Source organism: Stenotrophomonas sp. PS02300 (assembly GCF_029959395.1).
In the GTDB taxonomy this organism is placed as follows: domain Bacteria; phylum Pseudomonadota; class Gammaproteobacteria; order Xanthomonadales; family Xanthomonadaceae; genus Stenotrophomonas; species Stenotrophomonas maltophilia_AD.
The window spans coordinates 53716-100096 of record NZ_JASCOP010000003.1 but is presented as its reverse complement, the minus strand read 5'-3'; the positions used below and the strand labels follow the sequence as shown (position 1 = coordinate 100096).

At 61.2% G+C, this 46381-nt stretch carries 47 protein-coding genes, 1 tRNA gene and 1 pseudogene (1 of these 49 cut by a window edge); 28 read left to right on the top strand and 21 right to left on the bottom strand.

Annotation, left to right across the window (positions count from 1 at the left end; genetic code table 11):
- Positions 1-69: 69 nt before the first annotated feature.
- Entirely contained in the window at positions 70-2622 is a 2553-nt protein-coding gene (locus tag QMX79_RS01830) for a Cache 3/Cache 2 fusion domain-containing protein (protein ID WP_282243759.1), read from the bottom strand.
- Between the two features lie 334 nt (positions 2623-2956).
- Here QMX79_RS01830 and QMX79_RS01825 point away from each other — a divergent pair.
- From QMX79_RS01825 to QMX79_RS01805, 5 genes are all read left to right on the top strand, one after another.
- Positions 2957-3032: transfer RNA gene (locus QMX79_RS01825), tRNA-Ala, on the top strand.
- A 130-nt stretch (positions 3033-3162) separates the two neighbouring features.
- Positions 3163-3624 (top strand): hypothetical protein, encoded by a 462-nt coding sequence (locus QMX79_RS01820; RefSeq protein WP_282243757.1) that lies wholly within the window; start codon positions 3163-3165, stop codon positions 3622-3624.
- 232 nt (positions 3625-3856) lie between these two features.
- Positions 3857-4621, top strand: coding sequence for a M15 family metallopeptidase (locus QMX79_RS01815; RefSeq protein WP_282243755.1), 765 nt, complete (start codon positions 3857-3859; stop codon positions 4619-4621).
- 66 nt (positions 4622-4687) lie between these two features.
- Positions 4688-6379: a YadA-like family protein gene (locus QMX79_RS01810; RefSeq protein ID WP_282243753.1), complete on the top strand. Its 1692-nt coding sequence runs from the start codon at positions 4688-4690 to the stop codon at positions 6377-6379.
- Between the two features lie 136 nt (positions 6380-6515).
- Positions 6516-7001 (top strand): GIY-YIG nuclease family protein, encoded by a 486-nt coding sequence (locus QMX79_RS01805; RefSeq protein ID WP_282243751.1) that lies wholly within the window; start codon positions 6516-6518, stop codon positions 6999-7001.
- Positions 7002-7186: 185 nt separating this feature from the next.
- On the opposite strand, the gene QMX79_RS01800 is transcribed toward QMX79_RS01805, so the two are convergent.
- Positions 7187-7897 (bottom strand): hypothetical protein, encoded by a 711-nt coding sequence (locus tag QMX79_RS01800; RefSeq protein ID WP_282243750.1) that lies wholly within the window; start codon positions 7895-7897, stop codon positions 7187-7189.
- On the opposite strand from QMX79_RS01800, the gene QMX79_RS01795 reads away from it, so the two are divergent.
- From QMX79_RS01795 to QMX79_RS01780, 4 genes are all read left to right on the top strand, one after another.
- The gene (locus QMX79_RS01795; protein ID WP_336618843.1) at positions 7823-8194 is read left to right on the top strand and encodes an EAL domain-containing protein; all 372 of its coding nucleotides are present in this window, start codon (positions 7823-7825) and stop codon (positions 8192-8194) included. The genes QMX79_RS01800 and QMX79_RS01795 overlap by 75 nt on opposite strands.
- A gap of 1704 nt (positions 8195-9898) precedes the next feature.
- Entirely contained in the window at positions 9899-10192 is a 294-nt protein-coding gene (locus QMX79_RS01790) for a hypothetical protein (protein ID WP_282243749.1), read from the top strand.
- Positions 10193-10959: 767 nt separating this feature from the next.
- A complete protein-coding gene (locus QMX79_RS01785; protein WP_282243747.1) occupies positions 10960-11955 on the top strand; it encodes a CorA family divalent cation transporter in 996 nt (331 codons plus the stop codon).
- Positions 11956-12439: 484 nt separating this feature from the next.
- On the top strand, positions 12440-12811 hold the full coding sequence (locus QMX79_RS01780; protein ID WP_282243769.1) for a response regulator: 372 nt from the start codon (positions 12440-12442) through the stop codon (positions 12809-12811).
- Positions 12812-12867: 56 nt separating this feature from the next.
- On the opposite strand, the gene QMX79_RS01775 is transcribed toward QMX79_RS01780, so the two are convergent.
- Both QMX79_RS01775 and QMX79_RS01770 read right to left on the bottom strand, forming a co-directional pair.
- Complete coding sequence (locus QMX79_RS01775) at positions 12868-13770, bottom strand: cyclase family protein (RefSeq protein ID WP_282243745.1); 903 nt, start codon at positions 13768-13770, stop codon at positions 12868-12870.
- Positions 13771-13785: 15 nt separating this feature from the next.
- Entirely contained in the window at positions 13786-14343 is a 558-nt protein-coding gene (locus QMX79_RS01770; protein ID WP_282243743.1) for an ABATE domain-containing protein, read from the bottom strand.
- Between the two features lie 810 nt (positions 14344-15153).
- Between QMX79_RS01770 and QMX79_RS01765 the strand changes: the two are divergent.
- The 3 genes and pseudogenes from QMX79_RS01765 to QMX79_RS01755 all read left to right on the top strand — a co-directional run.
- Positions 15154-16230, top strand: a pseudogene (locus QMX79_RS01765) (EAL domain-containing protein); the annotation flags it as partial.
- Between the two features lie 104 nt (positions 16231-16334).
- Positions 16335-16700 carry an EAL domain-containing protein gene (locus QMX79_RS01760; RefSeq protein ID WP_282243741.1) on the top strand — a complete coding sequence of 122 codons (366 nt, stop codon included), beginning with the start codon at positions 16335-16337 and terminating at the stop codon, positions 16698-16700.
- 771 nt (positions 16701-17471) lie between these two features.
- A complete protein-coding gene (locus tag QMX79_RS01755) occupies positions 17472-17648 on the top strand; it encodes a hypothetical protein (RefSeq protein WP_282243739.1) in 177 nt (58 codons plus the stop codon).
- A 1304-nt stretch (positions 17649-18952) separates the two neighbouring features.
- On the opposite strand, the gene QMX79_RS01750 is transcribed toward QMX79_RS01755, so the two are convergent.
- Both QMX79_RS01750 and QMX79_RS01745 read right to left on the bottom strand, forming a co-directional pair.
- Positions 18953-19507 carry an isochorismatase family cysteine hydrolase gene (locus QMX79_RS01750; protein WP_282243737.1) on the bottom strand — a complete coding sequence of 185 codons (555 nt, stop codon included), beginning with the start codon at positions 19505-19507 and terminating at the stop codon, positions 18953-18955.
- Positions 19508-19524: 17 nt separating this feature from the next.
- Entirely contained in the window at positions 19525-20163 is a 639-nt protein-coding gene (locus tag QMX79_RS01745; protein ID WP_282243735.1) for a DUF6766 family protein, read from the bottom strand.
- 544 nt (positions 20164-20707) lie between these two features.
- On the opposite strand from QMX79_RS01745, the gene QMX79_RS01740 reads away from it, so the two are divergent.
- The 6 genes from QMX79_RS01740 to QMX79_RS01715 all read left to right on the top strand — a co-directional run bounded on the left by QMX79_RS01740 (position 20708) and on the right by QMX79_RS01715 (position 24271).
- A complete protein-coding gene (locus tag QMX79_RS01740; RefSeq protein ID WP_282243733.1) occupies positions 20708-21208 on the top strand; it encodes a ferritin-like domain-containing protein in 501 nt (166 codons plus the stop codon).
- A gap of 46 nt (positions 21209-21254) precedes the next feature.
- A complete protein-coding gene (locus tag QMX79_RS01735) occupies positions 21255-21893 on the top strand; it encodes a DUF6766 family protein (protein ID WP_282243767.1) in 639 nt (212 codons plus the stop codon).
- 1 nt (position 21894) lies between these two features.
- Positions 21895-22458: an isochorismatase family cysteine hydrolase gene (locus QMX79_RS01730; RefSeq protein WP_282243731.1), complete on the top strand. Its 564-nt coding sequence runs from the start codon at positions 21895-21897 to the stop codon at positions 22456-22458.
- A gap of 126 nt (positions 22459-22584) precedes the next feature.
- On the top strand, positions 22585-23541 hold the full coding sequence (locus tag QMX79_RS01725) for a GAF domain-containing protein (protein WP_282243729.1): 957 nt from the start codon (positions 22585-22587) through the stop codon (positions 23539-23541).
- The gene (locus tag QMX79_RS01720; protein ID WP_282243728.1) at positions 23513-23803 is read left to right on the top strand and encodes a PAS domain-containing protein; all 291 of its coding nucleotides are present in this window, start codon (positions 23513-23515) and stop codon (positions 23801-23803) included. The genes QMX79_RS01725 and QMX79_RS01720 overlap by 29 nt, the downstream gene beginning before the upstream one ends.
- A 60-nt stretch (positions 23804-23863) precedes the next feature.
- Positions 23864-24271 carry a GGDEF domain-containing protein gene (locus tag QMX79_RS01715; RefSeq protein WP_282243726.1) on the top strand — a complete coding sequence of 136 codons (408 nt, stop codon included), beginning with the start codon at positions 23864-23866 and terminating at the stop codon, positions 24269-24271.
- Between the two features lie 15 nt (positions 24272-24286).
- Here QMX79_RS01715 and QMX79_RS01710 read toward each other — a convergent pair whose 3' ends face one another.
- From QMX79_RS01710 to QMX79_RS01685, 6 genes are all read right to left on the bottom strand, one after another.
- Positions 24287-25216 carry an NAD(P)/FAD-dependent oxidoreductase gene (locus QMX79_RS01710; protein ID WP_282243724.1) on the bottom strand — a complete coding sequence of 310 codons (930 nt, stop codon included), beginning with the start codon at positions 25214-25216 and terminating at the stop codon, positions 24287-24289.
- A gap of 87 nt (positions 25217-25303) precedes the next feature.
- Complete coding sequence (locus QMX79_RS01705) at positions 25304-25864, bottom strand: DUF488 domain-containing protein (RefSeq protein WP_282243722.1); 561 nt, start codon at positions 25862-25864, stop codon at positions 25304-25306.
- Positions 25865-26184: 320 nt separating this feature from the next.
- The gene (locus QMX79_RS01700; protein ID WP_282243720.1) at positions 26185-27087 is read right to left on the bottom strand and encodes a manganese catalase family protein; all 903 of its coding nucleotides are present in this window, start codon (positions 27085-27087) and stop codon (positions 26185-26187) included.
- A gap of 295 nt (positions 27088-27382) precedes the next feature.
- Positions 27383-29158: a YbhB/YbcL family Raf kinase inhibitor-like protein gene (locus QMX79_RS01695; RefSeq protein WP_282243717.1), complete on the bottom strand. Its 1776-nt coding sequence runs from the start codon at positions 29156-29158 to the stop codon at positions 27383-27385.
- A gap of 244 nt (positions 29159-29402) precedes the next feature.
- Positions 29403-31976, bottom strand: a complete 2574-nt coding sequence (gene ligD, locus QMX79_RS01690; RefSeq protein WP_282243714.1) for a DNA ligase D — start codon at positions 31974-31976, stop codon at positions 29403-29405.
- A gap of 12 nt (positions 31977-31988) precedes the next feature.
- Positions 31989-32165, bottom strand: coding sequence for a DUF3606 domain-containing protein (locus tag QMX79_RS01685; protein WP_282243712.1), 177 nt, complete (start codon positions 32163-32165; stop codon positions 31989-31991).
- A gap of 655 nt (positions 32166-32820) precedes the next feature.
- Here QMX79_RS01685 and QMX79_RS01680 point away from each other — a divergent pair.
- Positions 32821-33333: a hypothetical protein gene (locus tag QMX79_RS01680; protein ID WP_282243710.1), complete on the top strand. Its 513-nt coding sequence runs from the start codon at positions 32821-32823 to the stop codon at positions 33331-33333.
- Between the two features lie 72 nt (positions 33334-33405).
- Here QMX79_RS01680 and QMX79_RS01675 read toward each other — a convergent pair whose 3' ends face one another.
- Both QMX79_RS01675 and QMX79_RS01670 read right to left on the bottom strand, forming a co-directional pair.
- The gene (locus tag QMX79_RS01675) at positions 33406-33915 is read right to left on the bottom strand and encodes a ferritin-like domain-containing protein (RefSeq protein ID WP_210131544.1); all 510 of its coding nucleotides are present in this window, start codon (positions 33913-33915) and stop codon (positions 33406-33408) included.
- Positions 33916-34022: 107 nt separating this feature from the next.
- Positions 34023-34376: a response regulator gene (locus QMX79_RS01670; RefSeq protein ID WP_210131546.1), complete on the bottom strand. Its 354-nt coding sequence runs from the start codon at positions 34374-34376 to the stop codon at positions 34023-34025.
- 182 nt (positions 34377-34558) lie between these two features.
- Between QMX79_RS01670 and QMX79_RS01665 the strand changes: the two genes are divergently transcribed.
- On the top strand, positions 34559-35701 hold the full coding sequence (locus QMX79_RS01665) for a PAS domain-containing sensor histidine kinase (RefSeq protein WP_282243704.1): 1143 nt from the start codon (positions 34559-34561) through the stop codon (positions 35699-35701).
- Positions 35691-36059: a response regulator gene (locus tag QMX79_RS01660; protein ID WP_282243701.1), complete on the top strand. Its 369-nt coding sequence runs from the start codon at positions 35691-35693 to the stop codon at positions 36057-36059. The genes QMX79_RS01665 and QMX79_RS01660 overlap by 11 nt, the downstream gene beginning before the upstream one ends.
- A 32-nt stretch (positions 36060-36091) precedes the next feature.
- Here the strand turns inward: QMX79_RS01660 and QMX79_RS01655 are convergent, their stop codons facing one another.
- From QMX79_RS01655 to QMX79_RS01645, 3 genes are all read right to left on the bottom strand, one after another.
- Positions 36092-36352, bottom strand: coding sequence for a PQ-loop repeat-containing protein (locus QMX79_RS01655; protein ID WP_282243765.1), 261 nt, complete (start codon positions 36350-36352; stop codon positions 36092-36094).
- Between the two features lie 5 nt (positions 36353-36357).
- The gene (locus QMX79_RS01650; protein WP_282243700.1) at positions 36358-37059 is read right to left on the bottom strand and encodes a glycosyltransferase; all 702 of its coding nucleotides are present in this window, start codon (positions 37057-37059) and stop codon (positions 36358-36360) included.
- A 119-nt stretch (positions 37060-37178) separates the two neighbouring features.
- Positions 37179-38342, bottom strand: coding sequence for a zinc-dependent alcohol dehydrogenase (locus QMX79_RS01645; protein ID WP_282243699.1), 1164 nt, complete (start codon positions 38340-38342; stop codon positions 37179-37181).
- A 158-nt stretch (positions 38343-38500) separates the two neighbouring features.
- Between QMX79_RS01645 and QMX79_RS01640 the strand changes: the two genes are divergently transcribed.
- The 7 genes from QMX79_RS01640 to QMX79_RS01610 all read left to right on the top strand — a co-directional run bounded on the left by QMX79_RS01640 (position 38501) and on the right by QMX79_RS01610 (position 44022).
- Complete coding sequence (locus QMX79_RS01640) at positions 38501-38665, top strand: hypothetical protein (RefSeq protein ID WP_282243698.1); 165 nt, start codon at positions 38501-38503, stop codon at positions 38663-38665.
- A 41-nt stretch (positions 38666-38706) separates the two neighbouring features.
- Positions 38707-39186 carry a DUF4126 family protein gene (locus QMX79_RS01635; protein WP_282243697.1) on the top strand — a complete coding sequence of 160 codons (480 nt, stop codon included), beginning with the start codon at positions 38707-38709 and terminating at the stop codon, positions 39184-39186.
- Positions 39186-39572 (top strand): sensory rhodopsin transducer, encoded by a 387-nt coding sequence (locus QMX79_RS01630; RefSeq protein ID WP_282243696.1) that lies wholly within the window; start codon positions 39186-39188, stop codon positions 39570-39572. Before QMX79_RS01635 ends, QMX79_RS01630 begins: the two co-directional genes overlap by 1 nt.
- A gap of 109 nt (positions 39573-39681) precedes the next feature.
- On the top strand, positions 39682-40548 hold the full coding sequence (locus tag QMX79_RS01625; RefSeq protein WP_282243695.1) for an SDR family oxidoreductase: 867 nt from the start codon (positions 39682-39684) through the stop codon (positions 40546-40548).
- A 33-nt stretch (positions 40549-40581) separates the two neighbouring features.
- Positions 40582-41481, top strand: coding sequence for an SDR family oxidoreductase (locus QMX79_RS01620; protein ID WP_282243694.1), 900 nt, complete (start codon positions 40582-40584; stop codon positions 41479-41481).
- A 17-nt stretch (positions 41482-41498) separates the two neighbouring features.
- Entirely contained in the window at positions 41499-43301 is a 1803-nt protein-coding gene (locus QMX79_RS01615; protein WP_282243763.1) for a glycoside hydrolase family 15 protein, read from the top strand.
- A 364-nt stretch (positions 43302-43665) separates the two neighbouring features.
- Complete coding sequence (locus QMX79_RS01610; RefSeq protein WP_282243692.1) at positions 43666-44022, top strand: HNH endonuclease; 357 nt, start codon at positions 43666-43668, stop codon at positions 44020-44022.
- 93 nt (positions 44023-44115) lie between these two features.
- Here QMX79_RS01610 and QMX79_RS01605 read toward each other — a convergent pair whose 3' ends face one another.
- The 4 genes from QMX79_RS01605 to QMX79_RS01590 form a co-directional block, all read right to left on the bottom strand.
- Positions 44116-44421 carry a hypothetical protein gene (locus tag QMX79_RS01605; RefSeq protein WP_282243689.1) on the bottom strand — a complete coding sequence of 102 codons (306 nt, stop codon included), beginning with the start codon at positions 44419-44421 and terminating at the stop codon, positions 44116-44118.
- Entirely contained in the window at positions 44418-44786 is a 369-nt protein-coding gene (locus QMX79_RS01600) for a hypothetical protein (RefSeq protein WP_282243687.1), read from the bottom strand. The genes QMX79_RS01605 and QMX79_RS01600 overlap by 4 nt, the downstream gene beginning before the upstream one ends.
- 3 nt (positions 44787-44789) lie before the next feature.
- Entirely contained in the window at positions 44790-45302 is a 513-nt protein-coding gene (locus QMX79_RS01595; protein ID WP_282243685.1) for an H-NS family nucleoid-associated regulatory protein, read from the bottom strand.
- Positions 45303-45955: 653 nt separating this feature from the next.
- Positions 45956-46381: the final stretch of a PDZ domain-containing protein gene (locus QMX79_RS01590; protein ID WP_282243683.1), read on the bottom strand. Its footprint extends 486 nt past the window's final position; 426 of the gene's 912 nt are visible here — the last part of the coding sequence; the start codon falls outside the window, past its right edge — the gene reads right to left on this strand; the stop codon is at positions 45956-45958.

The following is a 46381-nucleotide window of genomic DNA, read 5'->3' as shown; positions in this document are numbered from 1 at the left end:
AAAATCTTTTTTATTTGGGCGGGGGGGGGGGGGGCCCCCCCCCCCCCCCCCCCCCCCCACCGCACCCGATCAGGCCGCAACGCGCTCCCTGCGCGCGGGCTGCGCGTCGGCCAGGCGGAACTGCCCGACCGATTGCTGCAGCTCGGACGACTGCGCGTTCAATGCACGCGCAGCGGCCGAAGCCTCCTCGACGAGGGCAGCGTTCTGCTGGGTCACACCATCCATCTGCACGATGCTCTGGTTGACCTGCTCGATCCCTGCCGCCTGTTCCTGGCTGGCGTTGGCGATCTCTTCGATCAGCCCACCCAGCTCCCCTACCGATGCCACCACCCGCTGCAGGGTCTGCCCCGCCTGGCTGGCCAGTGCGCTGCCATCGGCCACCTGGGCCACCGATGCCTCGATCAGCGTCTTGATTTCCTTGGCCGCGCTGGCCGAGCGCTGCGCCAGCGCGCGCACCTCGGAGGCCACCACCGCGAAGCCACGGCCCTCTTCACCGGCACGCGCGGCTTCCACCGCCGCGTTGAGCGCCAGGATGTTGGTCTGGAACGCGATGCCGTCGATGACCGTGGTGATGTCGGCGATGCGGCGCGAGGACGCTTCAATCCCGGTCATGGTGTCCACCACCTGCGCCACCGCGGTGCCGCCCTGCACGGCCACGTCGGCCGCTTCGGCGGCCAGGCGGTCGGCGCGGCGGGCGTGGTCGGCGTTCTGCTTCACCGCCGAAGTCAGTTCTTCCAGCGACGCGGCCGATTCTTCCAGGCTGGCCGCCTGCTGTTCGGTGCGGCGCGACAGATCATCGTTACCGGCGGCAATCTCCGCCGAGGCGGTGGCTACCGATACCGCCGCCTGCTGGATGCCGCCCACGATGGCGGTCAGCTGGGCCACGGTGGCATTGGCGTCATCGCGCATGGTGGCGAACACGCCCTGGAACTGGCCTTCGATGCGGCCGCGCAGGTCGCCGTCGGCCAGCGCGCGCAGCAGGCCGGACAGCGCGCTGAGGTTGCGGTCGGCGGTGACCATCAAGGTGTTGAGGCCTTCGACCATCACCCGGAAGTCGTGCTGGTAGGCATCGGCGTTGCCGCGCACGCTGAAGTCGCCCGCAGCGGCGGCCGCGACCAGGTGCTTGATCTCGCCGTTGATCGCCTGCAGGCGATCGCGCACGCCATTGACCGATTCGGTGATGCGCGCCTTTTCGCCCGGCAGCTGCTCCATGGACTGCGACAGGTCGCCGTCGGCATAGCGACGAACGAGGTCGACCATGCGCATCTTGACCCCGATGTGCGCGGCGACCAGTTCGTTGGTACCGGTCACCATGGTGCCGAACTCGCCTTCGAAGCGGCTGGCGTCGATACGGTGGCTGATCGCGCCTTCGGCGTGGCGCTGGCTCATTTCGTTCTGCGCGTGGATGATCTCGCGGAGCTTGTCCTGCATCTGCTGCAGCGCGCCCATCAGGCGGCCCACTTCGTCCTGGCTGCGCACCACGATGCGCTGGTCCAGGCGGCCGGCGGCCACGTCACGCGCAACCTGCCCGGCCTGTGCCAGCGGCACCGTGAGCAGGCGCCGCACCACCACGATCAGCGCCACGATCACCGCCAGCAGGCCCAGCCCGGAAACCACGCCGATCTGCAGCATCAGCTTGTGCAGCACGGTCTGCAGCACCGACGTGGGCTCCAGGCCGAGCACCGTCCACTGCCACGGCCCGTAGGTCTGGGCGGTGACGAAGTAGGTCTGCGGGGTGGCGTCCTTCGCGATGCGCAGGTGCAGGGTGGCCTCGGTGGCCTTGCCGGCCAGCAGGGCATCCAGTTCGGCGCGGTCGCTTGCGTCGATCAGCTCGAGCAGCTTTTCACCTTCACCGGCGGAGCCGGCCACCACGGTGCCGAACTGCTCGCCTGCGCGGGTGTTGACCGCCAGGAAGTGGCCTTCCTTGCCGAGCTTGGAGTCGCGCAGGCGAGTCTTCAGCGCCGCCAGGCCCTCGGTGTAGTTCTGGCCGACGAAGGCGATGCCGGCAACCTCGCCTGCGGCATCCTTGATCGGCATGTAATGGGTCATGTAATCCACCCCGAACAGCCGTACCGGTCCGGTGAAGCCTTCGCCGGCCAGCATCTTCGCGTAGGCGGGGCTGGCGTGGTCGAGCACGGTGCCCATGGCGCGCGCGCCTTCGGCATTGCGCACCGAGGTGGAGACACGCACGAAGTCATCGCCGTCGCGCACGAACACGGTGGCCACGCCACCACCGGTTGCCTCGGCGAAGCGGTCCACCGCGCCTTCCTGCAGGTTGAGCACGTCGGTGCCCAGGCGCAGGGTTGGGGTCTGGCGCTCGCCCACGGTCACGGTGTTGGCCGCATCCACGCTGACCTCGCCGGCCGGCAGCATGGCGCGGAAGATTCCGGCCATGCGTTCGGTGCTGTCGCTCAGGCTGCGGTCGTACAGTTCCACCGAGTCACGCATCAGGTCGGTGGACGACTGCAGGCCGGCTTCAACGCGCTGCTGGTAGCTGGTGGCGGCCTGGCGGTAGATCAGCACCGCCAGCGCCACGAACGCTACGGTGGTGATCAGGCCCATGAGCAGCGCCAGGCGGGCGCCGATGGAAGTTGAGAAAACGGTGGCGGCACGGGTCGTCATCGTTGGTACTCGAAGGTGGGGGTTGGATTGAGAGATACGTCACAGTTCTTATCGGCACCGAAGTGGTCCTCTTTACGTAAAAAAAGACAAAACACGCAAACCTTTCGTTTGATCCAAGTTGTTGATCTGAAACAGATGTCTCCCGGTTGCACCTTCACAAAGCCGGATTGCCGTTCAGGAATGGGCGGATTTTTCTCAAGTTGGGCTCCCTCCTGCCGCCAGCGGCGGCGCCCTGCCCGCCCTTAGGATCGGATTGCCGCACCCTTGGCAGCGCGGGGTGCGCGGCGCTACACTTGTTCACATCGCGGCACCCACGCCGCGTAGCAGCACACTTGGGGCCATAGCTCAGCTGGGAGAGCGCGTCGTTCGCAATGACGAGGTCAGGAGTTCGATCCTCCTTGGCTCCACCACTTAATTTGCTTTGTTTATCAAGAGGTTGGACAGGAAACTGGCCAGCCTTTTTTTCTTGCCCTGGCCCCCTAAATCCAAGTAAAACCAGGCCTTTCCAAGGATGGTTTTTCCCAATCTTTTCCCAATGCCATGATCGGAATCCTCCCTGTTCTGCGCGAAATGTTCCCGGGCAAGGCGATGCTGACCGTCGAGGACGTCGCTCAGGTGCTCAACCGGACGGGCGCGGGGGGCTACGAGCAGACCCGGGATCAGCTTTCCAGAGGGCTCATCGTTCCCGGGCTGAGGAAATTTGGCGGAAGCTGGCTGGTACCCATCACCACCTTGGCGGCAGCCCTTGATGGCCTGGTCCAGACCGATGTCACCGGCAGATCCTCACCGAAGCCATTGGCCGCGACTCATACCGTAGTCTCAGCCGAGCCATTGATACCTCGCCGGACCGGCCGAATGCCAAACCGAGCTAAGCAACGTTTGGAGCTCCAGCAAACTCGAGCCTGCCTGTTCTGGCCGCTCGTGCTCTCAACACTGAGAAAATGGCAACTCGACGCGGCGCTTCCACCGCCCGCCGTCCGCCAACCTCGAAAGCGTTTCTAATATAAAAGAACTGCAGCTAGGGCATCGGAGAAAGATCCCGCTGGTTGACTTCCGAGTCTGGCATGCTATCGATCAAACCGAGCCGTAAATGGTTAACCCACCTACGGCTTGCGAGCCTCCGAGCAAACGGCCTCCTCCCCCGGCTGCTCGGGGGCTTTCTTGTTTCAGACCCTTGCGCTTTCCCAAAAATCCGCTACCCCTGAAAGCATCCATATCTTTCTGGGAGGAAAGCATGAAACGCCCAAACAGCCTTGCTGGCGCTTTGGCAGCGGTTGCTTCTTTGGTTTTAGTCGGCTGTTCGACCGTGAAAAAACCCACAACCCCAACGCAAACACTTGGGGTTTGGACGCCAGCCAAAGCACCTTCTACTTTTTACCGCCTTACTCACCCCAAACAAGAACGGGCTTGGAAGGGGGTCTCGCCTGTCTTGCGTGAAAAAGTCGAAGCCGTCGTGGCGCAGTTGGCGGCAGAGGGCTTTCATATACGCGTTGTGGAAGCCTACCGGAGTCCTGAGCGTCAAGCAGCCCTAATGGCTTCTGCTAGTGGCGTGACCAGCGTGGGAGCGTGGTCCAGCTGTCACAACTACGGCTTGGCGTTGGACACAGCCGTTTTTGTCGACGGGAAGCCAAGCTGGAACTTGAACGATCCGCACGTGATGGCCGGCTACCTGCGCTTCGGGGAGCTGTCGGAGATCGTCGGGTTGAACTGGGGCGGGCGGTGGACCAGCCCCAAGGACTACCCACACGTGGAACTCAAGTCCGAATGCGGGCAGGCCAAGCTGGCTTATCGCCAAGGCCGAAAGCTCCCCATTTTCACAGCTCCGCTAGAACCCGCTTCTTATCTCCTCGCGCGCGCCTTGCCGCCAAGTTGGTGCCCTCGTGGGTCGGGTTGGGCGTGCGCGGCCTGGGGAACCGCAAAGCCATTGGCTTGGCAATGGGAAACACCGAATCGAGCATGTTTGGCGACCTTTCCTAACAAGATGAAAAAGATCGTCTGATTGCCTTGCGCAAATGAAATCCCCTGCTATGGATTTAAGTATCAATCCAAACTCGGGAGGGTTTAAATGTTTCCGCATCGTCTAGCCATTTTATCCGCACTGATCGGCGCTGCTTTGTTTGTAGCGCCGGCTTACGCTCAAACCGCTACGGGCACGGGCGCAACGGCATCAGGGCCTAACTCAACGGCAACGGGTGAATACGCCCAAGCGTCTGGTCCAAACTCTACCGCTACAGGAGCCTACGCGATTGCTACGGGCAACGGAGCCATCGCGAACGGGATTCAGGCCAATGCGTCGGGTGACAACGCGCAGGCATATGGCACTAACGCCCAAGCATCGGGCCAGAACTCGATGGCCATTGGACAGACCGCGAATTCGGCGGCAGAGAGGACTGTTGCCATCGGCACTTTGAGTTTTGCTGGTGCTGAAGATGCGGTCGCAGTTGGACAACAATCGGTCGCGACCGGTGTTAAGTCGGTAGCTCAAGGTGTGCAGGCGCAAGCCAGCGGCGATCTGTCCATGTCCTTTGGATACCTCAGCCGCTCGCGCGGCAACGCCTCGATTGCTCAAGGGAATCAGGCCCACGCCAACGGAAATCATGCGGTTGCGATTGGTTCGTCCACCGTTGCCGATGCATTTCAGTCACTTGCACTGGGCGTTGGGGCTGAGGCTCGCGCTCAGGATTGTGTCGCCCTGGGCTCTCATAGCCGCTGCTGGGCCAGCGACGAAGTCAGCGTGGGATCCACTTACGAGGACGGGGGCCAGAGCACTCGTCGCATCACCAACGTTCGCGCCGGCACCTCGGACACCGACGTCGCAAACCTCGGACAGGTCCGTCAGGCGGCCCAAGCGTTGGGCGGCGGCGCCACGTTCGTCAACGGCAACTTTGTCGCGCCCATCTATCAGTTCCGCAGCGGTGCCACGCATCAAACCGTTGGAGCGGCCTTGGATGATCTGGACGGGCGCGTGACCTTCCTTGAGCAAAACCCAGGCAGCGGCTCGGGCACGCCTGGCCCGCGTGGCGCAGATGGATTAAGCGCCTATGAGGTGGCGTTGGCCAACGGTTTCCAGGGCAATGAACAAGATTGGCTGGCAAGCCTGAAAGGGGAGCCTGGGATCCAAGGGCCCGCTGGCAACGATGGCGTAGACGGAACCGCAGGGACCGGCTCGGGCTCAACTGCAAAGGCGGGCAAGAACGTCGAAGTCACCAACAACTCAGACGGCACCCAAACCGTTACGGTCAGCGACAACGTGCAGCTGTCGGACGCGGGGTCAGTGAGCGTTGGCGCGACCACCGTCAACGCCCAAGGCGTGACGATTCAAGGCGGTCCCTCGATCACCACGGGAGGCGTCAACGCAGGCAATCAGCGCGTGACCAACGTTGCCAGTGGGCGTATCGAGCGGGGCTCCACCGATGCCGTCAATGGCGGCCAGCTTTGGGACGCTCAGCAAGCTTGGAACGACCGGTGGACAGACACTGACCGCCGCTTGCGCCACCAGGACCGTCGGGCTAATGGGCTCGGGGCTCAGCTCGGAGCGATGTCCCAGATGGCCACCGCTGCGGCTCAGAACGGCGGGACTGCCGTGGGCCAGGTCAACCTGAACGTTGGGGCGGGTTTCTCGGGCGGCGAAGCGGCGATCAGCGTCGGCTGGGGGGCCCGAATCTCGGAGCGCACCAGCGTCTCGGCTGGCGTGAGCTTCGGCTCTGGCAACAAGCCGGTGGCTGGTTTCGGGCTGAGCATCAACCTGGGGCGCTAAACGAACGATTGCATGGTGGGAAAAGGAGGTGATCGTATCTCGGCAAGGGCCCTTCGGGGCCTTTGTTCGTGCCAGGGCTTGACGAATGGGTTCTTTCTTTTATGGGTATATAGGTATACCCATCAATGGAGGACCCTTGAACTGGAAACGCAATCAGAAATACCTGTCCCGCCCACGCCATCTCTACGGGTTGTTCTTTGACAACGGGTGCTGCTACGTGGGGCAGACCGTCGATTTAAAGCAACGCGAGCAGCAGCACCGCGGTGCCCGTGGGGGCTGGCAGGGCAAGCCGTTCACCTTTGTTCCACTGTCCAGCGTGACTGGCACGCAGGCCCACGCTGAGCTGCACGAGTATGCCTGGCGCTACAAGGCCTTCAATCAAGGCTGGCGCATCTATGCCAAGCCCCCGGGACAACTCATTCGCGATCCTCGCAGACGCACGACGGGTTATATGAAGTCCCTGGCTGCTGGCTACAGGTGGCCAGAGGCGGCCCCAGGAATACGTCACGTTCTCGGCTCTTCGCCGTCGCTGGCATGGGGTTTTTTCAAGTGGTTGATTCTCTTTCCTGCACTTCTCTGCCTTGCTTTGACCCTCCTTCGCCTCGGTGCAATGGGTCTGTAGCTAAGTGGGACCGGCGGAAGCCGTGGTCCACCCTGCGATCTCTTTCAACGCGCCTTTGCCTTGGCCGGTTTTGACCTTGCTTTGGGTGCAAAAGGCATTAAAAGAACGCGGCCAATGGGCCGCGCCTGAAAGCAAAAGCGTGAGGGGAAGAAGGCAAGGGGCGGCATGGCCGCCCTGTATGCCTATCACCGGATGATTCCCTGCCTTTGAAGAGGGATTTGCACCGGGACTGGCGGCTCGGCCAGTGGTCGAGGAGTGCGTCGAAGCGCCTCGAACACTTCAAGCAACCCGCGCGCCCTGCGCTCGCCCTCGCTCATCTGGGCTTGGGCCTGCCGCTGCTCGCGGTGCTCTTTCACTATCATGTCCAGCTTGCCTTGGATGCCGCTTCGCTGCATGGGGGGCCGCTGGAGGGATTGCTGCTGAGGCGATTGAACCTGCATGGGATGTAGAGCCGCTCCTATTTTCTTGCCTACCACGCCCGCGTCGAGGACGGTCTCCTTCAACCGCTCCAGGCCCAGGCGCTCGTGCAGGCGCTCCACGTCATCAGATGTCGCATACATCCGATAGCTACCCTTTGTGAGACGAGTGAAGGCGACGAGGGCGGAGTGGGCGTCGAGCATGCCCAGATTGGCCAAGTGGAAAACCTCCCGCTTCCCTTGGCCCTGGCTCTTATGCACTGTTCCTGCGTAGCTATACTGCAAACACTTCATCTCAAAACTGTTGAACGTCAGACGCCGCCCATACCCCTTCGTCTCCGAGCGAATGGAAACCGCGATGTCGTAGCCGCCCTTCCTTGAAGGTTTGATGTTCTCCACCACGGCCTGCGTGCCATTGATGACCCCCAGGTCCTTATTCTTCGTAGTGAAAACGATCTGGTCGCCTTTGGACAGTGCCAAGTCGAACTTGCGTCCCTTGTCCCGAGCCTCTATCACCACCATACCCTCAAGCTCGACAAGTCATTGATAGACAACATCGCCGTCGACGACCGGGCACTTCTAAAGACGCAGGCGATCATCCGACTTGCACAGGATCTTGGCTACGCGACCGTCGCTGAAGGGGCGGAAACCGCTGAGCAGGTAGAACGTCTTAGGGCCTTGGGATGCGATGGGATCCAAGGCTACGCCTTGGCTCGCCCCATGAATCCGGACCTTCTGATCACCATGCTTCGGGACCAACCCGCTTTTCCCTGGTAATCCGACGCTGCTCATTGATTCACGCGTAGCCATGGGCCGACAACCTTACGTGGACCCCGCAGCAGTAGGCGTTACGCTGCCACCTGGCACATGCCATCTCAATAGAAGCGGCTATCCGACAATTAGACTTTTGGCGACGTTCTCCGCTGCAAACAGCGCGGCCTCCAACGTTGCAAAAGATGTTCGCTGAACCGTTTCGCTTTCCCCGGACTCAAGGCGAACACTAAGAAGGATCCAGTCGTCCACCGACTCTTGCCAGACCTCTGCGGTGTAGCTGGTATCAAAGAGGCCCAAGACCACGTTGAAATGACGATCGTCCGATTGCTGACTACCCATGTTGTTCGTGCCTGGACGAGCCCTCCAACATCACTCCCGCAGTGCACTCCTTACACCACTCGCGAATCTGTCGGCAAGCTGCTTAATGCTGATAAGAAACGCTACCCCAATGCTTCCTGTCATGGTCGCGCTCCGCCATCCGGCTCATTGAGCCCGAAATTACATCACTCTAGGAGCATTGCACTGGGGGCGGTGGATAGCAATAGGGTGTGTTCGCTGCAGGCGTCGCTGCACTATCGTGTGAAGAGGGGACCGATGCCAGCACCACATGGGGAATGGCCGCTGCTGTGGTCTGCCTTCCCCGCAAAGAGGGGTTTGCCGCAGGGTGCGCCGAGGCTTTGCTACAAAACACGACGGCGACCATCGGTTGCTGGCCCCTCCCTGGCAGGAGAACTCCCTGGCCTCAGACCGGCGTCGCAGGCATGAAGCGTTCAGCAGATCAAGGCAAAGGCATGGCAACAAACCTCGCTTCTCCCCCAGAGGAACACCAAGTGTTGCAAAGTGAGCACCTAAAAATGGGAGCTATTGGCTAAGCTGACGCGAGGGAACAGCTCGGCACCCGCACGAGCCCAAGTGCGACCGCATGTAACTTTCCGGCCAGCGCCTCATCCGCCACGGTGGCAGTGAAATGGGGAAAAGTCAGTGGCGGGCTCGCGAAGATGGTGGTCAACAACCGTCCATAGACAACCATCTGGAGAGAACGCCCGGCCGCGTCCCGCATGAAACTGTTCAGGAAGCAAAGCGATTCCGGCGACAAGTGGATTCGGAACTGCGGATGTCCGGCCCCGCCGTAGCCTAAGAACTCAATAGCGCTGAATTGGACTTTTAAAGTATTCGGTTGCAAGGCAAGCTCGGGCGCAGTGGGAGAATCGCGTTAGTGCACTCATCGTCAGCGAACCTCGGTCGCTGGGCGAAGCACCTTGCATTTGACGTCCACAGCTGCGGAGTGAATTAAACAGATCCCCAGCCTCATCGTCATCATCTCAGAAGCTGAGGTAAAGGTATTGTGGCGGACCGGCCTCCCACCGTCGTTCTTGGCTGCCCTCGCGCGCTACTGCCCAACGCTTCCGGCGGCATGGCCCGCTCAATCTACAATGCCACTGTTTGTTGTGGCTGTTTGGCAAAAAGCGCGTCCACCGGCATGGAGTCCTCTTGCGAGTATGCTGGTTCGGTGACCGCCAGGCTAGTGAAAGACAAGCGGCACGCTCTGTTGGGAGGGAGAGCGCCGCTTCAACCGCGCCCTGCACCATCTCTAGTCACGGAGGGAATCCGGGCATCCATCGACACGTGCAATGATGATCCATGAGGCTTGAGGTGAGCAGCGTTCCACGCTGCTACCATCAACTGCCCCCAACCTGATTGAGCACTATGGAACTAGCGAACCTCTCTCTCATTCAAGAGCGCATTCGTGGCATTGAGGGACAGCTTGAGCTGTCTCTTGCCCACTTCAAAGCATTGGAAGTAGGTCTCCGACTGGCGATTGCCACCCACAAGGATCTGACGAGCTTTCTCGCAGCGTTGGATGTCTTCGAAGAGGGCAGCGATGGCCTCGGCCCTTTGGCAGGAAGCGGTTGCTCAGCCGATTATCAGCGCGCCTTCAGCGAAGGCATTGCGAACATACGGAAAGACGTCCGTTATTTCCAAGAGAAAAGCGCTGGCTAACACGCAATCTGTCATTGCAAGCGGTCGCTCCCAGGCACAGTCGGACCTCGTCGAGGACCTGAGGGCGTTTTGATAGCCGGTCTCCGACCAAAGTCATTCTCAAGGACAGGGCGTCCTCCATTGAGCGCCACGTCACCCATCCTGGACGACGACAGCGTCTGAGGGACGAGGAAACTGCTGGCCAAGGGCGGTTGGCGCCCAGTCTGGGCCTTCACAACCTGCTGGACACTCGAGCGCGAGGAGGTGGTGATCCGCCTTTTCCTAACTCGCGCAAGCTATCCGCCCAGCTCCTTAGGGCGAGGGGCGCTGCTCCCGGTGGGAAAACGCTCCATGAATTCAGCAAATCGCCGACCTGCGATGGCTTGACGCACGGCGCATTTGGGGCATTTGAGCACAGCGCCGCCCCGGGGCAACCGGATCAAAGAAGGCCCCTCGGAAGCTCGGAACAAGTGGCTGCAATACAGGCATTTTGCGTAAACGCAGTCCACGTGCACGGTGTCTGGGTGGGCCGCCGCGCTGAAGTCGCTTTGGATCTCAAACAGGTAAAAAACGCCGGTGTCGGGCATGACAGAGCCTCTCGTTGCGGCGGGAACGGGCGACAAAGTCTCCCGGAAGGCTGGTGAAGGCCTCAAGTCAGACCTTAGCGCGCCATTTGTTAAGAACAAGCATCCTGGCCTTGCTCAAGGATAGGCGGCAGTCGAACCTAAGCTTGGATCTGCGGCGCTGTCTTCACAACCATTGGAGCAGAGCCGTCGGAGAATGTCGCCATGAACAAGGCACCTGATGGTCCGGATGGCGTATGCATTACCCTGTATCGAGACAGCGGAAGCAAGCAAATTCAGCTGGATAATTTGGCCTCACTCCGCTTAGCGGATGACGAACTACTGTGGGTGGACGCCTGTGGCAGTGGACAAGAATCGCTGCGGTCGGTCTGGGACGCCCTCGGACTAAAGGGCAACTCGCTCGACGCCTGTCACGGCTCAACCAATCCGCGTCTGGAAAAGTTCGCGGGCTGCTTTATAGCCAAGGTAGTCGCGGTTATCCCGTCGGAGGAGTTGGGGTTTCGTGGCGCCGTTCTGACGATCATTGCCGGGCCGAACTTCGTCGTGACGCACCACGACGAGCAGATCGACTTCCTATCCGACATTAGGGACCGAGATCCTGGCGCCGCCTGCGACATCGGCTGCCTCGGCGAAGCAAGCTTTGTAGCGGCCATCCTGGACTGGCATCTTTCAACCTACTTTGCAGCGTGCGCTAGGTTCGAGGTCGAGATCGAGCGGCTCGAGAGCCGTATTTTGTCGGATCAGCCGCCTGGCCGCTCGGCACTCCCTCAGCTCTGCGCGTTACGAGGCGCGGCGTCCCGGCTTCGAAGGATGCTGGCGCCCCATCGGATCGTCTTCGACGGGCTTTCGCGGGCCGACTTTGTCCCCGATGGGAACGAAGACGTCGCCCGTCACCTGCGGGACTTGGACGACCGGTTCGAGCGCGCTATGGATGTCGTGGAGAATGCTCGGGAACTGGTGGTCGGGAGCTTCCAGCTGTTCAGCACGCAAACTGAGCTTCAGACCAATGAGCGCATGAAACTGCTGACTTTCGTTACAGTCGTGACGGGGTTGCTCGCGGTCATCGCAGGGGCGCTGGGGATGAACTTCGAGGCCAACTTCTTCGGCGCGAAGACCCTCGGCTTCTGGTTGGCGGTGCTTCTGATGGCCAGCCTCGGAACGGCTGCTGTCGTGATTGGAAAGCGACGCGGGTGGCTGTAGAGCCGTTTGGGGCCGCTACGAAACAATGTCCGTTGGCGCAACATCGCCCGTCGCGTCCTATGCGTGGCTAATGAAACTGGTCTTCCCTGCCCCTCTTGCTCTAGTTCACTGCAAATCCACCGCCATCGGACACCCCGGCGTGTCCAAGTGCGCATGTGACCTACTCGCCAGGATGCGCAAGCTGCACACCGAGTTGTTCGAGCTTTTGAAGGTTCGCTGCGGAACCTCTGAGACGCCATCGGGCTCCTTTCGCGTCATGCCCACTTTGGCCGTTTGCAATCGATGCCGGAGGCGCATAACGGAGTTCGTGTGCCAGGACTGGAGCTAGAAACCCTTCCTGGAACCCATCCTTCTGCAGAATGCCGTCCACAAGCTACAGCGACGCTTGGCTGAACCGTTCATCTTTGACGTCGGAGTGCTAGAGGTCGACTTCCCTGTCCTGCATACTGGGATGCGTTGGACTGGGTGAGCTTGATTGATGCCAATGGTGGCAAGGCTTCGAGTCCTGATGGTCGAGGATCAAGATGATCTGCGGGAGTTGATCGGTTCCGCCCTCCGGGACTATGGGGTTGCTGTGATCACTGCCGCAGATGGGGTGGCGGCACAAGCGTTGATTGAATCGGACGAAGAGTTTGACGTGGTATTTACCGACGTCAGGATGCCCAACGGTGTGTGCGGGGTCGCGCTCGCGGAAAGCATTAGGGAAACGAGGCCGCACGCTCGGGTCATACTTACGTCCGGCTTCGCGCCCGCGCAGCTGCCGCAGTTGCCGCCCGGCGTAGCCTTCCTCCCAAAGCCCTATCGACTCAAGCAACTGTTTGCGATTTTGAGCGCAGTCGCTGCAGGGGAAGAGTGAGACGTGGCGGAGCCGCGATCACCAGAAGCCTTCTGACGGTCCGCTCAGCTTGGCCGTCAACGCAACGTGGCGTGGGCTCTGACCGGGAAGGTCCCCATACCCACGACCTTCGGCGGTGCAGCGTGCAAGCGAAAGTTTTCCGTCGGCAGGTCTCCAAGGCGCGTCATGTGCTCAATGATGGGAATGCCAGCTGCCAACAGAACCGAGTGAACGGGGCGCTCTGTCCCTGCTGTGTCGTCGATGTTGAGCGAGTCGATCCCCACCATCACGGCACCCTGGTCGCGCAGGTATGTAGCGGCCTTCTCTGTAAGGTAAGGGTGCCCATCAAAGTAGCGCTCGCTGCCCCAGTGTTGATCCCAACCCGTGTGAACCAAGACCGCACGTCCCCGACACTCGTAGGGAACGAAGTGGTGCCAGTCTATGGCGCGGTCGGCAGCGCCGAGCGCCTTGACGGTGATCCCAGGCACGTCCGCAACGTGGCTGAGCGGCAGGTCGGCCAAGTCGTATCCGTCTGCGTAGCGATGGAACGGCACATCGATGTAGGTCCCGGTGTTGCCGACCGTCTCAAGACGGTCAATTTGGAACTCCGTGCCGGCGCCATACAACGAACGGGAAGCGATCCTGGAAAGGTGGTCACAGATCATGGGGGCGGGTAGGCCTTTCACTGTCATCATGCCGCTGCTGATGGAGTGGCTAAGATCAATGAACGCCGGAGCATTAGCTTCGCCGGCCTCCCTTGGAGCTGGACTCGTGGAGCGCTTGTGGGGCTCTTGGATGATGCGCTTGTTAAGGATGTGCGCTTTGCCGACCATCAACAGCCGCATGTCGCGGATGACATAAGCGGCAAGGAACTCATCGTCGATGTCGTCCCCCGAGATATCCAAGCGGAAGCCGTGGCCCTGGATGCCGCCCCCGTTGCTGAACTCGATTTCGAAATCGAAACACGCTCTCTTCTGCATTGGTTGGCGCCTCCGTTAGGTCTCAGTGTCGCGTCGTGCTCTGTGTGCTCGAACTTTTGCCCGGTTTCCGCAGCCGCTGGCCGAAGAGCACCACCGCCGCTTTCTTGGCCGCGAGGTGTCCTCAAAGACCATGGCGCACTCGGGGCAACGCCTAAGTCGATCCCGGCGCGGCACCACCAATAGACCTAGGGCGTCTTCCGACAAGACGGACATTGCCGCGTTCAACGGTTGGTCGCCGACCCGCACCAGCACACCATTCTGCAGGCAAGGTCTGAGCGGCATCCTGCTCGCCGTGAGGTTGAGAAAGGTGACGTCGTCGCCCGGTGGCGCCCTGCCATCGATGATCGACGTCGTGCAGCGATAGATCGCTTCTCTAACGTAGCGCGCAATGGCCAGGTCATTGGCTGAGAAACCGACACCGGCCGGCGCAAGCTCCGCCTGTCCTAGCCACGCAGCAAGGGCATTTTCGTCCTCTAAACGCTCCCTCCCCCGACCGGCTCGCTCGCCCAATGTGTCGACGAAATCCAAGGCAATGCACCCGGCAATGAATTCAAACCCGTTCACTGGCTTCATGTAACCTCTATAACTGGTGTCCGCGCCCCTAGTCAAGGGGTCGCGCGATAGGCATCACCCGGCACGGCGAGACCCGGGGGCGTCGCGGCGAAGGGCTGAACGGTTTAACGAATTAGCCTGGTTTGATTCAGGCTCTGGGTGGGGGATCATGGTTGCTAGCAGGGCCGGTTGGTGCGCAGCTGAAGGCAAACAGAGGAGCTACCGTAGTGCTTGTCACTGACAGATTCATCATCGTCAATGTCACTGAAGCCAAGCGTCTGCAGCCCATATCGCCGAGCGAGGACCTCGTCTGGCGGGGCGTGGAAAGCATGGACGTTGAGTGCCTGTCCTGCCACGGCCGGTGGGTAGCGTTACTGGCCGGCGTTGAGACTTATGGAGCCGCGCTCATGGTCTCTTGCCCGAAATGCGGGGCAGCAGAATCGGTGCCAGAGCGGGCACTTCAAGATGAGGCGACGCGGTAGTTGCGAGTGCCTCGCTACGATCTCCCCACGCTTTCATGGGATGTGGTTCGAATTAGTGATATAGAGCTAGCTATCCCCCTCGTTGTCGCGCAGTTGCTATGAACGTGCCTGTTACCGAAGTGCAAGAACGGATGGCGGTCTTAGGCACGATGCACGTCCTGGACTCCGAGTCCGGTGCTTCCTTGGACCGCATTACCGCACTAGCTGCCTTCGCTTTTGCTGCCCCGGTGCGTTCGTCTCGATCGTCGGGGAAGACAAACAACGATTCATCTCCGGGATCGGCCTGCCAGTTGCGGAAACCGATATTCGCGTCTCGGTTTGCGCTCATGCGATCGCCTGCAACGAGGTGATGGTCGTCCCTGATCTTCGCCAAGACCCGCGCTTTCAGCGCAATCCATTAGTCGTCGCGCAACCGCACCTCCGGTTCTATGCTGGAGCTCCTCTTGTGGCGAAGAACGGGGTGGCCATAGGGGCCATGTGCATCATGGACACGCAGGTGCGTGAATTTTCAGAGACCGATCGCGCTCAGCTTTCAACCTTGGCGCAGTTGGTCATGGCGCAACTCGAGCTTAGAAACATGTCGGGGCGATTGGAGCCTGTGAGCGGCATGCCCAACCGCCACCAGTTCCACATTGACTATGCTGGCCTGGCTCAGCGGCGCGGCGGGCAGCGGGTGTTCGCGGTCCTGTTGGACGTATTTGATATCCCCCGCGCAAACGAGGCCGGGCAAGCCCTTGGCATGCGGCCTTTGGAGGCGTTGATACGGCGGGCAGGTGTCCGGCTCAAGCTAGCCTTGGAGGGCTTGGCGGACGTTTACCACGTGGGAGTGACACGTTTTGCATTCATCGTGGCCCTGCCGAGTGCAAAGGATATCGAAGGGCTGGTAGACGAACTTCGGCAGCGCATGTCCCGCCCACTCATGGCTGCTGCCGTTCCCATGTCCCCTCGATTTCACGCTGGAATCTGCGCTGTGACGCTGGGGGAGGACACAAGTGACGACGTGATTCGAAAAATGTTGATTGGACTGCACGAATCACTCGAAGCGCGACAGGCTTTCGTTTGGTATTCCGAGGAACGCGACCACGACATGCGCCGCGCATATCGTTTGGCCGCAGACGCGGAACGTGGTCTGCGAAAGGATGAGTTCCACTTGGAATACCAACCGCGCTACCGCGCGTCGGATCTGCAACCGGTTTCCGCGGAGGCGTTGCTTCGTTGGACACACCCTCGCCTGGGTCCAGTTAGCCCTGGCGAGTTCATTCCAATCTTCGAGCGAACGGCCTTGATGGCAACGGTCACCCCGTGGGTGCTTGACGCTGCACTCGATCAGATGGTCGCGTGGCGGGACGCCGGTCACCACATGCTGCTGTCCGTCAACCTATCCGGGGCAGACCTTTCCTCTGACGATGCTTGGATCCGGATACGTTCGAAGCTAGAAGCCCGTCTTCTCCCGTTTGATTCCATTGAAATTGAGATTACAGAAGTGAATGGCTCCGCGCCGATTCTGTCGCAGGCAGACAGATACAGGCAATGGCAGACGCCGGCATCAAGGTTGCGATCGACGACTTTGGAAGCGGCTACAGCAACTTCGGCTATTTGTCGGATCTGCCGATTGACACCATCAAGATGGATAAGACGCTCATCGACAATCTTGAGTCGGATCCGAAAGCCAAGCCTAAGGTCGTCGCCATCATCAATTTGGCCCGGGAGCTGGGATACCATACCGTCGCCGAAGGCGTAGAGACGGCTGCTCAGCTCCAGTTCCTCCGGGAACATGGATGTGATCAGATACAGGGCTACGTTCTCTCCAGAGCAGTAAGCGCAGAAGCCTTGCTTGAAGTATTCACGAGCCACGATGCCGAGCAAGCCGAAAGCAAGCTGCATATCCGCTCATAGCAAGTGCGATAGCGGCAAGCTTGTAGTGCCCCCTACCCATAGACCACGACCGGTGACCACTCCGTCCTACAACTGGGCAGCGTGCGCCTGCGAACCAGAGGGGAAAGGCTGGTTCACATTCTTGGTGGGCGAGGTGTTTCTGCTGCCCGCCCTTGGCTTGGAAGTGGGCGAGTTGCGTCCGGATACGCTTGCCTGGGCTATCAGTTGGGCCACTCGGTTGTGCATAGCTGGACCCAGGGCCGAGCCGAATCCGACGAAGAAAAGCCAATACCCGTCTGGGCGGACGACCACCTCCTCCAAGCCAGGCGTCGAACCAACACCTTGGCGAAGGCGATCCACCCATACCTTGGATGGCATCCGGTCGAGCTGGGCCACGACGGCCACCTCCCCAGCGTCCAAGTCCATCACTTCAATGCGAAGAATTTCGGGAAAAGCGGTCGTAGTCGCCATGGCGCGCGCTCTGGTCAGTCCTTTGCGGAGTATCCAGAGCACATGCGAAAGCGGTGTCAACGCACCAAGATAGAACCATCAATGACCTAGGGGGCTTTGTGGCCAGCTTGCGCCCTTCTCAGAGCCCCTACCTCGTCGTCCCAACCCACGGTCGGCCGTCCGCCGCTTTTCCTGCCAGGAACAAGAGAGCCTACCCACTGAACGGTTTAGCAAGGTGCCAGACGTGTGTAGCGGACGTTTGGTCTCCCGACAGCGCTGTAACTGCACGATGCTTAGGGTGTTCTTACCGGCCTCGTTGTGGGGCCGCGAACGGAGAATGCCATGGGCAACCAGAACCAGAACCAGCAAAACCCTAATCCTGGGCAGAACCAGCCAGGCCAGCAGAATCAGCCTGGTCAGCAAGGGCAGCAGGACCGGGACACGCAGCGGCAGGGTCAGCAGCAGCAGGATCAGCAGAACCAGCGCCCGGGGCGGCAGGGCGGCGAGGAGGAGGAGTAAGACTAGCTCCCAGAGGATGCGGTCCACCCCTAGAGCGGGCTGCATCCTTCCTCTACCGCCCTCAGATCGAGCAAGGCGATGCTAGAGGCAGCTCAGTCCAACTTGGGGGATGAGGCGCAATGTCGCCGCAGAGCGCTTCCTGCCCGGCCTTCAAACGGACCGGCACGGCAACTGCCCATAATCCATCTCTATTAGCCTCGGTGATCCAATCCGGGCTGGCCATTGTCGCACCCTGTCGAAGAGGACGCTTGTGCTGTCGATGGAGAGCATCTGCCACCGCTTCCATTTCATGTGTGAACCAGCGATAGCCGTTCGCACAGATTTCAACGGGCTGGTCGCTTGGGTGCGGATAGTGCGGTAGCAGCTCCGCCAGGCGCACGGCTGCCTCCGCGGCCGTCTGAAGGCCAAACCCCTCCGTTGAAGCCCACTGGTTAAGAAGCCTTAAAGATGCCGGTGTCATGGGCTCATCTCCTCCTTCCAGGAAAGCTCGCATCGTCAGGCGGCATCGGTAAATTCCACGCGAAGGCCACTCAGCGCATCCCCGGGGCCGATAGGCCTCCGCCCAAGCGCCACATCAACTGCGCAGGGAAGCTGGCGCGGTGAGAGGTGGCTCAAGGCAGTCCAAGCATCGTGAGACCGCGTGAGGAAGCGTGAAGAAGTGTGAGGCACCGGTCTTTAATCAGACGTCGGGCACATGGGGAACTGATCAATGCTGAGCTGAGCTCTCGCCGCCGCTCGCCTTAGCTACGGCTTTCGGAGGTTGACTAGGCTGCGTGGAGAGCAACCAGGACAAGCATCCGCCCTGCTCGGCTGTCGGCGCCACTCGATGCCCGCAACGGGCTTGGGTTTCGACCTCGTCTAGAAACGCAGAGGCGGCGGCGAACCCGGTAACCGAAGAGTCCACCTGCTTGGCGGCATCAGAGAACGCCGAGGGTGTGAGAGAAGTCCCTTCGCAGACAAGGCAGACGAGCTGCCTCTTTCCCAGCTCAGTTAGCCCGTGCTTGGGAGGCTTTGCCACCATCACCCAAACGTAGCCTTCGGCGATAAGAGCCGCCGTTCTATCTGGAGCTGGATGAAAACCCTGCGCCACCATGCAGAGATCTGCCAGCAGGCAAAGCTGATGCTCTGAAGGGGACGAAGGATGCCGCTCACTCATCGCATCAATCTGCCACCGGCTCTGGCGAAGATCAATACGCTGGCGAAAGCTGGCTCATGGACAGCTGCCGGAAAAGTGCTGGAGACCATTTAAGACAATGTGCCATGGAAGACGAATGGTGGGGGAATGAGCACGCTAACCTCCGCTCCTAGAGCCGTATAGCGAGAATCGTCTTAAGTGACACTACGGTCGCCGTGCTAGCGTCCTCCAACAACCGCAGCGCCCGGGCCTTGTTTGAGCCCATGCCGGCAACCGCTTCCCTGACAACGATGGTGTCGTATTCCCTGGCATTGCTGTCATGGCAAGTGGCCGTAATGCAGGACTCGGCCGCCATGCCTGCGATCACGAGTTGATTGCAGCCGAGCTTGGCTAATAGAATTGAAAGTGGCGTAGCCAAGAAGGCTGAGTGCTTCGGCTTGAGAACGAAATAGTCTCCTGGCGACGGCACAAGAATCCGTGCGATTGTTGCAGGCGTGCCCTCGCATCGGAGGCACACCTGAACAAGTTCTTTGAAATCCAGCTGCCAATCGGCGAAATTGTCGTTGGCGTAGATCACCGGTCGGCCGGAGACCTGGAAATGTTCCCGCAGCTGTGCGATCGCTTTCGCCGCAGCAATTGCGCTGGCCTCAAGCGCCTCCGCCTGAGGGAAGTCGAACTTGCTGAACATATCTACGATGAGTAAGGCGGAGGCTGCTTTGGCCATGGCGGGACCCTTCGCGGTCAATCCCCGGTTTGGCTGTGGGGTGCAGCCAGCGCCTTGGACTGCGGCGAATCCTTCTGGCGAAGGAAGATCGTGAGCACGACCAACGAGAGAACCGCCAAGAATTCGCTCTGCCAGTTCTGGAAGGACTCAAACCAAAAACTACTGCTGAAGAGGTGCTCGAGGACCGTCGGCGCAGGGATGCCTCTGGAAACGCTCTCATCTACCTCACTGCGCCAGCTGCCGGCAAGGTGCAGGGAAAAGCTCACGACGAAGAGCGCGGTGAACGCGATGGCCAAGGAATGTCCATACAGCATCTTCCAGATGCCCCCCTTTCGAACGGGCCAAGGCGTCTGACCCTCCTCAATGCGGGCTTGCTCCTCGTCTTCTGGCATTGGCCGAGACTCGGCCGAACCCCTCTGTCGCAGCGAAACCGTCAGCAGGACATACATCCGCATTTGTAGAAACTCGCTTTCCCAGTTCTCGAAAGTTGCGCTGACGAAATGACCGCTGTGGAGGTAGCTCCATAGATCTAAGATTGGTCGATGGGCTTCCCGAAGTTCATCGTTGTGGGTGAGGAACCCGCTCCAAATCTGCCCCACCAGGGACGCGATCAAAAGCAGGAGCAGAACTATCGACAAGCCATTTCTCTTCCACATGTCTGCTGATCGCCCAGTTCTTGCGGCTTCCACCGTGGATACCGCAGTTAGCCTTGTGCTGCTCTACAAACGGAACGCAAAAATGCGTCACCCTTTCTCACAGGGACTCTGGCCGCAACCTAGAGCTAATCCTCCAACAGCGCTTCCCGAGGTCGCGCAGTCAAGACGATAGAAGCTGGTTCGTGGGGGCCGCGTGAGCGCTCAGCGCCCGGAGGCGAGGGCCGAATCCTCAGTGATTCGCTCCGAGACGTGATTGGTTAACGGGACTTCCCAGTCCTGGGATCCGGCCTCTTTTCAGGGATGGCCAGTCCTTCCAGGCCCCCTTAGCATCCGAGGTGTCACACCTGAATGGGCCTCATCGGCCTCCTGACAAGGTCATTGCGAAGTCCCGGCGGTAAACGCTGAAGTGCCCAAAAGTCGTGATCCGATGTGCCGCCAGCCGCCTTCTGCTGTGCCCCTCATAGTTGCGCGATTCTTCACGTCGTTTTGCGTGGACAAACGCGCATGCTTGCGTCTCCATTAAACGCTGAGAACGGGACCTCCCATGGCGATCAAAACCGCAGAAGAACTGTTTGTGCACGAGCTTTCTGACATCTACAGCGCTGAGAAGCAGCTCACCAAGTCCCTGCCCCGCCTGGCACGCGCCGCGGAGAATCCCGAGTTGGCTGCCGCGTTCGAAACCCACTTGGAAGAAACGCAAGGCCAAATCGAGCGGATTGACCAGGTGGTAGAAGTCCTGGGAATTCGACTCAAGCGCATCAAGTGCGCCGCTATGGAAGGCCTGGTGGAAGAAGGCAAGGAAGTGATCGATTCCATTGAGAAGGGCCCCGTCCGGGACGCCGCACTGATCGGCGGTGCCCAGAAGATCGAGCACTACGAGATCGCCTCCTACGGAACCATTGCAGCGCTGGCCAAGCAGCTCGGTTACAAGGATGCCTTGCCCTACCTCTTGGAGACGCTGCAGGAAGAAAAGTCCACGGACGAAAAGTTGACGTTGCTGGCTGAGCAGAGCGGCAACCAAAAGGCCGTCGCCGGCAAGAAGTGAAATGATGGACGGGCTCTCGGGCCCGCCCTTGATCTGGACAGGAACCATGTGGCGCCGAAACGGGTTATCGATCGTCCTCGTCGTGCTGACCGTGCTGTTCTTGAGCGCGCAAGCGGTGACGGGGTGGAACGTTCACAACGAGGAGCTGGCACAGCACGGCCAAGCCGCGTTGGGATTCGGTGCCTACCTCACCACAGGGCACTTCAGCAGCGCGACCTTCGAGAACTGGGAGAGCGAGTTCCTGCAAATGGAGATGTATGTGCTGCCTACCGTTCGGCTACGCCAGCGTGGCTCGGCGGAGTCCCGCCCGCTTGACGCCGACGAGGAAGATCCCAAACTCGATGCCGGCCCTGCCCCTTGGCCCGTCCGCCGAGGTGGCATCTGGAAGAAAATCTATGGCCACTCTCTGGCCATCGCTTTTTTAAGCTTGTTTGTGACGTCTTTTGCTCTTCACGCCCCCGGCAGCTGGCGGGCGCGGTGCGACGAAGCCCGATTGGATCACTTGCCCGTCCCTGGATTCTTTGAACACCTTTTCAGCAGCGACTTCTGGTTCGAGTCCATGCAGAACTGGCAAAGCGAGTTCTTGGCCGTTCTGGCCCTGGTCGTGTTGACCATTTTCTTGCGTCAGAAAGATTCGCCGCAGTCCAAGGCAGTGGAGGCCCCCCACGCCCAGACGGGGGACTGACATGCAACGCCCGGCCCTGCTCATCATCGATCTCTTCTCCCGTTTCGATTTCCCCGACGGTCAAACACTGGCGCCACTGGCGCTTAAAGCCGCCAAGAAGGTCCAGCAGATCCGAGACGTCTTTGACGAAAAACAGTGGCCAGTGATCTACGCCAACGATAACTTCGGGGATTGGAAGTGTGGCTTCCATCAGCTTGCGGAGGTTTGTCGCCACGAAGAAGGCCCGTCGGGCGACATCGCCAAACTGCTTTTCCCCGGTCCGGATCACTACACGGTGCTCAAGCCAAAGCACTCGGCCTTCCTCGCCACGCCCTTGGCGGTGCTTCTCGCCAAGATCGGCGTCGGCCAGTTGGTGCTCGTCGGCATGGCATTGGACTCTTGCGTTCTTGCCACCGCCATCGACGCAAACTCCCGCGAGTTCTCCACGGTGGTGGTGTCTGATGCGACCGCCTGCGTGCCGGAACGCAGGCAAGCCGCTTTGAAGCTGCTGCGCTTCACAGGGGGCGTAGAGGTTCGCACGGCCCAGGTGTTTTTGCGCCCCCACGAGAGAGGAAAGGGTCATTGACCAACGGGCGCTCTGGCCGGTCTTCTGCAGGCCATCGAGGGACGGAAGTCGATGCCGCTCATGAAGCACTGGCTGACATGTCCCTACCCTTACCGTCATGTCTGCCTCAGCCAAAGAGGGACTCCAGTGATCGAGCAAGCCCGTCTGTCTGCCTTGCACTCATTGAATATCCTGGATTCAGACCCCGAGCCGTTTTTTGATGCGCTCACCCGGGCTGCGCGATCGGCAGCAGAGATGCCCATCGCGCTGATCTCACTGGTGGACGAGGGCCGTCAATGGTTCAAAGCCCAAACCGGGTTGGAGGACGTCCGTGAGACCCAACGTGACATCTCCTTCTGCACGTGGGCGATCCTTTCAGAAGAGATCTTTGAGGTGGAAGACGCTTCCATCGACCCCACGTTCTGCAAAAACCCATTGGTGCTGGGCGCTCCTCACGTCCGGCACTACGTGGGAGCACCGATTCAAGTGACCGGCGGCCATCGGGTCGGCACGTTGTGTCTGTTGAGCCAGACTCCGGGCAAGCTGACGCCCTCCCAGAGGGCAGTTCTTCAGTGCCTGGCAGAAGCCGCTGCCGTGGGGATGGAACAACGGGCACAGCTGCTCGATCGGGTGTCCGACGCAACTCGACTGCACGGCGACCTACAGAAGAGCCAGACGCTGCTGGAACAGACCAACGCCGTGGCCAAGGTGGGTGGCGGGGAGCTCAACGTTGATACCAACGAGCTTGAGTGGACCCAACAGACCCGCCTGATCCATGGGGTGACCTATGCGTCTCCCTCCTTGGAGTCGGCGCTCTCCTTCTACCCAGAATCGGCACAGGGACCCATACAATCCGCCCTCGCCAGCTGCGCCGATCACGGCACCCCGATCGACCTGACGGTGCCGTCCACCAAGGCTGACGGAGAGCGGATATGGGTTCATGTCGTCGGACAGCCTTCAAGACGCCCGTGGCACGCGTCTCATCGGGGCGGTTCAAGACGTCTCGCTTCAGCGCTCCGCCAGCGACGCATTGGCGCTGAGCGAATCGAAATACCGTCGGCTGTTTCAGCACAGTATGGGTTTGATCTGCACGCACACCCTTGAGGGCATTATCACGTCCATCAGCCCGGCCGCCTCCCTTTCACTGGGTCGGGAAGAGCAAGAGCTTATCGGCCAGCCGCTGTCAGCGATCCTTCCGCCGGACAGGCGGACGCAACTCCATGCCTACCTGGCCAAGATCAAAGAAGATCAGAGCGACTCAGGAGTGATGGAACTTGTTGCCTCCGATGGGTCTCAGCGCTTCTGGGCCTACCATAACGTCCTGGATGCGGAGGCGGATCCTCCCTACGTTCTGGGGCACGCCTAGGACATCAACACGCAACACCTGCAAGAGCAACAACTCCAAGAGCTGGCCATCCGGGACCCGTTGACCCGATGCTTCAACCGACGCTATCTCACCGAGCTCGCTCAACGTCAGTTGGACCCTTGGGGCTGCCTGGTGTTCGACCTGGATCACTTCAAGGAGATCAACGACACCCAGGGTCACGCAGAAGGGGACGCTGTGTTGATCAAGTTTGTTGCGTTCCTAGAGTCCAAGCTGCTAGACAACGAGGCCGTCATCCGCCTTGGAGGGGATGAATTTCTGGTCTTCGTTCCCGGCGCGACGGCTGAGCGAATGGACCAGTTGGAAGCCTGTTACCGGGATCCCGCCGATGAAGCGCCAATTCGATTTTCCGGCGGTTGCGCCGTCAGCCGACCTCGTGAGTCGGTGGGCGACACCATCGATCGTGCAGACCTGAAGCTCTACGATCGTCGGAAACAAGAGCGTTCGTGAGCCTCTAGCGATCTGTCACGGAAGCAACCCCAGCAAGGAACGGTGAGCAGCCACGCCTGCCAACGCCCCTTCGCCCACCGCCAAGGCAATGTTCCCGGCAAACCGGGCCGCATCCCCGCACGCAAACACCCCCGCGACGGTGGTCTGCTTGGCCGAATTGGTGGTGATGCATCCTGCATCCTCTGTCTCGCAGCCCATGCGCGTAGCCAAGTCCGACGCCAAGCAGGTCTCAGGGTGAACGAACAAAGCTTCCACGTCCCGCACGCTTCCGCCCGCGAGGTTCAAGATCGCTTTGCCGGTCACACCCGCTAAGGCACTTTCCTCTAACGTCACGCCAATGCCCTTCAGCTCCGCTGAAAGCTCTCGCACGTCGTCCCTCGAGAGCGTCCCGGCATGGAACGCGGTGACAGCGCCCCATTGCGAGAGCGCCTTGACCTGGTCCATTGCCTCCGCTTTGGACGCAATAAGCACGCCGATGTTTGTTCCGCAGATTTCGTAGCCGTGGCAGTAAGGGCAATGGAGGACCGTTTCGCCCCAACGCTCTGCGAGCCCTGGAATGCTGGGCAATCGATCCACCACCCCATGGGCAAGGATCACCCGCCTGGCGTGGTAGTGGTCACCGGATGCGCAGCGTACAGCGAAGCCCACCTCGAGAGAGCCGGTGGCCTCAATGGCCTGATCGGTCGCCGATTGCACTCGGTCGTAAGCGAGGAGCTGCCGACGTCCCAGCTCAAGGATCTGGACCGGGGCCACCCCGTCCCAGCCCAAGCACCCGTGCGCCTTTGCAGCACGCTTGTTGCGCGGCTGACCGTGGTCAATGACCAGCACCGTGCGGCAAGCCCTGGCCAGCTGCAGGGCGGCGGACATGCCCGCATAGCTGCCGCCGACCACCACTGCGTCGAAGGGAGGCAGGTCCTGTGACGTTGTGCTGCTGGGGCTGATCATCGTGCTTTGTTCCACCGTCGATGGAGAAATGATGTTCTGGTGTGCACAGGATTTTATGTATTCGCCTCCGCGCCGGCGTAGGCAGACTCAGAACAACTCAACCTGCGGCGCGGGGTAGATCAGGTCCTGCCCCACCGCCTTCGCCATCGGGCTTAGCGGATGGGGCTTGGGTTCTGCGTTGGATACGATGTGCAACACCTCATGGCCCCGGTGCTTCAAAAGGTCGGAGATCAGGCGACGATGGCAGCGCCACCATGGCGCCTCCGCGCACATCAGCGCGGTTCGATGTGCACCCGCCAGCGCAAGAACCTTCGTTAATCCGCTGGCAAACTCTGCGGAAGCCATGTGGTCTGCATAGCCTTGGAACGCGGCGTTGTCCCATGCCCCGTTGGGAGAATTGGGCTGCGCCCGTCGCCGGCCACCAAGTTCGGGAATCCACTCATACATCACACCATGGGCCGGCAACGTGTCTGCCATCTGTTCCGATGCAAACCAAGGGTGGCGCCGAGACCCCGGGAAGCGCCGCACGTCCGCAATGGCCGCTATGCCTTGCGCAGACAGCAGTTGCAAAAAGTCGCTCCAAGGCCGAGTGGAGTGCCCGATGGTCCAGACAGTCAGCGGGTGCGGGATAGACGGATCGGACGGCATGAAGCAATTGAACACCGTTGCGGATAAAGGCCGTGTGGTCACTGCATGGGAGAAGGCTCCAGAGCCTGCCTTAATGACGTCGTTCTGCCGGCGCCTTCATTGAGGAGCCTTGAAGGAGGGTGAGGCTCGCTTGCCCACCATGCAGGTTTGCTGAATCGTGTTGTCCACCCAAGGATCCTTGCGGCGCCGTTTTTCTCAAGCAGGTCCTTGATGGTGAAAGCACCGCACAACTCTGCTTGAAAACTCGCGCCAAGGAAGGCGCTCTGAGAGGAAGCCCGTCGGCCGGCGGGCTTTATTTGAACCTGGTTACGTGAATCTGGTCACGGCTCCCGTGGATTGACGTCCACAGCGCCGGCACCAGGGCCTGCGCCCAGTTCTGCGCCTGTCGCCGGGCGCGCGTCGGGATCAGAGAGGGTTCTGGCAGCCATGGCTTCCAAGGCGACTTGCTCCTTTTCGCTGAGCTCCACGTCGCAGCTTCCATCCCCGCCGTCCAACGCCGCTTGGGCGTCCCGGTCGGTTACACGCTCCCAAAGCTCGCCGCTGTTCCAGCTGCCCTCGACATCGCCCTCGCCTTGCGACATGTCCATGTAGAGGTCGGTGAATGCGGGATCCCCGGGGAGCTTGCCCGGAGGGAAGTTGGGCTGGATGCTGTAAAGCGCCTTTTCAAACGATTTTTGGTGTGCGATTTCACGGGTCATGAGGAAGCGAAGGGCGTCTTTGATGCCCGGGTCATCGGTCACGTTGATGAGCCGTTCGTAGACAATCTTCGCGCGCGCTTCTGCCGCGATGTTCGATCGCAAATCCGCCGTGGGCTCGCCAATGCTGTCGATGTAGGCGGCTGTCCAGGGCACGCCGCTTGAGTTGACCAACGCCGGGCCACCGCCATACAAAATTTGCTCGGTGTGGCTGGCGCTGTTTTGGCCCATCAGACGCATGTCTTCGGCTTCCATCATGCCTTCAGACTGAATGGCCTTAGGGCCGCGGTTGAGCATCGCAATGATCGTGCCGATGATCTCAAGATGGCTGATTTCTTCAGTGGCGATGTCCATCAGGAGATCCTTGCGGCCCGGATCCGCCTCGCCGAGACCCTGCGTGAAATACCGCATCGCTGCGGCCAGTTCGCCCTGCGGACCTCCGAACTGCTCGAGCATCAACGCCGCCAAGGCGGGATTGGATTCTTTGACACGAACCGTATACATCAACTTCTTGTGGTGAAGAAACATTTGCGCGTCTCCTTGGGGCTGGCTATGGCTTGCCTTTATGGAAGAGTCGTCATCTCCTCTGCGGCATGGGTATGGTGCCTGCTCGGGCATCGACGTCCCGTAGAAAACCGTGACGAAAAACCCGCCCTTTTCCACACGCGCTCCTGATCTACGCGTAACTTCTACGCGACTCCGCGCTTCTGTGAGACGTCGGCCGCCCAGAACATCTGAGCGGCATTCGCTAGGGCTGCTCGTGACCGGTTGCGGTCTGGCCATCGGTCACCTATACGCCGACCTGGTCAGCGACGGAGCCGGTTTACTTCAGGGGAGGATCGGTCTGCTGATAGGTCCCCACGAGCTGGCCCTTGCCAATCACATGGCCTTCGGCTGCCTTGAGCACTTCATCGCGGGTCGCCCCAGGCCTAACGTCCAATGGCGCGTCCAGTGCCAAGATCTGGAAATGGTAGTGATGCGGGGGATCCCCCACTGGCGGCTTCGGCCCGTAGTAGCCGATCGAGCCGCGGCTCGTTGCCCCTTGAAGCACGCCCTCGGGATCGGTCAGTCGGGGCTGAGCTTGGAGACCTTCCGGTAGACCCGTCAGGGATCCGGGAATGTTCCAAGCGACCCAGTGGACGAAGGGCTTGATGGGTGAGGCATCGGGATCCTCGGAGACCACCACGTAGGTCACCGCCTTTGGGACGGGGTTCCACGTCAGCTGGGAAGATACGCCTTCGTGATACGCACTGAACCGCTTGGGCATGGGTTGACCATCTTGGAAAGCCGGGGACTGCACCGCAATGGACGCTGTTTCGGGGGTGCGCTCCAAGGCCAACGGGACACCCGTCCCGGCGGTGACCTGCCGCTCAAGGGACTGAGAAGGAATCGCGGTGGGCTGCGCTGCAGCAGGGGTGCCGCCGCTGTAGCTCACCCGATAGAGCGTGCCATTGGCATCATCGCCCACCAACAAGGCTCCGCCACGTGTGATGGCCAGCCCCACCGGCCGGGCCACGTGCTTCTGGCCCCCATCGACCAGGAAACCAGTCAAGAACGGCTCAAAGGCGGCGGGCTGCCCGTTGCGGAAGCGGACCCGAACCACCTCGTAACCAGAAGCGGGCTTTCGATTCCATGAGCCACGCATGGTGACGAACGCATCGCCCCGGTATTCCGCCGGGAACTGGCTGCCCGTGTAGAACACCATTTGCATCGGGGCAGCATGAGCGGTATAGCCCAGCGTCATGGGCTCGCTCATCTGAGCCCACTGCGCCTTCGTGATTTCCCCCGGCGGGGTGCTCTGCGGATTTTGTCCGTCCTTCCCCCAGATATGCGGCCAGCCATACTGCTTGCCTTTGACGATGTGGTTCAGTTCCTCCGGCTGGACGTCATCGCCCAGGAAGTCGATGCCGTGATCCATGCCCCACAACTCACCAGATTTCGGGTCCCACGCGAAGCCGATCGTGTTTCGCAGCCCACTGGCAAAGATCGTCCTGCTTTTGCCATCCGGCGTTGACCGCAACAAGGCGGCATGCTCCGGGTTGGTCTCGTTGCATGCGTTACAGGACGAGCCCACGCTGATGTAGAGCATGCCGTCTGGGCCGAACGCCATCGTCCGGTTGGGATGCTGTCCGCCGTCCGGTAAATCGTTGATGATTCGCTCCACGGCACCCAGGGAACCGTCTGCATTGATGGGCGCTCGAAAGACCTCGGTTGGGGTAGCCATGTAGAGCTGTCCACCTCCGATTGCCAACCCGTGGACGTTGGGTCGGTGGGTTACCGCCCTAGGCGCCTCGTCCAAGGCTCCGTTTTCGTTGGCGTCCTTCAAGAGCAACACGTCGCCTTGCTCCCGACGGGAGACATAAATGTCGCCGTTTGGAGCAACGGCGATGATCCGAATATTCTTCAGGTCCTTGGCGAAGGCCTTGACCTCGAATCCCTGCGGCACCTTCAGCACGGCAATGCGCTGGTCAGTAGCGGGGACTTTGTCGGGTTTGAAAGTGTTGACCCGGGCGGGAACGTCCGTCCCATCGCCCTGCTGGGCAAGAACGGGGCCAGTTAAGACGCACAGCAGAGCCGCGGATACGAGGGTCCGTTTCATGGGCGCTAGTCCAAGGATAACCAGGACCTGAATCATCAGGCGGCCCCGATCAACCGCGTGCGAATGCTATGCGAGTGGAGCGTGAGCGGGCTCTTGGTGGGTCCCGCTCCTCGGAGGGAGTTCCGCGGCCACCCGGTTGAGCCCTTGGACGCCGCATTCTGTCGCGGTCACAAGGACTCCGTGACTCGGCGCTCCTCGCCGTCAGCCTGCATACGGCAAATGGGTTCCAAAGCAGGGGCCAAGATCAGTCGTCTTGTGCCCACCGGGCCAGGTTTTGCTGAATCGTGTTGATGTCCCCCCACGGATCTTTTCGGCGCCGCTTCAGCTTTTCGGGCACCTCCTTCATGGTGAAAGCATCCGCACGGGTCAGCTTGGAGAGCTCGCTCCAGGCGATGGGCATGGCCGCGGGCGCGCCGGGCCGACCACGCAGTGAATAGGAGGCCACAGCCGTTGCGCCGCGGCCGTTTCGCAGGTAGTCGACAAAGATGCGCTTGTTGCGAAGGCTCTTGGTCGAGGTCGCCAGGAAGCGGGTCGGCTCCGACTGAGACAAAGCCTCGGCGAACCCCTTGGCAAACCGCTTGGTCAGGTCCCAATCGCACCCGGGGTTCAAGGGCACCACCACGTGCAAGCCTTTCCCTCCCGACACCCGCAAGAACGACTCCAGTTCCAGTTGCTCAAGCAGCTTGCGGATGTCCACGGCGGCCTTTTTGACCTCGGAGAACGGAACATCCGGGCCCGGGTCCAAGTCGAAGACCACGCGATCAGCCCTATCGGGGTCCTCTGCGTGGCTGCCCCAGGGGTGAAACTCCAGCGCGTTGAACTGCACCAGCTCCAGCAGGCTGGCCGCGTCGCGAACCACCAGGTAGTGCGCGTTGACGCCGCTGTCCTCTTTGAGGCGAACCGAGTCCACCAGCTCCAAGCCGGCCGTGTGGTGCTTTTGGAAGAAGCAGGCCTTGGCCGTCCCGCTCGGACAGCGAATGATCGACAACGGACGGCCGATGATCTCGGACAGCAAATGATCCATCACGGTCGTGTAGTAATCCCACACGTCCTGTTTGGTCGCCTTGATGTCCGGAAAGATTACCTTGGTGGGACTGGACAGTTTGGGCGGCGTGCGAGCTTCACCTGCCGACTTGGCCGAGCTCCCCGCTGAAGGTTTTTTGGTCGCCTTCCGGGACGGCTTTAACGGGATAGCGTCCGTGGCCTGGTCCGCTGTAGGCGTCCTGTCTGAGTCGGCCAGGTCGGCCACGTCCTTGTCTCGGCGGACCGCTTTGAGCGAGGGTTGACGCAGCAGTTGTTGCCCACCAATGCCCCGGTAGAACACTTCCACGACAAAGCGCGGCTCAAACCAAGTCGCTGACCGCAGGTCGGTATCCTTGGTGGGCACGTGGGCTGTGGGCGTCTTTCCACCCGCCCGGCCAATCAGCTGGCTCAACTCCTTGATGAGCGTGTCGGAGAAGCCCGATCCCACCCGCCCCACGTAAAGCCACCCGTGTTTGGGATCCGGCTTGGCCAACAACAGCGAGCCAAAGCCGGTGCGGCTTCCCGTGGGGGCGGTGTAGCCCACCACCGCAAACTCATCGCTGGCCAGCTGCTTGGTCTTCTTCCAGTCCTCGCTTCGGCCACCGTGATAGGCCCGATCAGCCCGCTTGGAGATAATCCCTTCGAAGTGGCGGTCGCCCGCCAGTTGGTAGGCCCATTCCCCGTCCCCCTCGATGTGCGAGCTGTAGGCCAAGTGCCCTGGACTCCCTTCCAAGAGCTCTTGCAGGAGCTCCTTGCGCTCCAGCAGGGGCGCATCGGCGATGTCGATTCCGTCGATGTGGAGCAAATCGAACAGGGCGTAAGCCAACGTGCCTTGGCGCTCGCCGGACAACGTGGCCTGGAGGAGGTTGAAGTCCTCCTTGGTGCCACTGCCGGCGATGAGTTCGCCGTCCAATGCGCCTGATTTCAGCCCCAACGCGGCCACAGCGTCCCGGATTTCGGGGAGCTTCGACGTCCACTCCAGCGCATTGCGGGACCATAACCGCACCTGGCCCTCGGCGATCGTGGCCAGAATGCGGTAACCGTCCCACTTGATCTCATGAACCCACTGGTCTCCCTTGGGGGGCATGTCTCCGAGCTTGGCTAGCTGCGGCTCGAACGGGCCTTCGGGCGCTTTGGCTTTCTTGGCTTTGGTCAGCGCCGAGGCTTTCTGGGCCCAGTCCTTGCGCCGTCCTTTCTTGGGCAACGCCACGGCGGTGAGCTTCTTCTTATCGGCCTTCCCCGCGCCCGCACGCTTCAGATCTTCGGCGGGCGGTGCGGTCACATCGCTAAGCAAATCGTCCGCCTCCACGTCGCTTGCGAAGGCATCGTCGTCTTTGAAAAGCAGCCACTTGGGCTGTCTGGCGGGCTTTCCCGACCTCACCAGATGCCATCCACCCTTCAGTTTGGTGCCGAACAGCTCGAACCGAAGGTGCCCCTTGGCAAGCTGGGCTTCCGGGTCGCCCGTTGTCGCCCAAACGCCGTGGTCGAACTGGGCGACGTGCCCGCCGCCGTATTGCCCTTTGGGGATGTCGCCTTCGAAGCCAGCATAGTCCACGGGATGGTCTTCCACCTCTACGGCCATCCGTTTGACCGTCGGATCGTAGCTCGGCCCTTTGGGAACGGCCCAGCTCTTCAGCGCGTCCCCGACCTGGAGCCTGAAGTCGTAGTGCCGGCGGCTGGCGTGGTGTAGCTGGACCACGAAAATCGCCCGTTTCCCCTGCGGCAACGCCTTGCCAGGCTCTGGCTCCTTCGTTTTGTCAAAGCTCCGCTTGCGGCGGTATTCCGTAAGCGACATGCCCTTCCCCGATTACTTGCCCAAGTGTTTTCGCACTGCGACCGCCGTGGGACCGACGGCCTTCACCGCCGCCCGCAGTTCGTCGGCGCTGACACCCAGCGCCTTGGTCCAATACTGGAGCTCGTAATCTTCGTTGACGTTGATCCGGTCGCGGTCCGGGCTGCCAGTGTTCTTTTTGTCGTCGGTCATGGTGATCTCCTCCGTTCGTCCTAAATGGTTTGGGCCCAGGCAACTGCCGGCTTCAGGTCACTGCATAGCGGGAGATGGGGTCGCGCTGAACGCTGTTGGCCGAACAGCGACAGGTCCGTAGGCCATCTCGCCTGCAGCAGCAATCACTTCCAATAGGTGAGCTGCGACGGGGCCTCGCGTTTTCCGCACGCCGATGAAGTGGACCCATGAACCATCCACTTCCACGCGTGTTCCAGCAAGCTCTGGGGACCGGCTCACCAGCCCTTGCAGGTTCTGAATCCACATATCGCAGGGGGTCGCGTCCAGCTGGACCACGGTGGTGGCATCCCCCGCGTAGAGATCCGCCATTTCCACTCGGGTCACTCGCGGCGTCGCAGCCAGAAACTGTGGATAAGCGCTCATACGATTCTCCTAACAAGGTTGGAGACGAATATCCGCTTCAGAGAGAGCACGGCGTGTCACCAAGGCGTCAAGGGGACGTCAAACCGCTAGGCAGCTCTAGTCAAGTCGCCATTCATACACGAACGCTCGCATGCGCGACGAAACACACGCCGTCGTGAGCGGTAGTTCCCTAGTATTTTCGGTAGAGCTAAGCTTGCACCCATTACGTGGGAGTCACGGTGAGAAGTGATTGCAACCGATTCCGGGAGCTACAATGTTCAACTCAGCGATGGACGTGACGATTTGGCATGGCCTCTATCTGCTTTGGCTTACTGCAGGGGCCATCGACTTTTGGCTTCACAGAGCCAGCAGCATCGAAACCACGTCGGGGCTAAAAGAATCCGCGCTGCACTTGGTGCAGATCGCGATCCTGGGGGCGGCAACACTGCTATGGCTCTCCTTCCGAGCGTCTCAACCGCTTTTCTTGATCCTTCTGGCGCTGGTGTGCCTGCATGCCATCACAGGCTATTGGGACACGCGCGTGGCCTATCCCACGCGAGCCATTCGCCCCCTGGAGCAGCACGTTCATAGCATCTTGGACTTGGCCCCTTGGATCGCAATCGGCGTCATTTACTGGTCTATGCCTGATACCCACTGCGTTACTGCCCTGGCATTTGACCTGGCTCCCATCGCCTTGTGGTTGTTTGCCATCGTGCCGGCGCTCCTCCTTACGGTGCTTCCCGCCCTCATTGAGTTCCGACGCTGCATTGTCTACCGCGCGCCCTGAGACGCATTGCAAGTCGAGGCCCCGTCGGAGCGTCGTAGCGCATCCGACAGGGCACTGATGACGATCCAGCCGTTACTTCTTGGCTTCGACGCCTGGGGTCGCGTCGCGCACCAGGAACTCCTCGGTCACTTCGGGCAAGTGCGAGGCCAGCCAATCGGCCATTGCTTCTTCCTGGACCAAGATCTCCTCGCATACGCGGGCCGTTTCCGGGTCGCCAGCGGTCTTGGCGGCCGCGATCAGCGCGGTGTAAGACGCGATTTCGAAGTGCTCGAACACGTAGCCGGCCATCGCGCCTTTCACGATCTCATCCGAGGCGGTCATCCCGCCCAGCGCTTGACCGAAGGCGGCCATCTTGCCCATCACGTCTTTGATGGTGGAAGGAGAACCGCCCAGGCGCTTGATGCACCCTTCCAGCAGCTCTCGCTGGCCGATCGTTTCTTGGATGTGCTCTTCGATTCGCGCTTTCAAGACGGGATAGTGCTCGATGCGGGACGCCTGGCCCTTCAGCATGGTCTCCGCCTGCTGCTCCATCGCATGAGCATCGCGGAGCCAATCGAGCAGGTTTTCTTTGGTTTCAGCCATGGTGCAACTCCTCGTTTGGATCAGGGGAAACCGCACCCTATCCAGACAAGCATCGACGAAACGCGATGTAGAAGTGACGGCCGGGCGAATCCGACCCTCAACGCCGGTCAGACAGACGCCGCCGGGTGGAGCTCAGAGATGGCGCGCCGAATGTCCTTGAGTCGGAATGGCTTCTCCATGACCGGGGTTCGTTGGAAACGCTCGGGAAGGGTCCTAGCCCCAAAGCCCGTGGTGAACACAAACGGGATCCCGCGCTCCATCAGCACATCTGCGACGGGGAAGGACTCTTGGCCGTGCAGGTTGACATCCAACATCGCCACGTCGAAGGCTTCGCTTTGCGCTCGCTCCAACGCTTCAGGCAGATACTCCGCCTTCTCCCCCACCGCATAGCCCAGGCTCTTGAGCGACTCTTCCAGCACATACATCAAGCTGGGTTCGTCCTCGACCAGGAAAACGCTCACCGATCCAGTCCCATCTGCCATGCCCTCACCCTCTCGCGCCCGTCGTTTATCCATGCAAGGCCAGTGTGAAGGACTGCCCGCATGGTTGTGTAAAGGCCAGGTCAAACTGAGCACCGAGACACCTTTTTACGGTTTCTTTACAAGCCATGTTTTAGGGTCACGCGATCCCGGGGAGGATGGACGTGACAGAGTTGCAGCACCCCAAAGATGTCTTGAATGACGAATCCAGGCAGTTCGCTCTACTGGTCAACTCCGTCACCGACTACGCGATTTATATGCTGGACGAGCACGGCGTTATCCGGACTTGGAACCCTGGTGGTCAGCGGATCAAGGGCTACACCGCCGATGACGTGATTGGCACCAACTTCTCTCGCTTCTACTTGCCCGACGATGCTGCGGCGGGCGTGCCGCAGCGCAACCTGCGAACGGCCGCTACCGAAGGCCGTTGTATCGAGGACGGATGGCGGGTTCGGCAAGACGGCTCGCGGTTCTTGGCGAGCGTCGTGATTGATCCCATCTGGGTTGATGGCGTACTGGTTGGATACGCCAAAGTGATCCGAGACATCACCGAGCGCCACGACGCTCAAGAACGCTTGCAGCAGGTTCAACACAGCCTTCTACAGGCGCAGAAGATGGAAGCGATTGGCAAGTTGACTCTCGGTCTGGCCCATGACTTCAACAACCTTCTGACCATCATCGTCAACTGCCTCGACCTCATCAGCGTCCGCGTGAAGGACGGGCCCGCTGCCAAGCTGATCGAGACGGCCCTTCGCGCGGCCGAACGGGGCGCCCTCCTTTCCAGACAACTGCTGACATTTGGCCGAGGACAGAAGCTGTCCCCCGAATCGTTGGATGTCACCGCCGCCCTGCGCGAGTCGAGAGAGCTCCTGCAACGATCTGCGGGTGACACAGTCAACGTGGTTTTCAATCTCGATGACGATCTTCCGCTGGTGTTCGTCGACAAGGCCCAGCTGGAGGCGGCAGTGCTCAACTTGGTGTGCAACAGCCGCGACGCCATGCCCAACGGCGGCACCATCACCATCACAGCGCGCGCGCAGGATACCCAAGACCCTGCATCGACAAGCCATGCGCCCGAGCCCCACGTCTGCCTGACGGTGGAGGACGATGGCGAGGGCATCCCCCCTGACAAGCAGGCACGGGTTTTCGAGCCCTTCTTTACGACCAAACCGGTAGGACGGGGCAGCGGTCTTGGCCTGAGTCAGGTCTTTGGCTTTACCACGCAATCCGGGGGATTTCCCCAACTGAGCAGCGTTCCGGGCGAAGGCACCCGCATCGTGCTCTGCTTTCCTATCCATGAGCCTTGAAATGCCCATCAACGTATTGTTTGTTGAAGACGAAGACGATCTGCGCACCGTGGTGGTTGAAGCGTTGGCCGATCAAGGATTCGTGGTCACCCCTGCATCAGATGGCGTAGAAGCGATCGCTCATCTTAGGGGTGACACACGATATGCCGTGGTTGTCACCGACGTGAGCATGCCAGGCGGCATATCCGGCTTCGAGGTCGCTGCGGAGGTCGCTCAGACACAGCCCCACGCGCGCGTGTTGGTTGTTTCAGGCCTGCAACGCTCCCAACTCGCGCCCATTCCTGCGGCCGTGCGCTTTTTGCCAAAACCTTACCGCTTCAAGCAGCTGATCACCGCTATCCACGAACAGCTCTCGTAGCCATCGTCAGGCGCCCATCAAATTTCCGCCGATCACCGTCGGTGTCCCCGACGGAGAGCAAGGATTTGGCCGACCACAGCGGTAACGAGGATCAGGCTATTGGTGACCACAAAGACCGTCGATCCCATCAGGGCGCTGTAAGCGATGAACAACACCGATGCGGTCATTTGCCCGACGAAGAGCCATGTGGACACCGCTTCCACCGACCCTGCCCGGTGTTGCTTGTAGATCTGTCGAGACAACGTGGCAATGAGCACGGCCGTGGCGGCCCATCCGAGTAGGTCTGCCGGCATCGCGGTCATCGCACAAGTGCCTGCGCTGGTGGCAGCGCAGCAGGGGTTCCCAAAACCTCGCGCTCCAAGGCCTGTAAAAAACTACTGAAACCCTGTGGTGCCCTTGATGAGCGTCGGGCGCTGGTGAATACCACCGGCCGCGCACGCCAAGCGATGCTTGCTCGCGAACACTCAAGGGCCCGCACCAGTGCTACATCCTCACCCGTTGCCAACGGCGGGAAGCCGCCGACTTTCTCATAAGCTGCGGCACTGAGGCCCAAGTTGGCGCCGTGGATATGACGGTGCCCATCGCACGACAGCTCGCGGCCGGCAAAGGCTTCACGCACAGCGGGGGGATAGTCGCGCCATTCGGCCACGTCCACCACCCCGCAGAACGCGTCAGCGCCGCATGCTACCTGGTTCCACAGCCAGTCCGCAGGCACGACCGTGTCGGCGTCGGTGCTGGCAATCCAACGTGCGCCCAAATCAAGCGCATAACGGGCCGCCGCCGCACGCGCGACACCTACGCAGCGCGCATCGAGCGCGACTGCCGCTGCACCGTGGAGAGCGCACACGCCGCCTGTGCCGTCGGTGCAGGCATCCAGCGCGACCACGGTTACTACCGGCTCGCCCTCCAAACCTGGATGCACTGCAGCTTCGTTGACCGCCTCAAGGCAGCGACCAATGTCATCGGCTTCGTTGTGCGCCGGCACGATAACCGCGATCACCACATGCCCTCAGGGTGGGCCGCTCTGCTCGGTTTGGGGCTCAAGCCAATCAGTGGCAGATCGACGTCTGGGCCGGTCAGAGCGTGCGCAGGGCCGCGGCAAAGATGACGGTTCATTTGTCAGGGGATAAGGATCACCTTGCGGCAGTCCTCCTCCTTACGGTCGAAGAGTTCGTAGCCGCGGACGGCTTCTTCCAGGGGAAGGCGGTGAGTAATAATCACGCTCGGGTTGAGCGCGCCTTCCCCGATGTAGTCGAGCAACTCGGGCATCAGGCCCTGCACGTGGGTCTGGCCCATCTTGAAGGTCAGGCCCTTGTCGAACGCATCGCCAAGCAGGAAGCCATGCAGGTAACCGGCGTAGACGCCAGGAATGCTCACTGTGCCGCAGCGGCGGGTGGCCGCGATGCACTGGCGGATCGCCACCCCGCTGCTGCCTTCCACCTTCAGCGTGGTCAGTGCTGATTCGAGTGCGCTTCCTTCGGCTTCGAAGCCGACTGCTTCGATGGAGGCATCAACGCCGCGCCCGTTGGTCTGCGTGATGATGTATTCAGCCGGGTCTTCGATCTGACTGAAATCCACTGGGGTTACGCCGTAAGTCTGCGCGGCGAAGGCCAGCCGGTAGGCCAGGTGATCGACCATAAAGATGGTCTCGGCCCCCAGCAAACGGCAGCACGCGGCAGCCATCAGTCCGACCGGGCCGGCGCCGAAAATGGCCACAGTAGACCCCGGTTTGACGCCCGCATTGATCGCGGCCTGGTAGCCCGTAGGCAGGATGTCCGACAGGAACAGCACCTGCTCGTCGGGCAGCGCATCCGGCACGCGCAGCGGGCCCACGTTTGCCTTCGGAACCCTTACGTATTCAGCTTGGCCGCCGGACACCCCGCCGTATAGATGGCTATAGCCGAACAGAGCGGCGGGCGGGCGGATGCCCTTCTGGTTCACCGCCGCGCCCTTCCCGGTATTGGTGGTCTCACAGGCCGCGTGTTCAGCCAACTTGCAGTGGAAACATTCGCCGCAAGCGATGACGAAGGGCACCACCACGCGGTCGCCAGGCCTCAAGTCGGTCACGCCGCTTCCTACCTCCTCCACGACCCCCATGAACTCATGGCCCAGAACGTCACCGGTGTGAAGGTCGGGAATCTTTCCACGGTATAGGTGAAGGTCCGAGCCGCAAATGGCGGTCGCGGTGACGCGCAGGATCAGGTCATCGGGCGCCGCCAAGGTGGGATCCGGGACGGTGTCCACCCGGACGTCTTTGCTGCCGTGGTAGGTCAACGCGCGCATTGGCGGCTCCTCTTAACGTGATCGGTGCACCTAGAGATACCCGTCGCTGCGTCCCCGGTCGGTGACCGGCGTGTAGTGAAAATGTGGATTCCACCAAGACACCGTGCTCATGGTTACAGGCGCAGCATGCACAGGACCCTCAGACCCTGGAGCGACCCGTGAACAAGCTACCTCTCAACCCCGCTGCCGACGTGGCTGACCAAGACAAGGCACACACGCCCGACAAGCTTCGGAACGATGACGCCACCTGGAAGGACAAGGATATGCCGGAGGCGGAGCACGCCGCTAAGCCCGAAGACTACGAGCGGCCGGCGAAGCCATGAGGGGCGCAAGCCGCCGCCCTTTTCCAATTTAGGAGAGCCAGATGGCCTTAATCCATTCGATTTTGATGGGAGCAGTAGCCGGCATGCGCGCGATGACGCCCTTGGCTGCGGTGACGAACGCCGCACGGAGTGGCAACCTTCCTTCCGATAACGGTGCGCCACGCGTTTTGTCCAACAACTTCGCCTCGGCAGGCATGCTTGCATTGGCAGGAGGTGAGCTTATTGGCGACAAGATGAAGACGGCCCCCGACCGGATCGTCCCCGCGGGCATGGTGGCGCGCATTGCCACAGGGATGATTGCCGGTGCGGCCATGGCTCCCTATCGGCAGCGAAAGCTAGGCGCGCTGCTAGGCGCCGGCGCAGCGGTGGGAATGGCGTATGTGACCTTCGATCTGCGCATGCGCGCGATTGCCCGCTATGGCCAGACCAGCACCGGGGCCGTGGAAGATACCATCGCAGTGGGAAGTGCGGCACTGATCACTCAGGCTGCAAGGGGACCCAAGCGGAGAGGACGTCGCTGATGAAACAAGATGAGCAGACATCGATCGGTCGGCGGTGCTGGGCAATCGCAGAAGGCTACATTCCTGCCTGGAGCAACGGTCCGGAGCCAGAGCTGCAAAGCCACGAAACCTGCTGCGTCCTCAACACGGGCCCGGTTGATGCTCAGGTCACGCTGACATTGTATTTCGAGGATCGCGAACCGCAGGGACCTTACCGCTTCACCGTGCCAGCCCGGCGGACGTGTCACAAGCGCTTCAATGATCTTGAGAGTCCCGCAAAAGTGCCTCGGGGCGTGGGCTTCTCGTGCGTTATCGAATCGGATGTCCCGGTGGTAGTCCAGCACACACGACTGGATTCGCGCCAAGCCGCGAACACCATCATGACGACCATCGCCTACCCCCTTTAACCATTCGCTTTTCTCAAGACCCTGCACAAGCCATCGACACCGCTGGGGCGCGACGTTTACTCGGATATTCGCACACTGGTGTTTCTTCCACTCCATAGAGGCTCCCTCGATGCCCGTGCCCAACTACCCGAAGCCGCCCTTCAAGGCTCAGCAGCAGTCGTTTCCTGGGAAAACCGACAAGCTCGACCCTCGGCCGGACCACGGAGAGGAAAGCTACGTCGGCCACGGCCTGTTGAAGGGCAAGAAGGCCCTGATCACCGGCGGGGACAGCGGCATTGGTGCCGCAGTGGCCATCGCCTACGCCCGCGAGGGCGCCGACGTGGCGATTGCGTTCCTTGAGGGCGAGGAGAAGGATGCCGCCAGCATTGGCGCCCTGATCGAAGCGACAGGTCAGAAGGCCGTCCTCTGCCCCTGCGACATCAGCGATGACGCCCAAGCCGAGGCGCTCATCAAGCAGGTCACGACCGACCTTGGCGGCTTGGACATCTTGGTCAACAACGCTGCGTATCAGCGCTACTACGAGTCCTTCGATGACATCACCTTGGACGACTGGCGCAAAACGTTCGAGACCAACGTGCATGCCGTGTTCAATCTCACCCGTCTGTGCGTGCCTCATCTGGAGGACGGCGGTTCGGTGATCAACACCGCCTCGGTCAACTCCAAGAAGCCCACGCCAAACATCCTCCCCTATTCGGCGACGAAGGGCGCGCTCGCCAACCTGACCATCGGCCTGGCCGGTCTTCTTGCCGAGAAAGGGATTCGTGTCAATGCGGTGTTGCCCGGCCCTATCTGGACACCCTTCATTCCCGCCGGCATGGCTGCGGAAGAAGTTGAGCAGTTTGGCAGCCAGACGCCGTTCGGTCGACCAGGTCAGCCAGCCGAGCTCGCTTCGGCTTACGTGATGCTCGCGGCAGATAGCGCCAGTTACACCTCCGGCGCACTGCTCACCATCTCCGGCGGCGCTGTCACCCTATAACGCCTTTGGCTCCCTCCTCCCCCAAGGACTCCAATGACTTCTCGCAACCAATACGACATGCAGAACCCGCTGACCCAGTTCCCGCAGCCGACCTACCCGGCGCAGGTTCAGACTCCGCCGGGCACCGTTCATAAGCTGACGCCTGCCGCCGAGCATGGGGAGAAGAGCTACGTGGGCCTGGGCCGCATGAAGGGCCGAAAGGCGCTTGTGACCGGCGCGGATTCCGGCATTGGACGTGCGGTAGCAATAGCGTTTGCTCGGGAAGGCGCAGATGTGGCACTGAACTACCTGCCCGAAGAGGAAGAAGATGCGGCCGAAGTGGTGGCGTTGATTGAAGCCGAAGGCCGCAAGGCGATCGCCATCCCTGGAGACCTTCAGGATGAGCAGTTCTGCAGTGACCTGGTGGAGAAGGCAGTCAAAGGTCTCGGCGGACTGGACGTGCTGGCCAACATCGCCGGTAAGCAGTTGGCCGTGGAAAAGATCGAGGATCTGACCACCGAACAGTTCGACGCCACTTTCCGCACCAACGTCCATGCGTTGTTCTGGGTGTGCAAGGCGGCTCTGCCGCACCTGCCTGCCGGCGCCACCATCATTAACACAGCATCCATCCAAGCCTACCAGCCCTCTCCCAACCTGCTGGACTACGCCCCCACCAAGGCCGCTATCGTCAACTTCACCAAAGCCTTGGCGCAGCAGGTGGCCGAGCGCGGTATTCGCGTTAACGCCGTGGCTCCGGGCCCGGTCTGGACCCCCCTGCAGCCGGCCGGCGGACAGCCGCCGGAGGCCATCCCTGAGTTCGGCTCGAAGACCGCGCTCAAGCGGGCAGGCCAGCCGGTGGAAATGGCCCCAGCCTATGTGCTGCTGGCGACACAGGAATCGAGCTACATCACCGGTGAGGTCATCGGCGCCACCGGCGGCATGCTGCTGCCGTGACCGCTGGGGCCGAAGATATCGACCACCTGCCTGTGGAGCGCGACGCGGACGGGTATGCCCCCATCCACTCTTACGCCGCCGTTGGCGATGGGCGCTCCAGCGCGCTTATCGCCCCAGATGGGAGCATTGACTGGTGGTGCGCCCCCTGCATGGACGCTCCACCCTTGCTCGACCGCCTGCTGGATGCCCCGGCTGGCGGTCGCTTTGTCTTGCAAGCCCGGGACGTTCAGCAGGTCGAGCGGCGCTATCGCGACCAAAGCAACGTGTTGGAAACCCTCGTCCACACCGCAACCGGCTTGGCCCGGCTGACCGAGTCGCTCAACAGCGGCCCGGCCGGTCGGTTACCCTGGTCGGAGCTGGCCCGTCGACTGGAAGGCCTCGATGGTGAGGTCACCTTTGACCTGCTTTACCAGCCTGGCACACGTGCCGGAACCTGCACGCCATGGATGAGCGACACTCCCAATGGGTGTGTTCATCACGCCGGCCCCGTAATGACAATGCTGCGCTATTCCGAACAGGTCAAGATCGATCACTGCGACGACCGCGAAGTGCGCGGCAGCCTTACGCTCCGTGCCGGCGAACGGGAAATCGTGGCACTGCTGGTCTCCCAGGACGAAGTGCTGCCCGTCCCGCCCCTGGCCGACATCGATACCCGCATTGATCGTTCGGACCGGGAGTGGCGTCAGTGGGTCGACGATCTGCACTGCCATGCAAGTCGCCACGCGGAGGTGATCCGATCAGCGCTGGCTTTGAAGTTCCTGTGGTTCGCTCCCACCGGTGCCATTGCCGCAGCGGTAAGTGCCTCGCTGCCCGAACGCATCGGCGGGGACAAGAACTGGGACTACCGGTATGCCTGGGTGCGCGACGCGGCCTACGTGATCAAGACCTTCCTTCGCGTGGGCGCCCTGCCGGACGCCAAGGCCGGTTTCAGCTGGCTGATGACCACCATTAAACGCCATCGCCCGGGCCTTGCTCCTTGCTACACGCTGCGAGGCGACCGAGTGGAGGAGGAGCGCTACATCGATGCGCCCGGCTACCGTAGCAGCCAACCGGTGCGCATCGGGAACACCGCTACTGACCAGCTGCAGACGTGCGCCTATGGTGACGTGTTGGAAATGGCCAGCCGGATGATCGAAGCAGGCCACATCCTCGACCCCACGACTGCCCGGCTCTTGTTCGAACTGGCAGACGAGTGCGCCGACAGCTGGATGCGGAAGGACCACGGCTTCTGGGAGCTGGAAGACCCGCAGCACTACACGATGTCGAAAGTGGAGTGCTGGATGGCCCTTCGCCGGGCTTGCGAACTGGCCGAGCAAGGGCACATCACGACCGCCCGACTGCCCCGCTGGCAGCGCGAGAAGGAGCGCATCTTGGCCTGGGTGGACGAGCACTGCTGGGATGACACAAAGCAGAGCTACGTGATGCACCCCGGCACTGACCGGCTGGACGCCAGCCTCATGTTGGCCTCCCGCTTTGGCCTTGCCGACGTCCGGCGGGAGCGCTTCATCTCTACCCGAGAGGCCATGCGGCGCGAACTGTCGGATGAGAGCGGGGACTTGCTTTGGCGCTACAGCGGCATGCAGGAGTGCGAGGGCACGTTCATCAGCTGCGCGTTTTGGATGGTGGAGGCTTACGGCCTGTTGGGCCAGGCTGACGAGGCCACTCGGTTGTTCGAATCGTTGTTGGCCCGCGTCCAGAACGACGTGGGGCTGATGTCGGAGATGTGGGACCCGCAGGCGGAACAGGGGCTGGGCAACACGCCGCAGGGCCTGAGTCACTTGGCCCTGGTGCATGCCGCCTACGCCCTAGATGGCGATTAACGTGAACGCTCGGCGGGGATCCAAGTTGAGCGAGCCCTGTCGTGTGTAGGTTTGGCTGGGAGGGCGGCCGCGGCTGCTATTCAACCCAGCCATGCCCTTCTGGTGGGCGGTGCGGATCGCGGATCTTCAATCTTGCGTTCCTCATGCGGAACTCTCCTTTTATGGCGCTTGCTAGGCCGATGCGGCTTGCTAACACTGGCAGTTTCCAAAGCACGTTAGGGATTGCACGGGTCGGCGAAGGTCGGTTATAAAGCGGATGTCGGTCGCAGAAGCGCCGGTGTTGTGCCCGCATGCCATTAGGCTCCGGGTGCCCGAGGTCCACCCGATGGGGGCGCGGGAATCCTTTTCGATTCCGGAGCCATCCATGACGACCAAGCGCCTCAAATCCATCCGCGCGTCTGCCTTCCACGCCCAATCCGGCCGCTGCTATTACTGCGGCCTTCCGATGTGGCTGACCTCTCCAAACGAGCTGGGGCTCAAGGGCAGCAACGGGCGCGGAGTCCAATGCACTGCCGAGCATCTAACGGCCCAACAGGACGGAGGGCAGCACGTGCCAGAGAACGTCGTGGCGGCGCATGCCCGGTGCAACCAGGGCCGCCACAAGCGCCTCGGCCAGGCACCATCTCCCGACGCGTTCAGGACGCTGGTGATGCGAAGGGTCGCACGAGGAAAGTGGTGGCCTCAAGACTTGCCGTTCTGGCACCATCAGCCGATCCGTTGAAATCACCGCCAGGAAAGGAAGCACCGATGCTGATTAGGGGACAGCGCCCGTCAGTTGTTTTGGACTTGCGGGGGGCGATGAAAACGCCGGCACCTATGCCCTGGGATGGTGTTTGGAGCAGTCGCCAGCGCTTCCCGCAGAGCTGCTGGGATCGATGGGTTTCTTGAGCCAAGTCGCCACTTCACGCACGTGCGCAGCAACGTTGTCGTCCAGATCCTCTATGTGGCGCAAGGTCGCCGCCCCTCCAATCTGCGGCTCCTCCTCCGGGCCTTCGACGTCAGACGTATCAGTCAATGACGGCACCCAGATCGTCGTCACCCGGGTGCTCTCGCCACATTTCCAGCACGTGGTGTCGGCGTGCAGGATGGCATAGCTTGGGGCAGCGAGGGTCAGCGTCACGCCCCCTCCCCCACGGCCGCGTCTCGCACTTCCCGGAGCCGCAGGGCCAGTTTGCTGCCAGACACCTTTCCTCCGCGGCTGCCGCGTGCCTCGCTGACCACGCCCAAGGCTATTACCACGGCTTGGAGGAGGTCCGACTTCGTCCGCCCCTGCTCGTTCCAATCCTCCGGTAGGACCGTCAAAGTGCCGACGGCCTCCTTCCCTGACAGGTATTGGACGCACGTCAAGGCGGACCAATGAAGTCCCAGCTGGGTGCGCAGCCGCGCTCCTGCCTCTTCTTGCAAGAGCGTTCCATTGGCGATATCCAGCAATGCGTGCGCCGCAGCCACCGCCTTGGCGCCGCCATCGGTGAGGCCTTCGTGCATGTGTTAAGCAGCTGCCTTCGCCGTGCCCTTCCTGGCGAGCTTCCGAATCGGCTTGGCCTTGCTCGCCTTCTTGGCCACCTTGGTCACCTTCTTGACCGTCTTGGTTGGCGATTTGTTCACCGCGCCATCGGCTGCCGGGAACTTTGCACCCGGGTTTGCCTTGGCCCATGCTTTGCCGTCGGCGGATTTGGCCCACGTGGTGAAGGCCTTGGGGGTCAGGCCACGGCCCGCCCATGTCTCACCACTGGGAATACGATACTTCGCGGCGACTTTGCCGAGCTTGCGGCCCTTCAACGATCCAGTGCCCGCCTTGGGCGCGCGCGCCGGCTGGGTGTCGATCGTTTCTCCGATGAGTTTGGCGACCTGCCGCCGCTGCGCGGGAGTGAGGACCTTCGCATACCTTTGGAGCACTGCGAGCGCCTTGGGCACCTCCCCGTCGCGTTTCTCGACGAGTTTTTTCTGGGCTTCCAGCTGTTTGATCTCAGCATCGAGCGATTTGAGGGTGGTGAAGGCCATTGGGATACTCGGTCAGATAAGGACGCCTTGGTTATATCCGATAACGCGCTTGCGAGACAGGCCCCGGTCTTTCTGCGCCCCCCTGCAATGGCTCGGCCGAACGTTCCCTCGAAGTGCTCTTTATGAACCCGGGTCGACGTAGGGGCCGCGATCCCAAGAGCGGTATCGCCAAGGGACCACTTCTTCCAAACAGGTGATCCGAGGTTTGGGTAGGTGGGCAAACGCTTCGACGCTGGCGTGGAATCGAGCTGCATGAGCTTGCGGAACAAACAGCCAAGGCCTTGCCGTCCAGGCCAAGGGCACACCGCTGTCCCGGAAAAGCGCTGCGCGCAAGCCTGGCCAGTGTTCGTCCCAGGCCCTCAAGCGCGCTAGCAGGGACGGCGCACGGGCGGCATACGTGATCTCACACAGGTAGGCTGCTTGCTCTTTGAAACTCACTGCAAGGGCGTCGCAATACCAATGCGGCCCGCTGGTGTCTGGGTTCTTTCCCTCGTTGAGCTGGATACAGCATTGGCCGTTGACGAACAGCGCCCGATCAGCCCGTAAGTAGTCCAACACTACGCCTTCAAAATGGTCCATCGCTTCGTGTCAGGGTTCTTCTGATGATCGAAATCACCGTCCGGCCCGGGCTACGGAATGGGCGGACGGAATGCTCATTGGTTCAATAGCTTGCTCTTTTGCGAATCGAACTCGGCCTGCGTCAGGATACCCTGCTCCTTGAGCTTCAGAAGCTTGGCCAACTCATCGGCAACCGAAAGGGCTGGTGCCACGGGAGCGGGCACCGGGGCGGGCTCCTCCGCGACGCCGACGACCTGAGTGGCCGTGGGACGGTATACCCGGTCGACGGTGAGCGACATTGCAGCGTCGTTGCGCGTGACATCGAGTTGGTAGGTCGGCGCCTTTGTTGCCTTTGCTAAGCCATCCAGAAAGTCACCATCGGTCTTGAACTTCTTTCCGGCCACGGAGGTGATGACGTCTCCTGCCTTGAGGCCCGCTCGGTCCGCGGCTCCACCAGGCGTCACCTCAGCCACCTCGTAGACAGCAGCCCTGCCGCGCGGAGCCACTTTTCCTAGAACTCC

Bases quoted from the DNA above. Each gene is read 5' to 3' on its own strand.
- QMX79_RS01610 (WP_282243692.1), top strand. From the start codon at position 43,666: ATGACGACCAAGCGCCTCAAATCCATCCGCGCGTCTGCCTTCCACGCC.
- QMX79_RS01695 (WP_282243717.1), bottom strand. From the start codon at position 29,158: ATGAAACGGACCCTCGTATCCGCGGCTCTGCTGTGCGTCTTAACTGGC.
- QMX79_RS01740 (WP_282243733.1), top strand. From the start codon at position 20,708: ATGGCGATCAAAACCGCAGAAGAACTGTTTGTGCACGAGCTTTCTGAC.
- QMX79_RS01780 (WP_282243769.1), top strand. From the start codon at position 12,440: ATGGTGGCAAGGCTTCGAGTCCTGATGGTCGAGGATCAAGATGATCTG.
- QMX79_RS01655 (WP_282243765.1), bottom strand. From the start codon at position 36,352: ATGCCGGCAGACCTACTCGGATGGGCCGCCACGGCCGTGCTCATTGCC.
- QMX79_RS01760 (WP_282243741.1), top strand. From the start codon at position 16,335: ATGGCAGACGCCGGCATCAAGGTTGCGATCGACGACTTTGGAAGCGGC.
- QMX79_RS01660 (WP_282243701.1), top strand. From the start codon at position 35,691: ATGAGCCTTGAAATGCCCATCAACGTATTGTTTGTTGAAGACGAAGAC.
- QMX79_RS01735 (WP_282243767.1), top strand. From the start codon at position 21,255: ATGTGGCGCCGAAACGGGTTATCGATCGTCCTCGTCGTGCTGACCGTG.
- QMX79_RS01775 (WP_282243745.1), bottom strand. From the start codon at position 13,770: ATGCAGAAGAGAGCGTGTTTCGATTTCGAAATCGAGTTCAGCAACGGG.
- QMX79_RS01685 (WP_282243712.1), bottom strand. From the start codon at position 32,165: ATGACCGACGACAAAAAGAACACTGGCAGCCCGGACCGCGACCGGATC.
- QMX79_RS01620 (WP_282243694.1), top strand. From the start codon at position 40,582: ATGACTTCTCGCAACCAATACGACATGCAGAACCCGCTGACCCAGTTC.
- QMX79_RS01785 (WP_282243747.1), top strand. From the start codon at position 10,960: ATGAACAAGGCACCTGATGGTCCGGATGGCGTATGCATTACCCTGTAT.
- QMX79_RS01770 (WP_282243743.1), bottom strand. From the start codon at position 14,343: ATGAAGCCAGTGAACGGGTTTGAATTCATTGCCGGGTGCATTGCCTTG.
- QMX79_RS01830 (WP_282243759.1), bottom strand. From the start codon at position 2,622: ATGACGACCCGTGCCGCCACCGTTTTCTCAACTTCCATCGGCGCCCGC.
- QMX79_RS01820 (WP_282243757.1), top strand. From the start codon at position 3,163: ATGATCGGAATCCTCCCTGTTCTGCGCGAAATGTTCCCGGGCAAGGCG.
- QMX79_RS01815 (WP_282243755.1), top strand. From the start codon at position 3,857: ATGAAACGCCCAAACAGCCTTGCTGGCGCTTTGGCAGCGGTTGCTTCT.
- QMX79_RS01710 (WP_282243724.1), bottom strand. From the start codon at position 25,216: ATGATCAGCCCCAGCAGCACAACGTCACAGGACCTGCCTCCCTTCGAC.
- QMX79_RS01750 (WP_282243737.1), bottom strand. From the start codon at position 19,507: ATGGCCAAAGCAGCCTCCGCCTTACTCATCGTAGATATGTTCAGCAAG.
- QMX79_RS01745 (WP_282243735.1), bottom strand. From the start codon at position 20,163: ATGTGGAAGAGAAATGGCTTGTCGATAGTTCTGCTCCTGCTTTTGATC.
- QMX79_RS01595 (WP_282243685.1), bottom strand. From the start codon at position 45,302: ATGGCCTTCACCACCCTCAAATCGCTCGATGCTGAGATCAAACAGCTG.
- QMX79_RS01645 (WP_282243699.1), bottom strand. From the start codon at position 38,342: ATGCGCGCGTTGACCTACCACGGCAGCAAAGACGTCCGGGTGGACACC.
- QMX79_RS01675 (WP_210131544.1), bottom strand. From the start codon at position 33,915: ATGGCTGAAACCAAAGAAAACCTGCTCGATTGGCTCCGCGATGCTCAT.
- ligD (WP_282243714.1), bottom strand. From the start codon at position 31,976: ATGTCGCTTACGGAATACCGCCGCAAGCGGAGCTTTGACAAAACGAAG.
- QMX79_RS01600 (WP_282243687.1), bottom strand. From the start codon at position 44,786: ATGCACGAAGGCCTCACCGATGGCGGCGCCAAGGCGGTGGCTGCGGCG.
- QMX79_RS01720 (WP_282243728.1), top strand. From the start codon at position 23,513: ATGGGTTTGATCTGCACGCACACCCTTGAGGGCATTATCACGTCCATC.
- QMX79_RS01635 (WP_282243697.1), top strand. From the start codon at position 38,707: ATGGCCTTAATCCATTCGATTTTGATGGGAGCAGTAGCCGGCATGCGC.
- QMX79_RS01705 (WP_282243722.1), bottom strand. From the start codon at position 25,864: ATGCCGTCCGATCCGTCTATCCCGCACCCGCTGACTGTCTGGACCATC.
- QMX79_RS01700 (WP_282243720.1), bottom strand. From the start codon at position 27,087: ATGTTTCTTCACCACAAGAAGTTGATGTATACGGTTCGTGTCAAAGAA.
- QMX79_RS01730 (WP_282243731.1), top strand. From the start codon at position 21,895: ATGCAACGCCCGGCCCTGCTCATCATCGATCTCTTCTCCCGTTTCGAT.
- QMX79_RS01680 (WP_282243710.1), top strand. From the start codon at position 32,821: ATGTTCAACTCAGCGATGGACGTGACGATTTGGCATGGCCTCTATCTG.
- QMX79_RS01630 (WP_282243696.1), top strand. From the start codon at position 39,186: ATGAAACAAGATGAGCAGACATCGATCGGTCGGCGGTGCTGGGCAATC.
- QMX79_RS01755 (WP_282243739.1), top strand. From the start codon at position 17,472: ATGGGCAACCAGAACCAGAACCAGCAAAACCCTAATCCTGGGCAGAAC.
- QMX79_RS01790 (WP_282243749.1), top strand. From the start codon at position 9,899: ATGGAACTAGCGAACCTCTCTCTCATTCAAGAGCGCATTCGTGGCATT.
- QMX79_RS01810 (WP_282243753.1), top strand. From the start codon at position 4,688: ATGTTTCCGCATCGTCTAGCCATTTTATCCGCACTGATCGGCGCTGCT.
- QMX79_RS01625 (WP_282243695.1), top strand. From the start codon at position 39,682: ATGCCCGTGCCCAACTACCCGAAGCCGCCCTTCAAGGCTCAGCAGCAG.